We start from the raw sequence: 57,671 nt of genomic DNA, 5'->3' as shown, positions 1-57,671 counted from the left end.
TCATCATCACTACGTGCTTGACCATACCTCTGGTAAAACAAGACCAGCATATAAGTGACTGCCCAATCTTCAATTTTTTTCTCTTTGACGACTTTCCTGGCGATAGCTTCACATTCAGACAATGTAAATACTGGCATATTTAGGCTGGCTTGCTCACCAATATGTAGGCAAAAGCCTAGATTAATATAAAAAGTATTAATAATCAGGTTTTGTACTTTTATACAGTATGGTGAATCAAGTGGCACTAAATGATCTAAAACCTTTTGTAATTCGCTGTTATCAAACTGCTTTATATTCATTAAGGTGCACCACTCAACCAGCTCATACTTTGAGGAATACCTAGAGCTCGATCTTCTAGTGCAAACTTACATTGGCGATATTCATAACTACTCTGGCTAATACCTGCAAAATGGCAATAGCCTTTTATAGTCAGACATCTAATGCCCATTAGTTGGCATATGACGCTTTGAGGTGCAGTACTTTTAAGTGCATTAAACAAATCAGGGTGGTGAATACCTTTCAAGAACATCAAGTCTATAACCTCTATCCATGCGAGCTGCTGAACGTCTTTGATACTTTCAGGGATTATTAAACACGGATAATCCCTATTATTCTCGAACCTTAAGACCTGATCGACTCTTTGGAAATCATTAAAGAAATAGAAAGTACCGCTTCCTCCATCAACCAAGCGCAGTGGTGGACGGTAGAAGTTATCCAAAAACTTCGTATTGATATAAGTCGTTTTAGGTCTCAATCTCTGCCAAACACATAACGCGGCTCTAGCATACGGATGTACATACAAATCATCCTTACTAGGATTGGCAAGCTTTTGCCCAACCTTAAGTTTATTATTTTTCATCTTTTTTACAAAAATAGTGAGTATAATTCATGTTATCTAATGAACACTTAGGTGTCAAACGCTTTATTATTGCGGGTCTTAATATCATAAAATAATTAGTATTATTAAGGAGTTAGTATTATTTTAGGCATAAAAAAACCTCTTGAAACTATAAAGAATATAGCTTTAAGAGGTTGTTGATTTTTATACTTTTATTAGCTGAGAAGGTTAAACTTGGAGTTTCATGCCTCTTAGCTATTCAAATAAAATTCGACTATACTTCTCACGTAAATCCTTTTTTACCATTTTTCCAGTACCGCTAATTGGAATTTCATCAACAAAGATAACCTTGTCAGGTATCTGCCATTTAGCAATTTTTCCCTGATAAACCTGCAGAACGCATTCTTCTGTAGCTTGATTCTCGCTATGTTTTTTTACAATTAAAACTGGGCGTTCATCCCATTTCGGATGCACAGCAGCAATTACAGCTGCCATCGCAACTCCTGGATGTTCTAATGCAATATTTTCAAGTTCAGCAGATGAAATCCACTCACCTCCTGATTTGATTAAGTCTTTGGCACGATCACTTAAACTGAGATAACCATCACTATCGATTGAAGCGATATCGCCTGTATCAAACCAACCGTCTTCAGTTAGTAAGGCCATATCTTTGTTATAATAATGCTCAATAATCCAATGTCCTTTAATCTGTAGGTGTCCTGTCTGTCGTCCATCCTCAGCTAAACGATTAGTTCCATTTTCTTCGTCTGTAATACGGATAGAAACACCAAAAGGTGGGCGCCCTTGAGATAAACGGATCTTAAGCTGTTCATCTTCAGACAATTCACCATGCTTTGCCTTCAACTGATTAATCGTACCTAGCGGACTTGTTTCAGTCATTCCCCATGCATGAATAGTGTCACAAGCATAGCGATCCTTAAATTCTGAAATAATTGATGGTGGACAAGAAGAACCACCCACGACAGTTCTTGTTAAACTCTTAAGCTTGGTAGCTGAAGTTCGAGCATATGTTAAAAGCCCTTGCCAAATCGTTGGTACACCCAAAGCCATAGTAATGTCATAACGATCAATGAGTTCAACTAAGCTTTTGCCATCTAAATCTGGCCCTGGTAGTACTAAGCTACATCCAACCATTGCAGATGCATAGGGAATACCCCATGCATTTACATGGAACATCGGAACTACGGGAAGGACAATTTCGCGTGAAGATAAACTAATAGTATCAGGGAAGCAGGTTACAAAACTATGTAGAACCGTTGATCGATGTGAATATAAAATTCCTTTTGGGTTCCCTGTAGTTCCAGAGGTATAACATAATGAACTTGCTGTATTTTCATCAAACTCAGGCCACTCAAAACTTGCTTTTTGTGCTGCAACTAACTCATCATAGAATTTGGGGCTGTCCTAGATAAGTAAAATTATTTAGGATAGCACTATGAGAAAGAGTAAACTAAGTTGGTATAAACAAAACAGACTCATCGAGTTATTTGTTGCCGGTTCTACCGCCAGAACAGCAGCAAGCTTAGTTAGTGTTAATAAAACGACAGCCAGTTATTACTTTCATAGGCTAAGACTGCTTATTTACGAGAATAGCCAAGACCCTGGTCTATTTGAGGGCGAAATCGAAGTAGACGAGTCATACTTTGGTGGCACTCGTAAAGGCAAGCGAGGGCGAGGTGCTGGTAGCAAAGTGCCCGTGTTTGGTCTACTAAAGCGTAATGGCAAGGTCTACGCTTGTATTATACCCAATGCTAAAGCAGATACTTTGATCCCCATCATAAGAGAAAAAGTGAAGCCTGATAGCATTGTTTATACTGACTCATTTAAAAGCTATAACGCATTAGATGTCAGTGAGTTTACTCATTATCGTATTAACCACTCCAAAACCTTTGTTAATGACAAGAATCACATTAATGGTATAGAGAACTTCTGGAACCAAGCTAAACGGCATCTACGCAAGTTTAACGGAGTTCCAAAAGAGCATTTTCACCTCTATTTAAAGGAATGTGAGTGGCGTTTTAATCACAGTAACCCAAAGTCGCAATTACTACAATTAAAACAATGGGTTAAAAAGGGTTTGAGCTAGTTATCTAGGACAGCCCCTAGAATTTTACGCCTGGCAAAACCTTAGTGATCTCAGGATCTGCTTCGCTCATACAAACAAAGTGTTGGACGTTTGGAATCTCTTCTTGGATAGATGCAATTAAAGCCACAAATGTCTTATCAAACATTAAAACCTTATCATTCGCGTCATTAATAATATACGTCAATTGCTCAGGAAATAGGCGTGGGTTAATAGTATGACATATCATACCTGAGCCAGAAATTGCATACCAAGATTCTAGATGACGATGGTTGTTCCATGCTATTGTAGCTACTCTATCATTCGGTTGTAGGTTTAGACTTTTTAATGCATTTGCATACCTTTTTGCATTTTTAGAAATTTCTAGCCATGTGGTTTCAACGATGTGACCATCCACCTCTTTAGAAAAAATCTTTGTATCGCCATGGTAGTGTGCAGCATGTTCAATTAAACTGCTAATCAGCAGCGGTTTAAACATCATATTTCCTAACATATAAAATATCCTTATTTCAAATAACAATCAACCATTTGATATTATCTGCTGTAATAAAGTGCTTCGCTCAATACTACAAAGCAGTTTAAAAAACAGCTATGAACATACCCATGAAAAGCTGATAAATATCACTTTACGAAAACCATTACTATGAACTATCTAAATTTTATTAGTGAACTTAAGTTATTTTTCACCTTATTAAGGTGTTGCCAGATTAAACCCATACTCAAAGTCATCTAGCATAGAGAAAAACTGCTGAATCAATTTTAAATCACCTTGGTGCTGTACTTTCCCCTGTGCCACTAACGCCTCAAAAGAGGCTGTTTTTATTAACAATTTATTAAAATCTTCACGATTTAAAGTGAGAGTCAAATCAGCATCAGGTGCTTGAGTATTAGCCATCACATTTAAATGTGAATTCTTTAATTCTAAGGCGATCTTTTCATTGCGATCTGGCAGTACAAAGTTAATTTTAAACGCTTTATCTAGCGCACGCTCAGCATTTAAGCGCACACCCATGTAGTCAAATACCAACTCTGTATCCATCGCTATTACGAGGTCTGGACCAACTTGAGTCGTTTTGACCTCTTTAGGTACACCATGACGTAATTCATAAGCTGCTGACAGATAGGAATTTCGCCATCCTGCACTTTCGGCTTGATAGCCAAGTTGTTCCAAAGTGTCTGCTTGTAAGGATTTTGCTCTTATGTTGTCAGGCTCTGCAAATACTAAATGATTCATCAGTTCTGCAACCCAGCGATACTCGCCACGGTCAAAAGCCACTTTCGCTTTTCTCAACAATGCTTCACCACCACCTGCCAAAGCCACATAGTTCTTGCCTGCCTCGTCTGGACTAAGTTTATTTAGGGTAGCTGGATTACCGTCGTAATAACCTATATATTTATTGACTACTCCTCGCACATTATGACTGACTGAACCATGATAACCGCGGTTATACCACTCTTGGTCTAAAGCTTTAGGCATCTTAAATTCGTTATGAATTTCATTAATTGTTACCCCACTATTTGCTAAATGCAGGCTCTGATCATGTAGATAGCCATACATGTCACGTTGCTTTTCTAGGTACTTCACAATATTTTCTTTACCCCAACGCGGCCAATGATGGGAAGCCATTAAAACGTCCGCCTTCACCCCAAATTTTTGTAATGCAGCGTTGATGCTTTTACTCCACATGGAGGCATCCCGAGCAGCTGCGCCACGTATGGTGTACACGTTATGCATACCTGCGACGGTGTTTTCTGCCATCCATAAGGTTTTGAGCTGAGGGAACCAGGTATTCATCTCTGATGGGGATTCTGTATTTGGTGTATTTTGGAACACCATTTCTACGCCATCAATATTTAAAGTTTCTTGATCTTGTTCTACGATATAAGTTGGCGCAATCAAACCCACCAAACCAGTAGGCACTCCTTTTCCCAATGCACCATCTACCACACCATATTGATTTTTGGGTATCATAATGCCGTATTGGTATGAGCCGCGCCGCGACATAGCATTGCCTGCAAGTACATTTTCCTTAACGACATGCTCCATAAAGTCACGTGGTGCGATGACTTGTACTTCACCGCTATCTACTTGTTCTTGACTAATAACGCCTTTTACTCCGCCAAAATGATCGACATGAGCATGGCTATACACGACTGCTTTAACAGGGCGCTTGCCTAAATGCTTGGTCACTAAAGCATGGGCGGCCTTTGCAGACTCTGGTACCGTTAATGGATCAAAAATAATCCAGCCTGTATCTCCTTGGATATAGGTAATATTGGTCAGATCAAAACCACGAACTTGATAAATTCGATCCGTGACTTTAAATAGGCCATAGTTCATATTGAGCTTGGCTTGACGTTGTAGACTTGGATTGATTGAGGCCATAAACTTATCTTGATTCAAAAAATCAAATTTCGCTAGATCCCAGACAACCTCTCCTTTTGCATTTTTTATTTGCTTCAACTCAGGCTTCGCAATCAGTCCTTTAGCAGCAAATTCAAAATCCTGTTTATCATCAAAAGGTAATTGTGATAATACGGCATAGTTTTGCTGCGTGGTGAATTCACTCGCAGGTTTACTGCTCAAACTATCATCCGCTTGCGCTGCACTTAGCATTAATATGCTCGAAATTGCGGCTACTAAAATTCTCTTAATCATCATACGAAATCCTTTTCTTTTATCTGGTTTAAGTCACCTGCTAAATCTCCTATCCCCTTGATATGAGAGATTTGTCCTACAAGCGGTTCATTGAATTGAATACGTTTGATCTTAGCGGCCTTTTCTTCCGAAAATACAGGGATTTGGCTCATGGCAAACTCGCAGAGAGCGGTAATAGTCAAAGATGGATTGACCCCTAAATTCCCCGGAATGATTGACCCATCAAGCACTCGCAAGTTTTTGTAACCGAACACTTCCCCTGAGAAATCTACGACACCGTTGGATGCGTCGGTACCCATTGAAACCCCACTCATGATGTGCGCTGTAGTTGGTGTTCCTAGTAGGACTTCACTCAATGACGATCCTGGTTCCCCTCCTAGTTTTTCAGCATATAATCGGGTTGCTTTTTCAGCTGATGGAAAAGAGACTGTCAACGGAGTGTCATTGGCTTTTTGTACAGCAGTGATACCATTTTTAAAAAAGCGATACCACTGGCGTCGCCACTCTAAATGAATAAAAGCCTCAGATTTTTGCATCACCAAAAACAAAATAGAACTACGAGCTTTGCCTTTTGGACGCAGCATTCTGCTGGTCTTTAACGGATGGATTAAACTACTAATAAAGAATTTCACAATCCTTATAAATCTAGGTCCTGTGACCATCGGAACGTAAGGCGTATATAACCAAGCGCCATCTGATCCTTCTCTGAATCGATTAACCTCCATGTTGGTGTTTTCATCAACGGATATAAATGAGCTAATGGCGACTCCATCATCCACTTTTTCACGAGTATCATTAGCAGTGGTTAAGGTCTCAGAGTTAGTACGAATTTCCTGCCCTAATTCGGCTGAGATATTTGGCAGCGTTTTATATTTATCACGCATTTTGAGTAACAACGGCACTGTCCCCATGACGCCGCCAGATACCACAACCCCTCGGCTACGTAATTTATACTGGCGCACTTTTTTACCAAGCGTTTCTTTCACAATAAGCTCATAGCCATCACTACCATCATGGTTTAACGGAATGATTTTGACCACTTCAGAGCTAGGGCGTATCTCAACGCCATTACGCTCGGCAAAGTACAAATAATTCTTCATTAAGGTATTTTTAGAGTTATATCGACAGCCAATAATGCAGTTACCACAATACTGACAGGTTCGACGATCTGGCCCATCGCCATTGAAATAAGGGTCTTTTACAATCTTGCCTCTTTCACCGTCTGGTAATGGAAAAAACACCCCTGTGTTGACGGTTTTGTAGCTATCGCCATACCCCATCTCTTGTGCTACCTCTTGTAAGGTATCATCAGCGATGTTGGTATAAGTGTTTTTGGCTGTGCCAAGCATTCGCTGTGCCAACCCATAGTAAGGCAATAGCGTCTCTTTCCAATCGCTACGTAGCCTCGTCCAAGCTTTAGAATTAAAGACTTCATCATCAGGGATAAAATGTACATTGGCATAAATCTGTGACCCGCCGCCAACACCTACACCATGAAGAACACTGACTTTGTTAGTAAAGCTTATTTGCAACGTGCCCTTCATACCTAATTCAGGGATCCATAGATAGTTTTTGGTCTCTAGGTTCGTTTTTGGAAAGTCCTTATCTTCTCGGCGCAATCCTTTTTCAAGGACTAACACGCTATTACCTTTTTCACTTAGGCGTAATGCACTGACAGAACCACCGAACCCTGAACCAATAATGATTTGATCAAAATCAAAATGTGGCTCTGACTGTGGTTTAATATCCTTATTTAACATGCTATTAACTCCTTTAATAGTTTGCGTTTTGTCACTTAGTTAATACAGATAGTTTTTCGATAATTTAAAGATTGAAGTGTAGGATTGTATTTGAGTATGGCTCTCTACACTAAGATTTGGCATGGGTCAAAAACTTCAGAACTCGATCGGCAAAGTTACCGTAGGGCGGTGCCAAAAACTTTAAGCTTGAAAAGCTAGCTTGATAAAATACAGGTCGCATCTTTGAGAAGTTTAAAAATCCTTCGTAACCGTGATAATGGCCCATACCGCTAGCGCCAACTCCGCCAAACGGCAAGTCATGTTGACCGACATGAAATAAAGCATCATTTACTGATACGCCGCCAGACATCACGTTATTGATATAAAAGTTAACTAGAGCTTTATCTTGGCTAAACGGGTAAAAGGCTAACGGACGATCGCGCTGAGCGATGTAAGTGACGACCTCTTCAGGCTGAAGATAAGTCTTAACCATCAGAATCGGACCAAAGGTCTCTCTAGTATCAATTTCCATCTCATCAGTACTATCAAAAATCAAAGTCAGTGGAAATTTACGCGCTGAGCTATCTGCTTGTTGATTATTTAAGTTGATGACTGTAGCGCCCTTATTTTCTGCTACCTCCACACAGTGGCACAAACGCTGAAAGGCGCGATCATCAATAATTGAGGTATAGTCTTTATGATGAATATCAGGGACATGCTTTCCTACCCACTCACTAGCCGCTTGGATAAAGTGATCTTTTTGTGACTTATGTACAAATAAATAATCGATAGTGGTACAGATTTGCCCAGCATTGAATTGTTTGACGAACATGAGGCGCTCAACTGCTTTTGTCAAAGGATAATTGGGATCAATGACCGCAGGTGATTTACCGCCTAGCTCTAAAGTGACTGCTGTTAAATTCTCTGCCGCCGCTGCCATAACCTTTTTGCCTGTAGCGCCAGAACCGGTAAATATAAGATGATCAAAAGGTAGCTTAGAGAAAGCAACACCTACCCCGCCCGTTTCGTCAAAAATCTGTAGTTTTTCAGGTTCGAAATACTGCGGAATCAGTTGAATCAATAAAGCAGCTAAGTGACGCGAGTTCTCCGATAGTTTGACCATTGCTTTATTGCCAGCAGCAAAAACGGCTGAAAGCTGAGAAAATAGTAAATTAATAGGAAAATTCCATGGCACTATTAAGCCAACAACGCCTAAAGGTTGCGGGATCAGGCGATTTTTTGCACCAAAGTACATGCTCAAGTCCACTTTGCGCTTTTGTACCTTGGTCCATTTTTTTAAATGTTTAATACTGCTATTGATATCATCTGTTGCCATAATAATTTCAGCTAGCAAAGTCTCATGTCTTGAACGATTACCATAGTCCTGATTGACGGCTTCAATTAATGCTTCACGGTGATCATTAATGATTGCCTTTAAACTTAATAAATGCGCTTTTCTGACTGCAATGCTTTCGATACCTTCTATAGTTGCATAGTTCTTTTGCTGTTGTAGGCAATCGTGTAATTGACTTTCTAGGTCAATAGAATCGAAGTTGGCTTTCATAAAAACTCCCTTTTACAGCCGGTATGAGGTTGATTCAATGAGGTTTTAATGGATAAGTTGAATCTTTATTCATTTACTGTAGCAAAGCCTACTTATTACTTCTTGACATTTTAGGACAAAAAATTGATTATATAGGACATTAATTTAACTACTTGAGACAAAATAGAGGGTGATATGGGTAGCTACATCAGAGCGGCAGGTCTAAACGGTTTTGAAGAATTGGTTCGCAGCTATGGAAAAGATCCTACAAATATCTTTGATAGGATAGGCTTAATACCTTCTGTGATACGCGAACCAAATTCTCTGATTGATCATGATAAATATATTAATTTATTAGAGCTGGCAGCGATTGTCTGTAACGAGGAATGTTTTGGTTTAAAGCTTGCCGCCAAGCAGAGTATCCAGACGATAGGGTTGGTTGGCGTCTACATGTCTAAACAAACTGACATAGCCAAAGCATTACTTGTGGCACAAAAATATATTTATAGTCATGCTGAAAGTTTTGTTTTCCAGATCAATGAGGTCTCTGATAAATTATGCGAGCTTGATGTGGTGCGTCAAAATACACAGAACATAGATAGAGCACAGAAATCACAGCTATCTATATGCTTAATTTGTAATATTTTAAAAGATTTAACTAGTCCAAAATGGCGTCCAGAAAAAGTAAGATTAAAACAAAATCCATCGCCTCAATCAAAAAAGTTATTAACCCAAATATTAGGATGCCCGGTCGAGTTCAATACCAACAAGAATGCGATATATTTTTCTACTGTTTATTTAAGCTACAAACCGCACTACTTTGAAGACAATTTGGTGAATCAACTGATTGTGCAACAGCTAGAGAATGAAAACAGTACCTGTACTCATGATGATGTATTTTTGATAAAAAGCTCTATGAAGATGCTACTAGCTACTGCTGATTGTAGTATGGCAAATGTTGCGTTATGCGTAGGACAGCATCCCAAAAAAGTCCAACGTCAACTGAAAAACGAAGGGACTACTTACAGAGACTTATTAGAGGAAGTGCGAAAAAAGGAAGCAGTGCGAATTATTAATACTGGCGACATCAGCTTAACGGACGTGGCTTTTCAGCTGGGTTATGCTGAGCTGTCTGTTTTTAGCCGACAATTCAAAAGCTGGTTTGGTATTACGCCAACAGAATGGAAGGACAGCTCCAAGGTATTAGTAACATAGTTAATTATGGTTTAACTACCCATATGCGCTCCTAACTTAGTTGACCACTAGAGTTATACCTGTTTTAGTACATTAGCGATTTGGTTTTCGCTAAAACATGTCTTTTTCATAGGTGAATCATACTGCTAGCTTAGCAGTTAATCTCTATTTCTAGGTTCTATTATTTATATAGTACATAGGGCTGGACTATGAAACTTAATTTTCTTATGTGACGCTATTAATGTCGAATTTTGATATAAGACGTTTTAGGTCTCAATCCCTGCCAAACACATAAAGAGACTCTAGCATACGAATGTACATACAAATCATCCTTAATAGGATTGACAAGTTTTTGCCTAACCTTAATTTTATTATTTTTCATCATTTCTATAAAAATAGTGAATATAATTCATGTTATCCAGTAATCATGTAGGTGTTAAACGCTTTAGCGTTGTGGTGCTTAAAATTGGAGAATAGCTACTAGTTTTAAATATTTCAGATTATTTTAAGCACAAAAAAAACCTCTTAAAGCCACAATTGATATGGCTTTAAGAGGTCATTATTTTTTAGAATTTTACTAGATGATGAGCTCAAAGATGGGGTCTTGGGGTTTGAGTTTTTACTTTATTATTTTTATTCTTAACCTCTTAAGCTCTGAAACCGACTAATAGCCTTAACTACTAAAAACGGGGATATGCCTTAGGAATTCAAATTCGATTGGCAACCGTTCATCGGTTAGAAAAATAATCAGTATTTCAGACGCTATAATGGATTCATCAGAAAGACAGCCAGTCATTCTGACTTAAACTAAAACTCACAAAAGGATATGTTCATGAAGCTCACAAAAATACTGATGGTTCTTCCGTTGTCGTTACTCTCTATTAGTGCCATTGCCGGCATGAATGATGTTAATGGCAGTACTAAGTGTACCACCGTCGACTCTATTAGTAAGAAGAAGGCCATCGTAAAAGCTTGTACTTACGATGGCGCAGTAGGAGGAAGTATGAGTTATGCGATTAGCCAGTTAAATTTCAAACTGCCTAATGGTAATACTTATCGTACCGTCAATGATGCTACGTTTGATTTTGATAAAAACGGAAACGTCCAGAATTTAAAAGAAAGCATTTCAATCAATGGTAAGGCAGCTGAAATTATAAATTTGCATTATAAAACATTTAAAAAAATCTCGGATAAAGAAATAGAAAGTCGTTATGAAAAGAAAAATCCTAACTTTTCTGATGTTTTACAATGTTTCAAATACATTAAGAAAGATGCTGCTTTCTGTGTTCCTTATGAGTTTATTAGTAGTATGTCCTAACAGTTATTGGCTATAATGCGTTCCTTACTATGTACCTGAATAATCTAAATTTATTTATTGGAGAGACTATGAAATCTATATCTATAACTTCTTTGGCTCTATTAGCGACCGCAGCTTTACTATCTACAACTACCCTAGCTGCCCCTAGCTCTTCTAAAAGTATCAGCAGCTACAAAAGCAATGATATGGTTCATGTGTTTGGCTGGATGGAAGACGCTTGTACTGGTGAAAAACCGCCTTATAAAAAGATTGCTGCTAAAGACACAGCATTTATAGACAGTATTAGAGGTCAAAGAGCCTATGACAATTTCGTAAAGCCAAAGGCGCAGTGGTTATCAGAATATCAAAATATGATAAAAGATGTAAAAATGAAAAAAGGTGAACCATACACTGAATATCGAGTTATTTTCAATAAAGGCGTTACCTACCGCGGTCAGCCTCTAGAGGAGTATACATTCAGTTTTATACCTGAATCATCAGGTGGTGAAAACGTTTTAAAGTTTGCATCGACTGCGACTGTACCTACCATTATGCCGAATTTTAAAACTCGAACCATGGAATACTGGGGTGAAATGGAAAAAAGAGGGGCCGGATACGACTCTAAAAATAAAACGGTTACCTGCTATTTTTGGTAAATAGCTTTTTTTCGAACAGTGATGACCCCTGCTATCAAATCCATATACCTAAACTTGGAGGATTTCGATTAGCAGGACTTTTGAAAGCCCACTAACTATAGCCTAAATTCTTTTGAATTCTAGCCCCACTGCGAGCACAGCTCTTGTCTTGCGTAGGAACGAAGCAGTGCTTCGCTCTATCCCTCCTCATTTATAATGTCTCGATCCTCCTGAGCAACCTTGATATCGCTTTTAAAATATTTATCCTCTTCTATAATAACTATGCTTTTAGGGTCATACGGCTTATTGCCGCTAAGCTTGCCTTCATCAGCTTTGTTCTACCAGTTAAATAAGGTCTGCACTACTATGCCTCGCTGATTTGCACTCACTGAAATATCATCATTATTATCTACTATTTTTTACACAGCTTCAGCTTTTAAAGCTGCACTGTAGACTCTTACTTTCTTAATCATAATAAACTTCTATTGATGCACCTAACTTACCAAATTTTGTTCTAATTTTTTTAGAATAGCTCATAACCTCAGAAGTGTCTCCTTGTCTTTTTATAAACATACTCTATCAGAATGTCAAGTCTTCGAAAACCTCGGGCTATTCAGTATTATAAAAAAACGTAATAATTACAATCTATCCCTGCGACACCATTTGTCGTGTATTTAGATTGCAGTCATTGCAATATGAATTGATATAAGAGATATTAGTATGAAATCAATTATTTATAATCAATAAAGTTTAAACTTATTTTTTAAAAAGGATTTTACCAATATATTATTGAGCGTTTAAATTATGCTCGCCAGCGTTAAAAAATCATAGTCGATACTTCAAGCTGTATAGCTAACTACTTAGGAAAATTGCGATGACAACCAAAAAAGACCTAGCAATTAAACCATGGATGGAAGAAATTTGGGTGTGGGCAGATAAATTTGGACTCTCAGAAGAACAGCTGCCTCGTGACGCTAATGCTTTATCTTCTTTGACTGAATTATCGTTAATTGAAAAAAGTATCACTAAAGTACCACAATCCATAGGTAATTTAAAAAACCTAAAAAGCCTCGATCTTAGTTACAATTGTGATATGGATGCACTGCCAGAGAGTATGGATAAACTTATTAATTTAGAAGAACTACATTTAAGTGCTATATCACTTAAGAAACTACCTAAAAACCTTACTAATCTTATTAATCTCAAAATATTAAATTTAGGCGGCAATAAACTTGAGACACTTCCAGAAAGTATTGGTGATCTTGTAAACCTAGAAGATTTAATTCTTTACGAAAACGTATTGAACACGCTACCTCGTGGTATTAAAAAATTAAAAAACTTAAAACAACTTGATTTAGAAGGTAATAAATTTGAGACTCTTCCAGAAAGTATCAGTGATCTTGCAAACTTAGAATATCTGAGACTTGACTGTAATGCGTTAAATACGCTACCTGATAGCATTGGTCAAATAAAAAGCTTGAAGAAGCTAAATTTAAACAGTAACAAACTTAAGGCACTTCCAGAAAATATTGGGAATCTTATAAATCTAGAATATCTGAGTCTTGACTATAATGCGTTAACTACATTACCTGATAGCATTGGCAAATTAAGAAACTTAAAACAACTTGATTTAGAAAGTAATAAACTTAAGATTTTTCCAGAAAGTATTGCTAATCTAGCAAACCTACTATACTTGAATATTAGCCAAAATGCGTTAAACACACTACCCGATAGCATTAACAAATTAAGAAAATTGAAACGAATTTATTTAGAAGACAATAAGCTTAAGACATTACCAGAAAATATTACTGATCTTGTAACCCTCGAATGTTTGAGGCTTGACTATAATACGTTAAACACGCTACCTGATAGTATCGGTCAAATGAAAAAATTGATGGCACTTGGCTTAGGAAATAATAAACTTAAGTCAATTCCAGAAAGTATTGGTGATCTTGCAAACCTAAAAGATTTAGGTCTTAACGATAACGCGTTAAGCACGCTACCTGATAACATTAGAAAATTAAGAAACTTGGAAGAACTTGATTTACAAAGTAATAAACTTAAGAGTCTTCCAGAAAGTATTGGTGATCTAGCAAACCTACAATATTTGGATCTTAACCATAATGTATTAAATGTACTACCTGAAAGTATTAGTCAAATGAAAAAATTGATGTTACTTAGATTAAGAACTAATAAAATTAAGACGCTTCCAGAAAGTATTGGCCAGCTAATAAATTTAGAATATATTAATGTTGAGGATAACCAATTAAGTATACTGCCTGATAGCATTGGTCAAGTAAAAAGCTTGAAAAAAACTAGGGCGTGTCATCAATTAAGTCAAATGACACAAGAAACCAGATGAATTGCACTGAGGAAATAACTGGCTAACTTATCACAGCGAGTAGCAATTGCACGGTACTGCTTAATCTTGGCAAAGAAGTTCTCGATCAGATGCCGCTCTTTATAAAGTTCTTTATCGAAGTCTCTTGGCTGCAGCCTATGACACTTAGATGGTATGACTACATGGCCTTGTACGGCTTCAATCGGTTCAATAACGCGGGCATCCGCATCGTAAGCCTTATCGGCAAGCCATGTCTGAGTGATACTGACATCTAATAGCTTATCTGAGCCACACAGGTCATGAGCCGCGCCACCGGTTAGATAAAAGCCAGTAGGATTACCTAGCGCATCTGTTCGAGTATGTATTTTGGTCGTCAGTCCACCTTTGCTGCGTCCAATGGCTTGATCCCTTTTTTCCAGCACTGTGTTGATAGGCTTTAACTATGGTGGCATCTAAAATGGCATATTCGTTGACAGACCCCTCAGACAGCTGAGTACACATGCTTCCATACCTCTTTTTTTAATCAGCGGCTAAAATGACCCCTGCCGTCAAATCCGTAGAACCAAACTTGGGAGATTTTAATTACGCAGCTTGACGATAATAATCAAACCACACCTGTCTTGGCGATTTATAGCTCAAGCCCTTTTGAATCCTAGTCTGGTTGTAATATAGCTCGATGTATCTAATGATATCGGTAATGGCGGCAAATCTAGTTTTATAATCCTTATGATATACCAGCTCATTCTTCAATATGCCCCAGAAGCTTTCTATGGGTGCGTTATCAAAGCAATTACCTTTGCCACTCATTGAGCCTATAAACTGGTGCTGTTTAATGATCTTATGATACGCATGGCTACAGTATTGACTACCTCTGTCTGAGTGCACAATTAATCCTTTATTAGGCCGTTTGTTTTTGATTGCCATACTTAGTGCTTTGCAAACTAAGTCAGCAGTCATGCGTTTGTTGATAGCGTAACCGACCAACTCTCTGGTATATAAATCTTTCACTCCTGCTAAGTACAGCCAGCCTTCATTTGTCCAGATATAAGTAATATCGCTTACCCAAGACTCATTAGGGCAACTGGCATCAAACTGCTGATCCAGCACATTCGGATAGACCAGCTTGTTGTGATTAGAGTCGGTGGTCACTTTAAAGCGCTTATGACGACGACATTTAATGCCGTGTTCCTCTTTGATGCTTCTTACCATATACAGGCTAATGTTGTGGCCTTGTTTGCTTAGATGAGCATGCAATCGATCTACGCCATAACGTTCTTTCATTTCACTGTGAGCGGCTTTAACTAGTAGCTCGCACTGATTGCGGTGTACCTGCTGTTCGCTGATGTCACGACTTAGCCAATCGTAGTAGCTTGAGGGCTTAACGCTTAATACACGGCACATAGTAGTGGTGCTAAATATCTGACGATTGTCTTTGATAAAAGCGTACTTTACGGGCTGTTTTTCGCGAAGTACGCGGTCGCCTCACTCGAGCATAGCTCTCCTCTTGCGTCGGGGCGAAGCAATGCTTCGCTTTAGCCCTCCTCATTTAGAATCTCGCGCTCCTCTTCAGCCACTTTGAGCTGACGCTTGAGCTGCTTTATTTCTTGAAGAGCACTCATAAGGTCAGGATCATATTGCTCTGTGCCAACAAGCTTGCCTTGATTGGCTTTGTTATGCCAGTTTGATAGCGTTTGCATGGCAATGCCAAGTTGCTTGGCTGTGGCTGAAACATTACCGTTATTGTCTGCTATCTTTTTAACAGCTTCGGCTTTAAATTCGTCACTGTAGCTTCTTATTTTCTTGGTCATGATAAACTCCGATTAATACGCTTAGTTTACCAAGTTTAGGTGTACGGTTTTTTCAGCATAGCTCACAACCATGTTGTGCCATAGTCGCTTGTAGCTGCTCCCAAAGGTTATCGGTTAATGCTTGTCTGGCCATCTTTAATGAATACCTATCGATCGCTAAAATATAACCTTTATTTTAGCGACTATTACCCCTTTTTCCAATTAGGGACACGCCCTAGCAATAATACGCTTACTAGATCTATGAAGGGGCAGCATTGCTTGCAGGGGCAACGCCTTATTTTGTGCCCTGCACGGAAGACAATGATTTTACTGGAGACTATCGTCAAATTCCTGAGGCGGTCTGGCAGCGGACGCAGTTGGTGTTTGTGTGTAGCCCAAACAACCCCACAGGCGCAGTGATGGGTGAAGCAGACTGGACCTTTTTGATTGAGCAGTCTGACAAGTATGGGTTTGTGCTTGCCAGTGACGAATGCTATAGCGAGCTGTATTTTGATACGCCACCGCTTGGGCTGCTGGAAGTATGCGCCAAAATTGGACGAGATGACTATAAAAATTGTCTTGTTTTTCATTCGTTGTCCAAACGCTCTAACCTGCCAGGGCTGCGCTCTGGGTTTGTTGCTGGCGATGCGGCTATTTTGCAGCCGTATTTACAATACCGCACGTACCAAGGCTGTGCCCTGCCACTGCATCATCAGCTGGCATCCATTGCCGCTTGGCAAGATGAAGCCCATGTAGAAGCAAACCGAGTGCTGTACCGTGAAAAGTTTGATTTATGGATGCATGAACTGGGTGACAGATTGTCGCTACGAAAGCCCGATGCGGGGTTTTATTTTTGGTTGCAAGTGCCAGACATCTATCAACAAGATGATGAGGCGTTTGTTAAAGCGCTGTATGAGCAAGTCAATATTCATGCGTTGGCAGGGCGTTATCTGTCTCGTGAGGTAGACGGCATCAACCCAGGTGCAGGTTTTGTACGCATTGCACTGGTTGCCAGCGTGGAAGAAAGCAAACAGGCAATACAACGGATTAAGACCTTACTGGATGTCCTGTAAGACCGAGTCATACTTTGTAAGTCCGAGTCATACTTTATGACAGAAACCCTTTTAAAGTATTAAAACGATAAGCATAAACTCTCCAAACACAGCCTGTAACGACTACAACCGTTAGTCGCTACAGGCTGTGTTTTTTTCTATCCCTTCTCTGACTTTTATTCTCACAAGTCGCCTCTTATCAAAATTTTTATCAAAAATTATTCAATGATGAATAATTTTTGCACAAGATTAAAACTTCAGGTTTCTATACTTCTTGTTAGGACGCATAAGCCAGCATAAAAACAACCAAAGACGGTTTGATAAAAATGCCAGCTTACAAAATAACAAGGAGTGTTTATGGGACCAGAAATCATTACGCTGATTTTTTTAGTCGCCGCCATCGTTTTATTTACCACTGAAGTCATTCCGCTTTCAGTCACTGCCATGCTGCTCAGCACCGGCTTTGCCATTACGGGTGTTTTAGAACCCACCGAAGCGTTTGCAGGGTTTGTAGACTCCAATGTGCTGCTGTTTATGGCCATGTTTATTATTGGGGCTGCCATCTTTGAAACCGGCATGGCAAAGCAAATTGGCTCGGTCGTCACTAAGTTTGCTAAAACCGAGCGGCAGCTCATCGTAGCCGTGATGCTCATCACCGGTCTCATGTCCGGCTTGCTATCCAATACAGGAACAGCCGCAGTTTTAATTCCTGTGGTCATTGGTATTGCCCAGCGCTCCGGCTTTGCTCGAGGTCGCTTGCTGTTGCCTTTGGTCATTGCGGCTGCCATGGGTGGCAACTTAAGTTTGATTGGTGCACCGGGCAACCTCATTGCTCAATCAGGATTGCAAGGCGTAGGCGGTTCATTCAGCTTTTTTGAATACGCCAAGATTGGTTTACCCATTTTGATTGTGGGCATCATCTATTTTGCTTTCTTTGGCTATAAGTTTTTACCCGATGCCAAACCCTCTAAATCTAATACCATCTTTGATGAAGAAGTCGACTACTCGACCGTACCCGCTTGGAAGCGCCATGTATCCCTAGCTGTGTTGGTACTCACCGTTGCTGCCATGGTGTTTGAAAAACAAATAGGCGTCAAATTGTACGTGAGTGCTTGGCTGGGTGCGTTACTGCTGGTGGTGTTTAAAGTCATTGATGAAGACACCGCTGTACGCTCCATTGACATGAAGACCATCTTGTTATTTGTGGGCTCTTTGTCATTGGCTGCCGCACTGCAAAAATCAGGCGCTGGTGAAACCCTTGCCGACACCATTGTCAGCATCATGGGTAGCAACCCCTCTCCCATGGTGGTCATGGCAGTCATGTTAATTCTTTCTGCTGTATTGACCAACTTCATGTCTAACACCGCAACCACGGCGCTACTTGTACCCATCAGCATACTGATTGCTCAACAAATTGGCGCTGACCCCAAAGCTGTACTCATGGCAACGGTGATTGGTGGGTCGTTTGCTTACGCAACCCCCATTGGTATGCCAGCCAATGCCATGGTTTATAACATTGGTAACTATCGCTTTAACGACTATGTCAAAGCCGGACTACCTCTCATCATCATTTCTATCATCATCACATTTATTTTACTACCCATTGTATTTCCCTTTTATCCATAGCCAATAGGCAAAACCCAAGGAGCATGATATGACAACGATAACCAAAGCAGAATCCGCTGAAAAATTGCGCGATACCATGAGTAAATTTATCTCACTGGTCAGCTATCATCTGCCTGACGATGTGAGCAAAAAACTAAACGACCTGCGAGCCGAAGAAGAATACCCACTCGCCAAGTTGATTTATGACACCATGATAGAAAACCAAAAGCTTGCCGCAGACTTGAAGCGTCCAAGCTGCCAAGACACCGGTGTGATTCAGTTTTTTGTGAGCTGCGGGGAGAACTTTCCACTCATAGGACAGCTTGAGAAAATCTTAAAAAACTCTGTGGTAAAGTCAACCAAAGAGACACCGCTGCGCCATAACTCGATTGAAACGTTTGATGAGTACAACACAGGGCAAAACGTGGGTGACGGCACACCTTCTGTTTTTTGGGAGATTCGGGAAGACAGCGACGACTGCGAAATCTATACCTATATGGCTGGTGGCGGCTGTACCTTGCCCGGTCATGCCATGGTACTGATGCCGGGTGAAGGCTATGAAGGCGTGGTGCGTTTTGTGCTAGACAGACTCACCACCTATGGTCTGAATGCGTGCCCACCACTATTGGTAGGTATTGGTGTTGCAACCTCGGTAGAAACTGCCGCCATGCTGTCAAAAAAGGCCTTGATGCGCCCCGTAGACAGCAAAAACCCGAACGAACGAGCGGCTCAGCTAGAAGAGCTACTTGAAGAAGGCATCAACAGTCTGGGCATTGGCCCGCAAGGGTTGTCCGGCAATAAGACCGTAATGGGCGTGAATATTGAAAATGCGGCACGCCACCCGTCTACCATTGGCGTGGCAATTAATACCGGCTGCTGGTCACACCGTCGTGGCAAGATCATCTTTGATAAAGACTTAAACTTTACCATGCCCTCACATGAAGGAGCAGCGCTATGAGTAAGCACATTTTACAAACGCCGATTAAAGATGAAGACATCGTAGATTTAAAGGTTGGTGATATTGTTTATCTCACTGGCACATTGGTCACTTGCCGTGATGTGGCACACCGCCGAGTGATTGAAGAAAAAAGGCCTTTGCCTGTGGATGTGCGTAACCTTGCCATTTTGCATGCCGGTCCTATCATCCGCCAGTTGGGCGAAGATGAATACGAAATGGTATCCGTAGGCCCGACCACCAGCATGCGCATGGAGAAGTTTGAAAAAGAGTTTATTGAGCAAACCGGGGTAAAGCTGATTCTGGGTAAAGGTGGCATGGGAGCAAATACCGAAGCTGGCTGCCGAGAAAATAACGCCATCCACTTGGTGTATCCAGCTGGTAATGCGGTGCTGGCAGCGACCAAAGTCAAACGCATTGTGGATGCGCAATGGAAAGACTTGGGTATGCCTGAGACGCTATGGGTATGCGAAGTTGAAGAATTTGGCCCGCTGATTGTGTCTATAGACACCAATGGCAATAACATCTTTGAGATGAACAAAAAAACCTACAACGCCAACAAAGAAAAAGTCTACGAAGACATTATTCAGCACGTTCGCTATATTAAATAGGCTTTATAGATGTTGCCTTATTAAACCCTCAAAAAATACACCATAAAAAACGGAAGGTCATGCCTTCCGTTTTTTGTTGTGAGCACAGCCATGAGCGTCGCTGTAATAGCCATGAGTGTCAATGTACAGCTGTAAGCGTCGCAGTGATAGACATGAAACATCATTGTTGTCGATACTTCCTACGTACGATGTACCATGACAGCATGGAAGCGCTCGCTGTTTTATTTTAAGTTGATACTTGAGGGTTGCACTGCATCCCACACCTGCTGAACGCTAGGATTGGTTTCAACCACACGCTTATACAGCACGATATCTACAGTGAGCTGCAGCTGCTGTCCACCAATTTTATACAGCTGTTTGCTAATGAGTTCATTTTTTACGATTGAAAATGGCAGCCACGCAATACCCACGTCTGCCACTACCATGGCTTTTAGGGTCTCGTAGTTATCGGACTCAAACACGGAGTTCAGGTTGCCCAGTATGTCTTTTTTATTTAAAAAATTTGACACCAGTCCTTTTAGAGACAAAGATTTGTCATACGTTAGCCAGTTGGTCTTATGAATATTGGCTTTTTTACTTAGCTGTTGCAAGATGGCATCTGTATTTGCCGCTGCCGTTACTGGCACGATGATTTCCTGCCCCAATACTTTGTATTCGTATTGTTTTTTATTTAACAATAAGTCTGTCATTGGGGTTTGATAGGCGATGAGCAGGTCTGACTCTTTTGCGATAAAGCGCAAGATGGCAAACTCAGTGCCACTGGTGAGCACAGACATCTGAGTAAACCCTGTGTCTTGTGTGACTTGCCGATACCACTGTGGAAAAAAGTTGCTGCCCAGCGTTCTACCGGTGGCAATCTGAATGCTTTGTTGGCTGGTGTTGATGGTGCCTTGTAGCTGCGCCCGTACGGTAGACAATGTGGCCGTGACTTCATACGCCGCTTCTAAAAACAGCTGTCCGGCCTGTGTGGGTTTGATGGGCTGAGTACGCTCTATTAGATCTACCCCAACCCACTCTTCTAAAAGCTTGATGCGACGACCAAAGGCGGTATGCGTGATGGCCCGTTTTTCTGCGGCCTTTGACAAGCTGCCTGAGTCTATCAAAACAATGTAATCCATCAACCATTCTACGTTCATAGTCATCCTTAGTTGCTTTTAGCTGCCAGATAGCGCCAGAGTGTCGGCTCATCCACAAAAAATACCACATAATACCTTGGCTAAAAAGAATCTAGAAAAAACTTAGCTGACAGTGATTGCATGGCGCTAGTTCACGACGCGACATGACATGACATAAAGAACAACAAGCAAAGCTTTTCAGCCTTTATGAAAAAAACAATAGAACATAAGTTTTGTTTTTATTATTGAAAATTTTTAACATTGTTATTTCTTCATAGTGATAACTTTATGAATTATACTAGACCTCTTGCAAAAGTCATAGGTTTAGCTCGAAATTAATGATACCAGCAAACAGCTTCATTCTAAGATCATAGCGCTGACGACGGTTACGATATTTATGAGCCACGATTTTGAACAACTTGATTAAGCCTATTTTGTGCTCAACCACAATACGGAACTTTGCCAGATAGTGATTGGCCTGTTTGCATATCTCCAATAACTGACCACCACGAGGTTTCTTAAATGGTGTGAAAGTTTGGTTATGTAGCTTTGCTAACCCTTGATAACCACTGTCTGCTAGATAGTTAGTATTCTCAGGTAACCAATCAGGACAAGTATCTTTATACAGCTTAAAATCGTGGATTGACCCTTTACAGGTTTGCACATCAAGTATCAAGCCGGTTTGCCAATGAACGATAACCTGCGCTTTTAAGGTGTGTTGTTTTTTCTTACCGCTATAGTAGTCGCTTTGGTTTTTTTTGGACGCTCAATAGGGGTTTCGGTGGCATCGACAATGACGACTGACCAATTGGTATCCTCATCGACACGACTAGGCAGCTTTTTAGGCAATTCAAACTTACCAGAGTCAATCAGGATGTCTTCTACTTTACGGATGATACGACTAGCAGAAGACTCATGAATACCAAAGTCCATACTGATATGATAAAGCGTGCGGTATTCACGCCAATAAGTCAGGGCTAATAGTATTTGTGCTTTAAGACTGAGCACACTTGGTCTGCCTGATTTGGTCTTAGATGCTTCATGCTTTTGCATGGCATCAAGCATGTCATAAAAGGTGGCTTTATGAATGCCTGTATAGCGTTTAAAACCAGCGTCACTTTGTTTGAGTAGCTTATCTATGTTTGGCATGGTTCCTAAAAAGTTATGAGTGTCTTCTTATTTTAATTCCCTTTGCTACTTTTGCAAGAGGTCTATTATAGCCCAAAAATATGAGTAGCTAACTGAACGCTTATTCTACGCTAAGCTTCTTCTATGTCTTGTTTTGTATGATGGACTCATATCGACACTTCTGACAACTTTGATAATGAGTCGTCAGACATGAACCTTAAATACGGAGTAAACACGATGAAAAAACTATCAACCCTAAGCAAATCCCTACTTATTGCTCTTAGCGTTCTAGGTATTGGTACTCTCGCTGTTGCCTCAGGTCAAATACCTGCTATTTCAGGCGCAAAGACGAGTGACGCAGTCGCGATAGCACAGAGTAAAATCAGTCTAGAGCAAGCCGTCGCTATTGCGCAAAAAACAGTCAAAGGAGACTTAATTAGCGCTGAGTTTGACCAAAACGATTATATGGCAAGTGGCGAGTATGAAATCAAGCTTATCAATGATGGAGTGGAGCATGAAGTAAAAATTGACGCCAGTAGCGGCAAAGTTCTAAAATCTAAGCAGGAAAAAATAGATCAAGACGACTTAGCAGAATATAACGCTATGAGGCAAGCCCAAATAACCCTAACCCAAGCCATGCAAAAAGCAACGCAAAGTGTTGGTGGCAAAATTACTGAAGCAGAGTTTGATTTTGATAACGGTATACCCGCTTATGAGATTGAAATAGCTAAAGGGATGGACATAAATAAACTGATAATCGATAGCATGAATGGTCAGGTTGTCAGCAGTCAGTTAAATGATGATTAATATTTTAAAACTTGGTTGAATATAGCTTAACAACGGCTCTACTCTGTACACTAGTATCGATTAGAGCTTTTTAGTTTGAGGACGCTATAAAAAGTGTCACTATAGATAAATATTTTTTAATCCTACTAGTCACATAATAAGGATATCCCATGCGCGTATTGGTAGTCGAAGATGACTTGATGATTGGCGAGAGTCTGAGCGAAGCCTTGCAAGATGAGGCTTATACGGTTGATTGGGTCAAAGACGGTCGTCAAGCCATACTGACATTAAGGGTGCAACCTTATGACATCATCTTATTAGACTTAGGTCTTCCAGAAGTTGATGGCATGGGCGTGTTGACTGCTATTCGCGATGCCAAGATTGAAACACCAGTGTTGATACTCACCGCGCGTGATCAATTAAAAGATAGAATTGCAGGCTTAGACTCAGGGGCTGATGATTATGTCGTCAAGCCTTTTGAGTTAGGAGAAGTCTTTGCACGCATGAGAGTACTTATTCGCCGTGCCCAAGGCAAGGCTGATAATCAAGTGACGGTTGGCAATTTAAGTTTAGATACCGCGCACAAACGGGTCATGATGGATGGTAGCCCTATCGATTTAACCGCAAAGGAGTACATGCTTCTCACTACCTTTATGCTATCGCCTGAAAAAGTCATGTCCAAAAATGAGCTTGAGGATTCGTTATATGGCTGGGGCGGCGAAGTTGAAAGTAACGCCATTGAGTTTTTGATTCATAGTTTACGCAAAAAGGTCGGACAAGATAGAATCAAAAATGTTCGTGGCCTTGGATGGTATATCAGCAATGCCTAAATTTCGTAAGCCCTTTAACTCATTACAGTTCCAACTTATCTTTTGGTCTGTTGTGTCATTATTACTACTGGCAATAGTGGCTGGTGGTTATGGATTTTGGTACAGCTATAACGAGATAAATGACTTTCAGGATGATAACTTAAAAAATACTGCTGCCTTATTAGAGCAGTCGCTTAATATTAGTGGTTTAAATAATAATGCTGCTTATTCATACAGTGACGAGCATGCCCGCAGCAACATTCACTTTGATACCGATGACGATGATGGTGCGATCACCGTTGATATAGTCATACTCTCCGCCTCACTCAATAACGGGGTAGAAGATTATCAGAACGTTCAAAGCGATGATGAGCATGATTACTCAGAACCTATACCGTTGGCATTAGTAAATAGCGTTCCACAAGGGATAAGCGATCAAAACATTGACGGTCATTCTTGGCGAACCTATAGAAATGATGTCAAGATTGAGTCTTTAGATACTGATGAAGAAGTGGCTCTAATTTTGCGCCAACAGACAGATTTACAGGATGATTTAGCCAAAGCTAGTGCCTTACAGTCTTTTTTACCCCTTATTATCGGTATAGCATTATTACTGCTTTTACTGCCTTTTATCATGTGGCGCATGATGAAACCTGTGCGTCAATTGCATCATGAGATAAGCGCACGTAATGAGAATGACCTAAGTCCTTTATCGATTGGTAGAATGCCCTCTGAATTGCTGCCACTAGCCGAATCGTTAAATAGATTATTGGCTATAGTCAAAATTAGTATTGAACGTCAGCAACGCTTTATCGCTGATGCTGCCCATGAACTGCGCTCGCCGCTGACTGCCATCTCACTACAATTACAACGATTACAGCGTATTAGTAATGATAACGTTATGTCGGAAGGCCTCGATAAACTGGCTATTCGCTTGAGGCGTAATCAAAGTTTGGTTGAGCAATTATTAACGCTCGCTCGTGCTGGTAATATCAATACCGAGCTTGGTACCGAGACAACAGCAACCAATGTTAAATCTATTATCGAACAAGTCATAGGGTTACTCATTCCTATTGCTGATAATAAGAACATCGAACTAACTGTCGACTTACAGTCAAGTAGCAAAGTAAAGATAGATGAGACATCGTTGTTGTTGCTCATCAAAAATCTGATTCAAAATGCCATTATTTACACGCTAGCTGGTGGTCAAGTCATGGTTAAACTCTATCAACTTGAGCAAAACTCAGGCAGTTTGGATAAATCGGCTTTAAATGCTCAATATAATTTTGGCTCACATGTGATTCAATCTGGAAAATTAAGTAATCTATCCAAGACACTAGATAACAAATTAGTATTACAGATCATAGATTCAGGCGCAGGCATTGACCCTAGTGATTATAAGAAAGCTTTTGAACCCTTTATACGGCTTAATCAAGTGATTAGTGCAGCTGATCAATTTAGCGACAGTAAACTTAACAATAGTATAAGCGCTTCAAGATCAGATAGCGCAAGTAAGCAATCACAGGAAATAGAAGGTACAGGACTTGGGCTCTCTATTGTTAAATCAATCTGTGAGCAGGCAGGTATCGATGTCTTTATGAAGGACTCTAATTCTGAGATTTTAAACTTACATGATAATCGAGGACTTTGTATAACTTTGATCTTTTAAACTCATACATAGAAATTTGGTGGTGTGTCAAAAAGTATGCTGATTAAAACTTGAACAATTTTTGAAGCCTTGAAAGCCCTATAGAATCAGAGAACTTAGCATAGATTTCTTATTGACTTCTATCGCCAGCATACTTTTTAGAACACCACCAGAAATTTTAATAGATCTAAATAGTTGCATCTTCACACTTTCTTAACATCTCTATTGATAATTTAGTGACATCTACAACGTAACATTAAATTTGTTTACTAATAGAGTGAATCTAACCATGAATACAACCTTAAACAATCAATACTCACCCACTGCTTCTAGTAACGATCCAGTGCTAAACGCTTTGTCCAAAGTTCCGGAAGTTACCCTTCCTTTTGGATAATTAAAATCGCAGCTACTACGCTTGGTGAGACTGCGGGTGATGCTTTAACAATGTCATTAAATCTAGGATACATTGTCAGTACTGGCATTTTCGCTATTATATTTGCTATAGCAGTCGCTACCCAGATTAAAGCCAACTCATTTAATAAATGGTTGTATTGGGGCACGATTATAGCAACAACGACTTTAGGTACAACAATAGCAGACTATGTGACAAGATCACTAGGAATTGGCTATGCTGGCGGCTCAGCGCTTCTAGTAGCTTTACTTGGAATATGTCTAATGACATGGCAGAAGACGATGGGTAGTATCGCCGTCGACAGTATCAGCAAACCCAAAGCGGAAGTATTTTATTGGACGACAATTATGTTTTCGCAAACCTTAGGTACCGCACTTGGTGACTGGGTAGCAGATACAAAAGGTATAGGCTATACAACGAGTGCCATCATCTTTGGATTTTTATTAGTACTTATTGCGATAGCTCATTTTTATACTAAGATATCTAAAACACTATTATTTTGGAGCGCTTTTGTTTTAACTCGGCCTTTAGGAGCGGTGTTAGGCGACTTTTTAGATAAGCCTATTGATCATGGCGGTCTCGCGCTAAGTCGCTTTGGAGCATCAGCAGCCTTGTTAGTGTTTATCATTGTCTGCTTATTAGTCTTCAAACAGCGGGCTAGTGCTAGAGCGCATTGATGATAATGCATCTAGTAAAGTTTACTTTATGGATTAAATGATAATTTCTTAGATGCTCATAGCTTTGTTAACGAGGGGCTGCGATTATTAGTGTGATGAATATATATGGATAATGATTAGATATAGGTAGTAGTGAAAAAGGTTGCTCACGTATTATAAAATATAGCGTTAGCGCCCTTTTTCTATTTAGCATTTTACTTAGGTGATTTGCTTAATATTGGGGTGTTGGAGTTAATTCAAATAAGATGCTAACTTATTTTACTTTCCAACTGCTCCAGACCTTTAAGAATTAGATGAACAATCTCATCAATAAAAGGTGTTGTCATCAAGCGAGTATATTCCTTTTCACTTAAACCAGACTTTGAAGACAATTTTTCAACCGATAAACTTAACAACGATGTTTCTACCTGTTCGTAATCAGCTTCAAAGGAATTACCTTTTGCAATCTGTTGAAGTTCAATATATCTCGCATTATGACTTATCTGCCATTCTTCAGTAAATTCTTCGCTTATTTCATTATTTAGAATACTGTCACACAGTTTTTGACAAAGTCCACCCAGACCTCCAGCCAAATATATCGGTTTATTTAAGTCGATAGCTATCAGAAACTCTTCTAGTACTCCAGGCATCTTACCTAAGTATCCCTCTAACTTACCTCCTGCAAAAATTCTGACATCTGAACTCTCTATCGATTCTTTCCTCATAGTCGTTAAGCAACGCGACCATATATATTGGTTTTCTGGACAGTCAGGTTTAAGAAAAATTTCTTTATTCTTTAATATAGAATCTATGTCATCGGGTACTTCATGTTTGACAATATCTAATAAACCATAATACTTAATACTAAATTCTTTACTGGCTGGAGTTAAGTACAAAGGCCACGCTAAGTGATTTTCAACGTGAAATTGATCAGATTTTAAGCGCTCTTTTAATACTGATGCTTCTTCAAGAACAAACTCTGTAAAACCATTTTCTCTCAAGTCTCCCCCATAGATTAGAGTATGATTGCGAGATAAAATGTGTCTCGCCAAATCTTGAGAGAGTCTTTGTAACTCATCTGTGTGCTGATGATGTTCCTCATAACCCTCTTCAAGATAATCTGAAATAGAGATTCCAACATTATATTTATCGGTTTGCACTTCGTCACTTGACCACAAAGGAGTAGACACTGTTATATTAAGATAGTCTGTCCATATAGTTTCTTCTTCATATAGAGGTGGTTCAGGATAACAAAGATGCAATCTACTGGAGTCTATTGAGGAACTTTCATTCTTAGACAGAATCTCTACTACTTGTTGTACTTCAGGAGGACGACAAAGAATAAAAGCTTTTGAGTCGATCCATCCCTGAGATTGATAAAATTTCAATGACGCTTCAGCATATTTGAAACGGACAGTTTCTAATAAGGATGCAATTAGAATGCGTAATATATCTTTGTGCGCTAAAGGTTCAGCTGTAACATGTACACAAGGTACATTACCGATAGAAGGGAAAATTCTATCTTCGTAATCCTCAAGACTATTAACCACTACTATAGGTCTATACTCTGATTTAGCAGTTAAAACCTCACGCTGACACCAATATCTAGAAGAGTAGGCATCACTAACAATAGCTATCATTGTAGAATTTTTAAGATGACTTTCTATCTCCTCATCGAATTTAAAACCTGGCGATATTTCATTGGCATCGAAAAACCTATTCATATTACTATTGTCAATAAAATTCTTAATTTCTTGAGCGTGATTCAATCCTGTATCGCCTTTTTTTGCATGGCTTAGGAATAACTTTATTGATGTCTCTTTTCCAACCTCATCAGAATCAATATCATTCAGACCATAACGATACAGCTCATGTGAAAGCTCTAAAATACCACTTTCTATACGGTAATCGTGAGGCCAATTATGTGCTCTAATGAAATTATAATTTTCAAGAGCACCAGAGTAACTATGCTTCATGCCAGCTTCGTCAATAGCAACTGGTACAATAAAGTAGTTAGTGCTACCGTTTAGTCTGTTAAAATAGTCTACCCATAATGGTTCGGTTAAAGTTTGCCCACTAGTGAATACGAAGATAACATTTTTATTAGCAAGCTTAGGCGGAGTGTTTTTCGGTGGGTTACTTGGACTCCTAGAGCTATAGAGAAAGGTAGGTATATTGATTTCCCGTGAAAATGGTCTATCTGTATCGCGAGTAATATACCTACGGAACTCACTAATAACATTAAAAATAACTTCTTTATCGGAAGGGTGCCAAATAAAATGAACGGCAAGAGGTGGTAAGTTCTGAGTAGAAGTAATCATATTATAAAGCTCCAAGACGGCTTTGATTAAATTTTAAGCTTGCCAGTAATTTTGATGTTCTCCACGATTTGATGAAAAATAGGTGCGATTATTGTTAGGCGCAACATGTATATTATTCCTTTTTTGAAAAGCCTCATGAATCCATGCCATCAACTCATAATGGCTTGTAGGATAAGAATAAATTTTTGCAAAACCAGCTTGTATGTTGTCATAGAGTCTGGGTGGAACATTGCACGGCGTGTATACAGTTCCATTTTCAGATAATGAATAAGAGCAAAATCCTAGCGCATGCGGTTGATAGCTTGGCAATAATATACCAATAAGCCCTGAACGTGTATTCTGACTGGTTTTTTTGATGCTATAGCCTATTTCCCAATCAACGTATTTTCTTTTCCAAGTATTTTGACCAATCAATACAATAGTAACTGAGCTTTGCGATATAAATCTATCTCTAATCACCTGACGAGTGGTTTCAGTCTTATTATTAGGATCAATATCACCATCTTGAACTGAGCGAGAAACAAAGGTTTCAACATCACTTGAGAAGGTATTTTCGAACTCTTCCCGATCATCACCATCAGCATTATGGAAGCTGACGAATACTTTGTGCTTTGGTATATTGTGTAACATATAGCTCTTAATCTCCTTCGTGATATGATTACTTTACAAACTGTAATATAAAGCACATCTATGAGTAAGAATTTTTCAACTAGCATAGCATGAATTTATTGATAAATAGACCACCATATACTTTCTAAAAAAGGTAAAGCTAACATGACTAGCGTTAACAGCATCTCTCTAAGTAGCTACGTTAAACTTGTTAAGGAGACTAATAAGTTTACTTCTGATAAAGCTCTCTTCGGGGCACAGATGGGTTTATTCAGTGAAGTAGGTAGTTTAGTATCTTTACTAAAAAAGAAGTTGCTCAACAATGATTCGAATGATCATTCGAACGAGTTAGTCATCGAAGAGATGGGAGATATTTTTTGGTATTTTACACTTATAACTATTGTTGAAAATATTGATCTCTATGAATTGATAAATGTTACCGATTCCTATGATAGGCATGAAGGTGCAATTGTTATATCAGGAATAAAGAACCAACCGTTCGTAAGGGTTAAATTTGATAAAAGCATTAAAGATACTGAGTTGCTATTTAGTGAATTGATAAGTCATACAACCTCTCTTAGTAAAGAAACTACTTCAGAAAAGGTTAAAGACTTTTTAGCTATATACTCGGAAGTAATGAGCTTTTTAAATCTTGATTTGTTAAATATTGTTGAACACAATACTTTTAAAATTAGGAATAGATTTGTACCAATTGAAGAACTTAATTTACCTTTGCTATCGTTTGATAGTAATTTTAGCAAAGACGAGCAGTTACCAGTAGAGTTCGAGGTCCATATTGTTGAAAAACCGAATGGTAAAGCTTACCTCAAATGGAATGATGTATTTATCGGAAGTGCTTTAAATGATAATCATCAGGAGGATGATAATTACAAATATCATGATGTATTTCATCTAGCATTTGCCGCCATACTACACTGGTCACCTACATTTAGAGCCTTGATTAAACATAAGAGAAAAAGTGACCTTTCTATTGATGAAACACAAGATAGCGGTAGACCAATTGTGATCGAGGAAGGTCTGAGTGCTTGGTTATTTTCCATATCAAAGCAAAGGGATATTGATTTTACTAAAGAAAGTAGCATTTCATATGATTTATTAAAAACTATTCAGATTTTTGTCAGAGGGTATGAGGTTGAAAATTGCCCATTACAGTTATGGGTAAAAGCTATTATCCAAGGATATACAGTATTTAGTCAAGTTGTTGAGAATAAAGGTGGAATTATAATAGGGAATCGTAGAGAAAGAACACTCGGATTTAGAAAGCTCGATAGATAATATACAGTTGCCATTCTACAGTATCTAAATTGAATTAATAGTCGTAATAAAGTTGCAATGAGCATGATTAAACCAAACGAAGAAGTTTTCAAATATTACTTTTACTTTATCCAAGAAAGAATGAATATATTTTGGAATAAGTATGAAGAAAACTACCCTCTAACCCAAGACCCTACTCTACAGTCTTATAAATTTACTAATGTTTATAGGGCAATGGATAGAGTCAGTCAATACTTAATTAAAAACGTTATCTATTCAGATGATAATTTTTCTGACAAAGATGTTTTACTTAGAATCATTGTATTTAAAATATTTAACAAGCCTGAGACATGGGAGTACCTTGAGAGCGAAGTTGGTAAAATTTCTTTGGAGAACTTTAATTTGACGGATATTAATAACGCTTTACTAAAACGTAAGGATAGTGGTCCTATATTTAATAATGCTTACATGATGACAGGTACACACTCCTTGTATAACCATCTTGATTTCAAACATGAGAAATGGCTTCAGATGGTTAAAAACGAGTTAATCGATCAGTCTGTCTTTGATAAAATTATTGAAGCGAAGTCATTATCAGATACTTTTGACTATCTTAGAGGATGCTCTTTTATCGGTGACTTTTTAGCATACCAATACGCTATTGATATGAATTACTCAAATGTAATTAACTTTAGTGAGGATTCATTTGTAAAGGCAGGCATTGGGGCTATTAGAGGTGTTAAAAAATGTTTTGGTAATGCTTCTTCCTCAAAGTATAGCAATGAAGACATTATTAAATTCACTCAAGATAATTTCGAATATTACCAATCTAAGTTTGGATACGATGACTTTATTCCTCTTTTTGGAAGATCGCCTACTCTCATAGATTTACAAAATTGCTTCTGTGAGACGGATAAGATTTTGAGAGTAAAGATGCCAGATTTGCAAATGCAGAATAAACGTATAAAGCAGCGGTATCAAGAGACACCTAAACCATTAGAGCTATTTTTTCCTCCTAAGTGGGATATAAATCATAAAATAGATAAGCCAAACATACCAGCTACAAATAAAGAACTAACATTGTTCTAAACATTTTATTTATCTAGGTAAGGTATGCTTTAAACACCAAACTAAGTATACCAACTAATAGTACACTTGCTAATACTAATACCTTTTCGTACTTATTATCTAAATCTTTAATTTGCTTCTGCAAATCGCCAAGAGATGCATTATCACTTCCACTCATATGATCATTAAGTAGCTTCCTAGTGACACCTGTTTGGTCCTGATGCTTGCCGTTATAACTTTCAGAAGCGCTGGTCAATTTCGCAAACCATATTTGAAACAATGGCTCTTCTATCGTTAGATTTATCGGACTAGGACCAGCATTAAGTACTGAAAACACAATCTTCCCTCTAAAGTGAGGATCTACATGAAACCCTGATACATTCACTAGCCCCTTGAACTTAATGCTAGCCTTTATGGATATAAAGCCCATAATATTATTAGGCATCTCGACTGTTTCATAAGTTTCTAAAAAATAGAACTCACCAGGATTAACGACTATTTGGTTATCTTCAGCTTGTCGAACCCGAAATTTGCTATCAGAGGCACAATATGAAACTCCTAAGCACAGCTCATATTTATTACTGTCTATAAACTTTGGTCTATACTGAGGAATAATTGATTTTATTTGCTCTTTCAATTCTTTTTCGCCTAGAAAACTCATGTTTGCTCCTATATTTTACATTTTTTTATTATTATTTTAGTCGTAATAGTTTGTGATTAAAAGAATCGATACCATATAACAATAATGAACTTTTATTCGTTTAATCTTGAGCCGAAAAGACAATAATATTTTAGGCAGTCATAGGTATCACATTTTGAGGAAATAATATGGGAAGTCAAAGTAATGTATTTATAAGCCATTATGGTGAAGATGATAGTAGTTTACAAAGTTTAAAACAACGCTTAAAAAAATCTGGGCATGACATTCGTAATAGCTCCATTGATAGCTCAAAACATCGTAATCAAAAGCGACCTAGTGACGCTGTAGTAGAAAGATTATTAAGAGCAAGAATTCATTGGGCGGGCACTTTTATCTGTCTTATTGGTGAAAAGACACATACTCGACCTTGGGTGGACTATGAAATTGAGCAGGCTCATCGAAAAGGCAAACAAATTATTGGTATATATAAGCATGGTTGTACAAATAACGTAGAGTTACCTGATAATTTTAAAAAGTACGGTGGTCCAACATTAGGTTCCAATTCTTTAGATAAGCTAGGTGATGCTATATCAGGTAAAATTACACCTCTAGAGAAACCCGATGGAACTGAAAGCGACTCTTTACACACTATTGACAGAGTGAGCTGCTAAATATGTATATTTTTTCTTATAAGGTCGAGCATGATTTAGGTCTAGCACCCAACCCTTTCCATAATTTTTGTACGTTAGCTGTTTGTAAGTCTTCTATCAGACACAATAAGAACCTATCTATCGGTGATTGGGTCATAGGTACTGGAAGTAAATCTCTAGGCAATACTAACCATCTTGTTTATGCGATGAAAGTGGAGGAAAAGATTGAATTTAATGAATACTGGAAAGATGAAAGGTTTAAAAGCAAAAAACCTGTGATTAAAGGTAGTTTAGTTAAAATTTATGGCGATAATATATATCATCAAGACGCTAATAGTAAAAAATGGATTCAGGAAGACTCTGCTCATTCGCTAGATAATGGAATTACTAATGAAGGCCACATGAAAAGGGATATAGACGGAGAGTATGTTCTCGTTTCTCGAGAGTTTTATTACTTCGGCGAAAATGCACCTAAAATACCAGAAGAACTCAAGGATGTTTGTAATAAAGGCCGTGATATGAAATATAAGGCAATACCTCCAGAAGTACGGGAATCCTTTGTTTTATGGCTAAAAGATAATTATAAATCAGGTATACATGGCGATCCTGCCAACTGGAAAGATCATCTTTAGTGTATAGTCCAAAGATAAGAACGTGTGCGTCTGAAGCTATTTTTAGTGCGAATTTAAATACGATTCGGAGACGCACCTATGGAAATAAGACAATGAGGTTAAAAGAGCTTATATTAATCTTCTTCCATTCTAGTTAGATCTTCCACTCCAGCCATATCGGCCAACAGTCTTGTGTAATTAATTAATATTTTTTGCAGTTCATCTAAATCCACCCTGAACTCTTGACAAAGCTCTGAAGACAGTTCACAAGAACTAGTGAGCTTATGCCATTTTGCAGTGAATGGCCGTACAACTTGATTCAGTACTACAATAGAGATTTTAGTAAATTCTTTGCAGTGCCTGCCATCATTTTTTAGAATACTTCGTGTCGTCTGAAATAAAGAGTAAATATTTTTCAGAGCAGCTAATTCGTCTCCATGATCGTCTTCTAATGGTTGCGTAGCAATGCTTGTCAGTAATTCTACGTATAATTCCCAAGCACACTGTTTATCTTTTTCATTAGGTTGCCACTCCATATTTAGAAAGCCAGTTGTTAAGCTTAGTGAGCTAAGGCTCCAATTGTCTAGTAATTCACTCCATTTCATGTAACTAATCCTTTGTATCTGATGTTAATATTTATTATAACTGTCATTAATAAGCACAAAATATTGACTAAACAGTAGATAATAGAAGCATTTTCAAAAGTAAAAAGCTCTGACTATATCGAATGCTAGTTATTTAAATAGCACCATTAGGCTTAGCCTATTTAAATTATCGTAATAGCGTCTTAGGTTTGAAAAGGTTACCGATATTCATATGTTTAGATGGCTTTCAGACCACAATAGCATGAGCAAACATGTTAATAATAAAGCCAGTGTATATCTAGTCTCTATTTTTCTTAATATAGGTAAATTCAGCAACGTTCTTTATAAATCAGTACACTCAATAAATACCCAAGGTACTTAAGTAAGCCTGATGAAGCATAATAAGTGTCAGATATAGCCAAATTCTTGTCCGATCGCTTGGTTTTTTTCTGTACTACCCTGAGCTCATAGCCATGAAAATTTTGACGACTTCCAGTACGTATCTGACTATCTAGCTTCAAACATCGTTTTAGTTGAGTTACTTCGTTTTCACTTGAAGCTCTAATTTGCCAGTGTGGTGCATTAATAAGTTTACATCCTATCTCTAAGAACTGCTCTAACATTTTTTTCTGACTAGATTTAATCCCAAAATGGATAGATGATGTTTTTATATTCTGTTTCGCTGCAAATATTTCAACAAACATTTTTAGTTGATCGGGTTCATGAATAGACATCTGGTATGCCTTTTCTAAAGCTCTAACTAATAACTCTTGATTCTTACTACCATTCGGTGAGCTTAATAACAGTTTCTCATCGCTAGTAAAAACCTGACTTGCATTGTCATATAACTGTCTAGCTTCGACTATATTAATGCCATGTCTTATAGCAACCTCAGGTAGTAATATATCCCGCTTTTCTAAGTTAAGTCTCTGTAGCTCTTCTAAATAGGCAATCACATCAGAATACTTTTGATGAATGAAAATAGATTGTGATGCTAATCTATCAGATTCTATGATTGGCGAATTTGTAGAAACATTAAGACTATCAACAAATAGAGGGTTCTTACTAGTTACTAAGCTTTTAACTAGATACGATCTTAGCAGACCAAGTCTCACCTTTTTAGACTTTGCATCGTAAGCGTCTCTGTTTTGTCTATGTATAGTCTGATACTTTAAACCTGTAATTTGCTGAAAAACTGTATAAGGAAGTTGTAACTTAGCATCAGCTAACTGTATTCCTGTCTGCAGGTGGGCAGTATGAATGTAGTGCTCAAACGTCGTATCAGGTGTCAAATGCCCTGCAAAACTTGCCAGCCCAAACCATGTTCCTTGTGCTTTATGATAGCCAAGGATACCCTCAATAATAGTCTCGCGCTGCTTAGCATCATAATCTGTCATTATTGATGCTAATGAAGACTTACCTAGCACTAAAGCCAGTTGGCTTATGGCTGTATGTCTAAAGCTATGAAAAGTAAAGTCATGCTCTCCAAGCAATCTATCCCAAATTAACTTCATCATATTACTAAAGAACGTACTCGGTAATGGCTGTTTACCTGAACCTTGTGAGAACAAGTACTTCCGTTTCAATCGTTTTTGATGCTTAAAAAGCTCGATAAACAAATCCATCTCATCTTTTTTTAGAAGGCAGTTAATAGGTATTACACGACTTGCACTGCTACTTTTAAGCCTACGATAACGATTTGGTCTTATCCAAATCTTAGGCTCATTAATCTCTTGGTTATAATTATCAGTATAAATATCTACAATATCTGAAACTTTAATACCAATGAGCTCTTTTATCCGTAGCCCTGTTCTATAGGCAAGACTCAGAACCACTAAACAAATTATTTTCTGCTCAAGCTGTAACTTTGATTCGTCAATGTATACTTTCATAGCACGATAAATGCGAGGAGAGATGATATTAGCTTTGACGACTTGCCTATTATGATGCCACGAAAAATATACATAGGGTGCATCATGACACTCACGCTGGTAATCATGAAAAGCTCTCAAACGACCATACGTAAACCCTTGACCATCTTTAAGCTTATTCATGTACGAACGATCATTACTACCTATTAGCTTGTCATCGGAATTAGAGTCTTTATTTATGACTGATTTTTTTCGACCATCACTAGTTTTGCTCTGAATAATTTGCTCATAAATAATCTCAAAATCTTCGCCGTCCCATTTATCTATATTCTCACCGATTGTCAGCATCAACCAATCACGGCCTATACAGCCCACATACTTGCTTATGCTCTCTTGGTTTATACTTTTATCATCTAATAACTGACGTACCCATCCTAGTATGCGCTGTGCGTTTGGTTGAGGAAATTCATTCTGTAACTGCTCCATACCATCTATGGCATTTACTCTAGTATTTTTGAGTTCTTCCTGAATTGCTCTAATTAGATTTTTACTAAACGCAGGATAACTTATACTTTCTCTATTTGCATTTATAGGCTTAGAATAATCAAGTTCAAAGAACTCATCCCATTGAAGTTGTTTAACATTAGAGTTAATTTTTTCTCTGTTGTAATTAAGCAGCTTATTCTTAGGTAGGCCTGTAGTTTTAATCCTACCTTGTCTAATTGTAGCTAATGCATTGTCGATATTAGTGCCTTCTAATTGCCTCCAATGATAGTTGGCGTATTTGATCAGGTGTGAGAGGTATGGCTTTGTTTTATCTTTATTTTTCAGTGTGAGCCTTTTACTAATATCATTAATTAATGTATCAAACGATTTAGTAAGTCCCTTTTTAACAATTTCATCTTTTAGTGCGTATAAAAAGCATAGCGTCATGTCATCTGGAACATACTCAACATAGCGTTTTAATTCGCTGTCAGGAGTATCACTTGAATTTCTACTAGATGACTCCCAACACCCGTAACTATTATCGTTAATAACTAATATAATAATCGGTACACTCTCAACACCTACCGTATTACCTTCACTAGGTAAATCTATTCTATAGACTACGCGTTCGGTCAAAAGCCATTCGTAAAATGCTTTTAATACTTCAATATCATTAAGGCCACCGTAGACAATGCTACAAAATATCGCTGATTCGACCAAATCATTGGTAGTGAACCTTATCTTTCTTTGCCATATTTCTATAATTTCTCGGCTGGCTTGACTAACTTTTGACCCCTGTACGAACCAATCATAACCAATGCTCAAGCTGTCTCTTTCTGCTAAGACAGGAACAACTGGCTCATCAAGATAAACTTTATGATTTTTATTATATATACGAATAACTTCTAAGAATCCTTGACGTGCTAGCTGAAAACTAAGAGGGGTGTCGAAGTTGATTTCTAAAATGGTATTTATATCTTGGTAATAATCAAACAAATCTGTATCTTTATAGAGCGGATTCGAGTTCATATAAGACTCAACAAGGCTTATAGCTTTGTTCTTAATGCCTTCGTGAGCGCTATTACGATTCTCGGCTCTTAACTTATGTGCAACTAGATCAGCCATATACTGTTACCTCAACTTGTTTCAGATTGAGTTCACAAGCAATTTCATCCAAACAGCCACTTATCCCCTTCAGCTCATTAATTGATAGTGAGGACATTGGATGCATCGCCTCCTGATCAGGATGTTCATGACCGTAAAGAGCGCATATCAAGTGCTCTGGCGCTCTATCTACTAGCATTGATCGCAGCTGATGTCTTAACCAATTATCTTGATGACTAAAAAAGCTCTTTAACTGGTAGCGAACCCTACTAGGTGTAATGCCTGAAAACTCCTTAGGGTTTTTACTAAAGGTTTGAATAAGAGGCTGGCGAGAGTTTAAAATTTCATCTATGGGAAACTGCTCAGAGGGATATATAACGTTATGCAGTGAAGCAAATTCTTTTATATATTCAATATAATTTTGTATCGCTATAATCAAAAATTTGCTTAAAGGTATGAGTCTTCCCTGCTCTTGTCCTTGACGCTCTTCTTTATCAGAAACCCAAAATAACCCTGCTATAAAATCAAACTGGTTTAACATACCTGGCGCATGTACAACAGGTCTTATACCTGTCTGAATCATGATAATATGCCATAACCAAATACCATAGGCATTAAACTGCTCTATATAACGATCCTTTCGAATACTTAAGTTTCGCTCAAGGCGTCCATTAAAACTATCGGCTCCATTCGCTAGTTCTGAAAAGAACTTTTGACATGTCAGCTTATTTAAAGTCATCTCACTACCGATGTAACTCTGGTGCTCTATATTTTCTGATTTAGGTTTGTAGTCTTGACGAAGCTGTGAGCGGATATAAAAATGGCAATGTTTGCTCATTAACAAAATAGCACTTCTATATGTATTCTCAATACTATTAGCATCAATGCTTGTGTAGTAAAGAGGCGAGCTATGTTTAACGTCAACACCAGTGATTAAATCAGCGTGCAATGGCTCATTTAATTCATTTTTTATGATGAGATATAGAGCTGAATTTATGTGTTGATAACTGAGTGCAGGCAGGTCTAATTGTTCTTGTAGGTCTTTTAGTATTTCAGATATATCTGTATTTTCGATATTGACTGTGTTTTCTATAATGGAATATAACTGAGTAGGTAAAAGAAGTATAAATCCGTTATCAACGCTCTTACGATGTTGTAATAGATGGCTTCTACGATTCATAGTGACATTTATTATAATACTCAAAGCGTAGTATCTCCCACCTACCCCTTTCATATTACTTAGCCATGTTCGCTGGCTTTTCTCTCTACCAAGTTCATTAATGACTTCTTGAACCTTACGTCCACTAAGCAATGACATTAAGATAACTACATAGCCAAAACGACTATCATCATCCGTAACCATTGAAAGTTGCCAGACTCTATCAAACAATATTTGAATACTCAGTAAACTTAGCTGCCGCAAACTTGTTGGAAAGCCAAATTGATTGCGCCTAGTGTGACGAAAGTTATTTTTAAGTTTCCATTGCTGTAGCTCAGCAGACTTAGCAGTATACTTAGAGGGTTTAAAGTCATTATCTAAAAGCTTCTCTGGGTCATCATCAGCTAAATTTTCATTGGAAGACACATTATCGTTTTGGTGACTTATCCCAAATATAGTGGCTCTAAGTGGTTCATCATCACTATCAAGAAAAACCTTGTTTAAACCAACACTATTATTGTCAGTATCATCAGACTTGGAGTAAGTCTTGCTAATAAACGTCTTATCTTTCGCCACAACTTCATAAGCGAGTCTAATGCGACCAATCTTTCCTGCTAACTTTTTATTGACAACCTTACTTGAGGCTTCTGACTGCTTAGTTAAAACCTCATACTGGCGAATAGCATGTAGTACACTTTCTAATGAACTCTGCTGGGCATGTATACCAATAAGCTCCTTTACTATTTCAGATTGTGGATTGTTCGCATTTAACCCCATTCTGACTCTAACACCTAACTGACTCACCTTAGCAAGATGACCATCTCCACGCATTGTGATTCTTACAATGATCTGTAGATATATGCTCATAAACTGCCAGGCAATGCTTTTTCTATCTACCTCACCATACTTCTGATAAAAAAGTATCAGCATATAAGAGACAGCCCATTCTTCAATTTTCTGCTCTTTAATAATTCTAGTTGCTATGTCAGAGCATTCACCTTCTGTAAAATTAACCTCAAATACATCTATAGCGAAGTTTATATTCAAAGCAAAATTTGGTCTAAAGCCCAAAACGTAAATAATCAAATCTTGTATTCTTACAACATCAGGAGACCCTTCAGGTACTAGCTTATCAAGAACTATATCCAACTCATTCTTATTTAAATTCATCATAATTAGTTCACCAGCCAATCCATGTTTTTTGGAATACCTATCACATTGTTCTGAATAGCTTTTCTACATTGTTGATACTCAAAGTTTGCCTTTTTAATACCGGCAAATTTACAATACGACTCAACGGATAAAACATCTATGCGCATCAATTTACAAATAACTGAGCTGGGCGCTTTCTGCTTAAGCGCCTTAAATAAGTCAGGGTGATTAATATTTTTTAGGTTGACGAGTTGCACTACCTCAGCCCATGCCAGCATTTGAATATCTTTAATACTTTCTGGTGTAACAAGACATGGATAACTGTCCACGTCTCTTACTCTTAATAAGTCATTAACTCTCTCAAAATCATTAATGAAATAATATGTATCACTACTGTTTTTGATCACCCTAATAGGTGGACAATAAAACTTATCTAGATGGCTAACACTCATAGAAGATGAGCTAAGCCTAAGTTTTTGCCAAACTATTAAAGCTTGCTCAGCTTGCGGATGTACAAGCAATTTGTCTCTATTCAAATTAATGAGCTTTTGATTCGGTTTTAAGTTTGTAGTTCCCATTGTTGACTTCATTCCATAAGTTTGATTTATTATTCCTGTCTGTTCAGCCATAAATTTTGAGTGCTTGTTGATAAAGTAATATATTCCTCACCATTTTCAGAATTAATCGTAAATAGGTTAAAACGAATTTTCATAACACTAGCTTGAAGCAAAATCAGCGAAACGACTGTATTCTCCCTCAAACTTAACTTTGATAGTACCAATCGAGCCGTTACGCTGTTTGCCAATAATCAACTCAGCAATGCCTTTTTGAACTGATCCTTCGTTATAAACCTCGTCACGATAGATAAAGATTATATGATCAGCATCTTGCTCAATAGAGCCTGAATCCCGTAAGTCGCTCATAATCGGACGTTTGTCAGTTCGGTTCTCTAAACTACGATTAAGCTGCGATAGCGCAAGCATTGGACAATCAAATTCTTTAGCGAATCCTTTTAAAGCTGATGATATATCTCTAATCTGCCCTTCTCGATTGTCTTTTAGATTAGTGGCCTGGATTAACTGAATGTAATCTACTATGATTGCCGATATTCTGCCGTGTTTTTGGCGTATTCTGTTTAATGTGGCTCGCATCTGTCCTGTAGTGATGCCACTACGGTCATCAAAAATCATCGGCAACGCCTCGATACGCTTTTTGTTACTCATGATACTTTCCCAATCTTGTGCATCTAGATTTTGTCCACTAAACACTTTGCTCATATGTATGTTAGCCATACTGCTTACTAAACGCTTAACAATACTAGCTTTTGGCATCTCAAGGCTAAAGAATACAACGACACCGTCTTCATTTTGAGAAATGTTTATAGCGATGTTCTGCCCTAAAGTGGTTTTACCCATTGAGGGACGAGCTGCAATAACAACCATCTCACCATTCATAATCATTGTTTTATTATCGAGCTCGACTAACCCTGTCTTAATGTTTGGTGCAACGCCTGCAGTGGCATCGTGCTTTAAATCCTCTAAAAATTTTTCTATGAGTTGGTCAATGCTTGAGTAACCCTCACTGACTATTCCCTGCATTACTGCATTAACATCTTCAGCCGTTAAGCTCCAAGAATCGATAGGCGCTAAATCAAAATTAGAAATTCTAAGTTTTGCTCTTTCATAACATTCACTGATTTTTCTACGTTGCGATAAATCAATTAAGCGTTCTATGTAGCTTTCAATATTAAAAATCGATGGTGCAATTGTTTGCAGCTCATTCGATATATATTCGATAATAGCCTTATCTCTCTTATCGGCTAATAATTTATCGATAATCATTACTCTGTCGTATGGCTGCCCAGATGTAGCTAGTGACTCGATAGACTCATATATTAGTCGATGCGCACCTGCATAAAAGTCATCAGCTTTTACTTTTCCTACAACCTTGTCGTAGGCATTATCTGTTGAGATAAGCGTAGAAATTACAGATTGCTCAAGACCTGTGTTATATAAATGATTCATTATTTCCTCTCAATTTTTGTTTCAGCGGCAGCAATCATGGCAGCTATACTTTTAGGGTCATGCTGTTTTTTGGCTGTTGAGATTGTTTCAACAGGTATATGACTAGGGTGTAATGGAGTATGCTCATCAAGGTTGGTTTTAAATTTGTTGATTCGCTTTTTATCCATTTTCTGAAATAGGTTGACTAGCTTAGCAATGCGTACCGACTCACTAAGATTTTTTTCAAACCAGTATGAATGAAAACCATAAAGTTCTAATCTTAATTCTTGCTCATTGATGAATCCAGATAGGGGTAATACACCTGCCGCCTGTAAATGCGTTTTGTATATTTCATATTGACTATCAAAATCATCGAAAGAGGCGACAACGCTTTCTTCTGTATTTTCTTTATTAGTCTCTTCTTTATTCTCTTTAACATCACGACAGTCTGTCGCTATGATAGATGGTGCCAAGTTGACGTTATCCGCATCGTCAATCTGTCGAGATCCATCATGACAATCTGTCGTATTGGATTTAGACAATTTGTCGTTATGCTTATTTTCGGTACTTTCAAGCGGTTTTTTACCTAAGTCTGCACTAATCCTATTTAATTCTTCATAATTAATCGTATAAAAATTAACTCGGTTTTGTTTGTTGTCCGCTAGTTTTTCTACTAATAGTAAACCCATGTCAGTTAAATTTTTAAATATACGCTCAATTGTTCTTTTACTCCAAAACTTAAAATCTTGCTCACGCCATCGTTCAAACGTTTTGTAAATCCACATTTTCCCATCATATTTTGTCTTAGCGTGAGCAAGCCAGTAATGTACTTGTTGCAAAACAATCGCTTCATTAAGCCCTATCTTATTGGCAAGTGAGGGCAATACTTGTAATGGCGGTTCGTTTATCAGTAGATTACTCATATTTCCACCTAGCCTGATCTAATGATTTTAACTATAAGCTATTGAAAGTTATCGGATATTTTCTAAAACACTACATTTTCAACCTCTTAAACTTATATTTTTATAAATCGATTGCACATCTAATAACTGCTTGTAGATGATTGTTCACAGTTATCAAGATACTCATCTAGATGTCTTTTACGATATAGAACATGTCTGCCCGCTTTACTATATGTAATAGCTTGGGATTGGTGACAGCGCATATGCTGCAATGTGTGCAATGATTTGCCAATATAAGCGGCGGCGAATTCAGGTGGAAAAGGAGTTTCTGGGGCCGCTTCAATAACTTTTTGTCTTAACACCTCTTTTTCATCATCCGTATATTCTGACCAACTTTTTTTACTCATAGCATTCACTCATTTAGTTGTTGTCTAATGAAGGTAGATATAGCTCATAAGAAGACCTTAGCTTACAATAGTTCTTTATTTGTATAAATTTTGTTTATTTTATTTCTTATTATAGGTATAAATTATTAAATTAGTTAATTTTTAACATATAAGTTACATTAAAAGAATTTTTATCATATAAAGTTTCCTTTAATTATTTTATACTGAATTATAAAAAGAAACTTTTAACAACAGCAATGGATTATTTATGAGTATGGATCTTGATAAAGTGGCTGAGAGAATTAAAGATTTAATGGACTCTAAAGGCTTAAAGCAAGTTGACGTTGTAAAAGCTATAGGAATTTCCAAATCGAGCGTATCTAAATGGCTAAATGCTAAAGCCTGTCCAAGTGGGAAGTATCTTCGCCGCCTCTCTGAAGTATTAGAAACTTCTGAGTATTGGATACTAAACGGTGAATATCCTTACAGTTCTTATGAAGATATTGACGACGCTATGGACTATATGAACGCTTACGAAGAAAGTATGAGGGATCATTACATTGCAGAGCTCGGTTTAGAACCTGATCTTCCATATAGCATTCGATTTTTACAGGAGGAGTTTGAAACTAAAATGTTTAGTGAGTACGAAAAAATTGAACAACAATATCAGCTTTCTGCTGAACAAGAGCGTGAAATAGAAGAGTATGAAGAGTGGCTAGAATGGGGGGAAAGAGCGGATGATTTTATTGAAAATAGGTTAATATTGGAACAGATAAAGAAATACTCCAATTTAAGTATGTTTATAGAAGATTTTAAATATGTAGAAGAGACATTAAGATTGCAATCTGAGATTGCTAGAAGAACGAATACTAACTTAAATAAGACCTTATTTTATAATCAAGAAGATAGTTCGATGGATCCACTAATTAGTGTTGGTGCACAGTGCTCAGTAGATTTAACTAAACGCACTATAAAAAATGGCAAGTTTTACTTAATAAGAAGTAATAGTTTTTACGGGGTAAGAGCACTATTTAGGCAGTCTGATGGTGGTCTGCTACTACAATGTAAGAACAAGGAATATCCAGATGAGAAAATTTCTAAATCCAAAATAGATAGCTTAGAGGTTCTCGGTTACGTTTATGCTTGGACTAATATGGATCCTTGGTAAAGAAACGTCTTAACGCATCTCAAAGCTACTTGTGAAGAGTGCTAAATATTAGAAAAAGGTCATCTGCGCCTTTAGGAAGCATAAGCAAATAATAACCTCGACTATCCAAACGCGCTAAATTATTAGTTTAATGACAATCGCTCGAATAAGGAATGGGTCAGTGACATTAAATGCATCTGGACTACTAACGACTGTTTGTATCTAACATAGAATAAATAATTATGTGCTAGAGAGCTTATCGGCTAAGCCGCAAATAAATGTATGGCAGCTGATTCGATATGCTGCGCATTCAATGTAATAATTAAGGATAAATGGTTGGGTCAAAGTTTGATTGTTACAATCTATATAATTTAATATTTTGCATAATCTGCTGATAACTTTTTTGGTACTCTTAACTGAATCGCAGTCCGTTACATAAAAGCGCTTCATGGTATTGAAATTAACGACTAAATCTAAAGTCAGTTAAACAAACCAATTTTTAATTGCTAATTTTGATACTTATTTGATACTAGAAAAATATTGTTACATCTTTTTAGTTATAGCTAAATATAGTTAATTTAACCCTAAGTCATTGTTTATAAAAATATTTTATCTCTACTTATTGCTTACTGTTGTTAAGTATATCTAGATATTTTAGATAGATAAAGGATTCAAAATCCGTTGCCTTTAAAAGCGTGTCGGTTCGAGTCCGACCACTGGTACCATATACGAAACCCTCGCAATCTATCGATTACGAGGGTTTTTTATTGCTTGCTGTTTAAAATTGGCTGTCCTATCAAAAAAAGACCACGCTAAATTGGCTTAGCGTGGTCTTTTTTAACAGTGAATAGTGTATTCAATGCTACTCGGCTTCATCTAGCAGCTTATTGACCGCATCTGCCATGTCATCATCTATGATGTTACCTTCTAAATAATCGACTAGCTGATGAATAGTAGTCAGATCCATTTCTCGAATACCCAAACTTGCCAGTTGCTTATTAATAGACGCCAAGCTCTCAGTATCTTCAGGATTATCCAATAACTGCTCATCAAAGCTATCACTGACAAACCAATACATTTTTTCTAACACGCTCTCTCTTCTCGTCAAGGTAGAATAATTATCGCCATGGATAAACAAATTAAAATGATAAGGTATTTCCACCTCATTGATAAAAAAAGTACGCTTACACTCTAGGGTATAGGCTTGTACTTGTTTCTCTTCAGCGCCTTCTGCATCACTTATATCTTCTGCAATCTCTTCTTTTACCAAGCCTTCTAATATTTCGTAACGCCCAACTTTGACTTTGTGATTATAAATAATACAAGCGTCCGCAATCGCATCAAAAATCACCGCACTGACATCTAAGGTATGGTCGTCGATATCATAAAACGCTTTTAAAAAAGGTAAGAACTCTGTGAGCTTGTCTTCTGGCACTTCGGTCAGAAACTGCTGCTCGTAAATGGCAATCATATCTTCAGGTGAATAGGTATTGGCGGTATTGGTCTCATTTCTGCCCGTAGGTTGCAAGGGTATCAGGTTATATGGATTATTATGGGTCATGCAGGACTGCCTTTTTATTGAGGTAAGCGAAAATCTATGTTCTCTATTATCTCTTATTCAGCCACTTTTAGATATATGGTTTAGGCGTTCAAATTATCCATAAAAACCACTCTAAGTTACTTAGAGTGGTTTTTATGCAACCAATACTATCTCAGTTTATTTTAAAAATGAATGTTCGCTAATTGGCCATTTGTACTTTTGGTTGCTTACGAATGCTAGAGCCATCTTTACAACTGATGGTGATACCTGTAAATCCAAACAGTATCGTAAGCAGCAGCGATAAATAACAGAAAAAGGCATAAGGCAAATATTCAAGTACCGGAACGCCTAATGCTTGACTGATAAATACCCCGCACACGCTCCACGGTACTAATGGATTGATAACCGTGCCCGCATCTTCGATAGTACGCGATAGGTTTTTGGGGTGTAAATTCAAACGCTCAAAGGTCGGACGAAACGCAGTTCCTGATAATAAGATACTCAAATACTGCTCACCGATCAGCACGTTGATACTTAAAGCTGCCATTGCCGCGGCAAAAATAGCACGTCCTGAGCTTGTCAGCATATTTCGAATACCTAACAATAACGCTGGCAAGATACCCAAAGCACGTAATAAACCGCCCAAACTTAACGCCAATATCACGATAGTCTGAGTAAAGAACATACTTTGCATACCGCCACGTGAGATCATACCCGCCACTTCACCCAGCTCTAAATTTTCGGCGGGCGTATAACCAGCAAATAGATAACCGCCGAGCTGCCCAATACTTGGCGTGCTGTGCAGATAAGTAAGCACTAAAGCGGTCGCGATTGTACAAATGATGGTATAGATGGCATTGACTCGGCATAGCGCTAATACCACTAGCACGACAAATGGTAATACGGCATAACCATGGACTAAGCCGCTATCGACCAATTGTGATTGCAGTAAGGTCACTTGACCCAAATCACCCGTACCCGTCTGGCCAGAGAAATACCAAAATAGCCCAGCTGTAATGAGCCACGCCGGTACCGTGGTATACATCATATTACGGATATGCTCAAACAAATCAATGCCGACGACAGAAGAGGCAAGCGTACAAGTATCTGACAACGGCGACATTTTATCGGCAAAAAAAGCACCTGAAACCACCGCACCAGCAGCAATAGCGACGTTGGCATCAAAGGCATTACTCATACCAATAAAGGCCACACCAAGTGTCGCGGCTGTGGTCAAACTACTGCCTAGAGCGACACCAATAATTGAGGTCAAAACAAAAGCCGAAATATAATAATACTGCGGTGAGATGAGATCAAAACCATAATACATAATGGTAGGAATAGCACCTGACATCATCAGCGCGGCGACCAGCAAACCAATAAAAAATAGTAAATAAATAGCACCAATACCACTGACAACACCCGATGACATCTGCCCCTGCATCTTCTCAAAGCTTAGACCTTTATACATACCAAGGCCTAATAAAACAACGATTGCAAGCATCAATGACAGATGCGGTACCCAGCCAAAGCCGATCATGGTCACACCCATAATCGCGATGACAACGCTGGCAATAATAAAAGCTACCTTGGGAGATAGCTCGGTAAGTACTTGTGGAGGCATAACACATCCTTATGGTGCCATCATATATACTCTGGCGTTAGGGTTGGTTTTGGGTGGGACAAGTTTAATGAGTTGCAAAGATTATTGCCAGTCTCATGACTTACCCAGTAGGCTATCGGTCTTGGCTGCCATGATAAAATCATTGCGATGCAGACCTTTAATGCTATGTGACCACCAAGTGACGGTGACCTTGCCCCACTCTACCAAAATACCTGGATGATGCCCTTCTGCTTCCGCAATGTCGGCAAGCTCATTGGCAAATGCCATCGCTGTGACAAAATTTTTGAATTTATACTGACGCTGTAATTGCTTAATGCCGTCGACTTCGATGAGCGACCAGTCAGGAATTTGTTGTAATAGCTCGCGTGCTTCTGTGTCGTCGACGGTTGGAGCGCCGATACGGCAGGCTTCACAGCTGGCTTGTGATAATGTCGTCATGATAATATCCTTTTAAGTTAACTATTATTTTTTTAATACCGTTAGGTTTAATACAGTTACGTCCGTGTTAATACTGTTTTTACAGCATCACTTTTACCCCATCGTTATTTTAACGATGCTAAATTTTTTAATGTATTAAGAGTTTTTTGGTGCATAAGTTGGTTCAAACAAGCCAAGTGCCATTGCTTGTTTGACCTTGCCCATGATGTCGCTATCGACGATATCGAACAGCGCATCTAAATCATCAATGATATAATAAATCGGCTGAATATGGTCAATGCGATAAGGCGTACGCAGAACATCAAGCAAATCAAATGCGCGGTGTTCTGGCTGATTTTGAGGTTGCTGCTGATGCTGATGGTTGGATTGTTGCAATGTATCGCTACCATTAAGCGCATAAATCGTTTCAGAAGGGGAGCTCAAGATACCGCCGCCATAGATACGGCGATTGTCAGGGTGACTACCTACCAAGCCAAACTCGATGGTAAACCAATAAAGCCGTGCCAAAAACCACCTTTCTTCTTTACTGGCATCAAGACCCAGCTTGCCATAGGTCTCATTAAAAGCGGCAAAAGCAGGATGGGTCAGCAGCGGACAATGGCCAACGATTTCATGAAAGACATCTGGCTCTTCGATATAATCCATGTCTTCAAAGCGGCGGATAAAGGTCGCTACGGGAAAGCGTTTATTTGCTAAAAGTTTAAAAAACTTACCAAAGCTGATAAGCGCAGGAACGGCAGCGGTTTGCCAGCCGGTGGTGGCTTGCAGGATTTGGTCAATGTCATTTAATTGCGGGATATGCGTCGATGGCAGATTTAGCTTTTCTAAGCCTTCTAGATAGGCTGAGCAAGCTCGATTGGGTATTTGCTTGGCTTGACGTGTAAGCAGCGCCTGCCACATGGCATTTTCATCGTCACTATAGTGGATATGACCCTGACTGTCTGGCTGATGCGAGAGGTAAGGTTGCTTCTCAGCGGTTGAATCGCTATGGCTAGCATCATCAGCGCCGAGAGCATTAGAAGACACACTCTTGGCACTGAGGAATTTTTGAATAGTATTGTTAGCTTGTAGGCGTTCCATGCCTGTGTTCCTTTTATTAGCGTTAGTACAGTCGCTTGTCGTCAGTGAATCCTAAATTTAGGTATTCTGGATTTACCACTTGAAGCAGTACCTTGCTGATTAAGGACAAGACAAATTCCTTTTGCCCTGCCCATTTATTATACTTATAAACGATTAAGCTAAAACTATGGCGTTTCAGTTTCTGGCTGACCAATCGCGCCGCGTCGGACTTGGTCACGCTCGATGGATTCAAACAGGGCTTTAAAGTTACCTTCACCAAAGCCTTCTTCATAATCGCCTTTACGCTGGATAAATTCGAAAAATACGGGGCTACCAAGGATGGTTTCAGAGAAAATCTGTAGCAATAAGCGTGGCGTACCGCCTTCTGTGGTACCGTCTAACAAGATGCCGCGCATTTGTAGTTCAGCGACATTCTCGCCGTGGTTTGGTAAGCGCTCATCCAGCATTTGGTAATAGGTATCATTTGGCGCTGTCATCAGCGGGATACCCATGTCTCTTAATTTGTCGATGCTAGATAATAAGTCATCACTCAATAGCGCGATATGCTGGATACCTTCGCCATTAAATTGCATCAAGTACTCTTCAATTTGCCCACCGCCCTGCTTTGATTCTTCGTTTAATGGAATACGAATTTTGCCGTCAGGCGCGGTCATCGCTTTACTGGTCAGACCCGTATACTCACCGGTGATATCAAAATAACGGATTTCGCGGAAGTTAAAGATACGCTCGTAAAAGTCGGCCCAATATGCCATACGACCACGGTAGACATTATGAGTTAAATGATCGATAACCTTGAAGCCAAAGCCTTTTGGATGCTTGTCGACGCCCGGTAGGTATTCAAAATCGATATCATAAATAGAGTTACCATCGCCAAAGCGGTCAATGAGATAAATAAGCGAGCCGCCGATACCTTTAATCGCTGGCAAGCGCAGCTCCATCACCCCTGTTGGCACCTCTACTGGCTCAGCGCCATTCTCGATAGCTAGCTCATATGCTTGCTGGGCATTTTTTACCCGAAAGCCCATGCTACAAGCGCCCGCGCCATGCTCACCTAAGAAATAGCTGCCATGGCTTTTTGGCTCACGGTTTAAAATAAGGTTGATATCGCCTTGGCGAAACAAGGCGACATCTTTTGAGCGGTGATTGGCAATATGAGTAAAGCCAAGGTTGCGAAATAGCGTTTCGACAAGCTCAGGCTCAGGTGAGACAAACTCAACGAAATCAAATCCTTGCAAGCCCATTGGGTTATCAAATAAATCTGCCTTTAACTCTGACATTGTCATCATCCTTAATTTCAATTGGTGGTATACATCACTAAAAATTAGCAAAAAATAAGTTTTATCAATCATTCCTATTGACGAGTGATTTATATTAGATTAGCTTGATTTATAAGACTAATCGTTTTTTTTGATTTATTTATCAGGTTTGCTTATGAATATCAGTATTCGCCAATTGAGCGCTTTTATTAGCGTCGCCGACAATGGCAGTTTTACCCGCGCCAGCGAGCAGATGCATTTGACCCAATCTGCCGTCAGTGGTTTGATTAAAGAATTAGAATCCAGCCTTGGCATCGTGTTGTTTGATCGCACCACCCGCCAGCTGTCATTATCCGTCGTTGGTCATCATTTATTGCCGCAAGCGCGGCGTATTTTAAATGAGATGCAGCTATTTGAAAATGAAGCCAGTAGCTTGACAAGTTTGGCGCAAGGTCAAGTCAGACTTGCGGTATCGCAATTTGCTGCCTCTTCAATGCCAGCCGTTATTGCTCAATTTGCTAAAGCATATCCAGATATCAGCGTGTCTTTACTTGATTGCTCAGCAGAAAATGTTTTAGAACATATTCAAAACATCGAGGTAGATTTGGGCGTCGGTACTGAGCGTGGTTTTACGGAGCCTGACGATGACATCAGCGCCGATTTGTTATATCAGCTGCCGTTTTGTGTGGTAATGCCAGATAACCATGCGCTGGCGCAAAAATCAGAAGTCATTTGGCAGGATTTAGTAGACACGCCGCTTATTACCTTGCAAGGGCCATTTATCGAGCAAGTCACCGCTGAGCTTGATGAGGAAATTGCCAGCCATATTCAGCAGGCGCGCTACAAAGTCAACTTTATGTCCACCGCCCTTGAGATGACCCGCCAAGGTTTTGGCATTACCCTGTGCTTGCCTTATATGCCAGAGGTGATAGATTGGGTAAGCGCCAATGGTTTGCAAATGCGTCCGTTGGCACAGCCGGTTAAAATGCGCCGATTCTTTATTTATCAACGCTCGTCACGCGCTTTATCACCCGCCAGTATTGCTTTTAAGCAATTTTTGCAAACTTACTTTGCCAGCCACTTTGACGATTTGCAGCGTGTTTAAGGGCAATTCAAGAGCTTATTATTTCAGTTTGGTAAAGGCTAAAATCTGTCCAAAAACTTGCTAATAAACAAAAAAATGCGTTAATTAATCAGTATCGCTGAATCTAACGTTGAGTTAATCGCCAAACTGGTTTATGCTTTTTAACGCCTTAACTCATCTCCCTTGTAAGGAAAAAAAATGTTTGAACGTATCGATTATTATGCCGGTGACCCGATTTTAGGATTGATGGACAAATTTGCCGCTGACACCAATCCAGATAAAGTCAATTTGGGTGTGGGCGTTTATTATGATGAGGATGGCAAATTGCCTGTCCTTGAATGTGTCAAAACGGCGGAGCAGCGCATTGCTGACCCTATCTCTCCTCGTCCGTACTTGCCAATGGCAGGCTTACCCGGCCACCGTAAAGGTTGTCAGGAATTGCTGTTTGGTAAAGACGCGCAAATCTTACAAGACGGTTTGGTAGCAACCATCGCCACTATCGGTGGTTCTGGCGCATTAAAAGTCGGCGCAGAGTTTATCCATGAATGGTTCCCACAATCCAAATGCTACGTCAGCGACCCAACGTGGGGCAATCACATTGCTATCTTTGAAGGCTCTGACGTCGAAGTCGGTAAATATCCGTACTACGACAAAGCAACCAGCAGTGTTAAGTTTGATGAAATGATTGCATTTTTTGAAACTTTGAATAAAAACGATGTTGTCTTGCTGCACCCTTGCTGCCATAACCCAACCGGTATGGATTTGACTCGTGAACAGTGGGATACCGCGCTAACTGTTATTAAAGAGCGTGAATTGATTCCATTTATGGACATCGCCTACCAAGGCTTTGGTAAAGACATGGACAGCGACGCTTACGCGATTCGTAAAGCAGTCGAGATGGGTCTACCCGTATTTGTCAGTAACTCATTCTCTAAAAACTTATCGCTATACGGTGAGCGTGTCGGCGGTCTATCGGTCGTGTGCCCAAGCACTGACGAAGCGGAGCGCGTTTTTGGTCAGCTAAATGCAACCGTGCGTCGCATCTACTCAAGCCCACCATCACATGGCGGCCGCGTGGTCGATATCGTCATGAACGACGAAGCGCTACATGAGCAATGGGTTGGCGAAGTTTATGCCATGCGTGACCGTATCAAAGCCATGCGCTTAAAGCTAAAATCAGTATTGGAAGAAAAAGTCCCCTGCCGTGACTTCGATTATTTAACTGAGCAAAACGGTATGTTTAGCTTTACCGGTCTGACGCCTGAACAAGTTGAAAAACTCCAAAGCAAATATGGTATCTATATGGTTTCGAACTCACGTATGTGTGTTGCAGGCTTAAATACTAGCAATATCGATTATGTTGCTAATGCCATGGCTGACGTTTTAAAAGACTAACTCTCTAGCGTAATTTAAAAAAACATGTGATTAAAAAGGTTGAGTTATGACTCAGCCTTTTTTTATGTCTGCCACTTTCTAAAAAACTGTATAAAAAACACTGCACAAAAAACCTTGCAATCTATTTGGCTATAAATTACATTATACGTAAGTAGTTAATTATAACGTAATTCAATACACGCTTTAGCAAGGAGCACCTCATGTCAACGATTGACAAAAACCTCACCTCATTTATCGATATTGCCGCCGATTCTGACTTCTCTATTCATAACCTGCCTTATGGTATTTTTAGTGATGCTAAAGACGTTACTGGTAATAACAATCGTCGCGCAGGTGTTGCTATTGGTGAGCAGGTATTAGACTTATCAATACTCGAAGCAGAAGGATTATTAAGTTTGACTGGCGGCCCCTATTTTGATCAGCCAACCCTAAACGCCTTTATTGATTCTGGTCGCGATAATTGGACCAAGGCGCGCAGCACCATTCAAACCTTATTGTCTGCTGATATTGACACACTGCGAGACAACAAAGACTTGCAGGCAAAAGCGCTGTTTAAGCAAGCAGACGTCACCATGCATCTGCCTGTTCACGTACCAGGTTTTACCGATTTTTACTCATCTAAAGAGCACGCCACCAATGTCGGTACCATGTTCCGTGACCCAAAAAACGCTCTACTAGCTAACTGGACTGAAATGCCAGTCGGTTACAACGGCCGCGCCAGTACCGTCATCGTTAGTGGCACCGATGTGATACGCCCATCAGGTCAGCTAAAGCCCAATCCTGATGAACGTCCTATTTTCTCGCCTTGTAAGCGTCTAGATTTTGAGCTTGAAACCGCCTTTGTCGTTGGTCGCGGCAATGATATCGGTCAACCGATCACAGTCGATGCAGCCACGGATCATATCTTTGGCATGGTTTTGCTCAACGATTGGTCAGCTCGCGACATTCAAAAATGGGAATACGTACCTTTAGGCCCTTTTAATGCCAAGACCTTTGCCTCTGAAGTATCGCCTTGGATTGTGACCATGGATGCGTTAGCACCTTTTAAGACTACATGCCCAACGCAAGAACCAAAACCACTGGCTTATCTCAATGAAAAAGACAGTAACAATAGCTTTGATATCAATTTATCAGTCGAGCTATTGCCTGAAAATAGCGATGAAGCAACCGTTGTTTGTGAAACCAACTTTAAATATATGTATTGGTCAATGGCGCAGCAGCTCACCCACCACACCATCACTGGTTGTAAAGTAGAAGTCGGCGACATGATGGGCTCAGGGACGATTTCGGGACCGACGCCAGACTCTTATGGCTCAATGTTAGAGATTGCTTGGAATGCCACCAAACCCGTCACTTTAAAAGGCGGCGAAACGCGCAGCTTTATCGAAGATGGCGATACTGTGATTATGAAAGGCTATAGCGAAAAAGACGGCATTCGTGTTGGCTTCGGTGAAGTACGCGGTAAAGTACTGCCTGCGCTTAGCTTTGATTTTGACAAATAGGCCTATTTCATAAAGTAATTACAAATCAGACAAGCGTAAAAAAATTACTTAGGCTGTTAGACAATTATCACCACTTAGTTTAGCGAAGTGCTGGCAGCCAATTAAGTTGGACGCTTTATCAAAAGGAGTTTGATATGAGTTTTAAAATTGAAAAAATCCATCACGTGGCCTATCGCTGCAAGGATGCTAAAGAAACCGTTGAATGGTATAAAAAATATCTCAATATGGATTTTATCTTAGCATTCGCTGAGGACCATGTCCCCTCGACCAAAGCCTTTGACCCTTATATGCATGTATTTTTAGATGCCGGTAATGGCAATGTCTTGGCGTTTTTTGAAGTGCCCAATCAACCTGAAATGGGTTTTGACCCCAATACGCCAAACTGGGTGCAACACTTAGCCATGAAGGTAAAAGACCGCGATGCGTTAATGGCGGCAAAAAAGCATTTAGAAGAAAATGGTATCGACGTAGTCGGCGTGACCAATCACGGTATTTTTCATTCTATCTATTTCTTTGATCCTAATGGGCATCGTATGGAACTTACCTACGATGATAGTACCTCAGAAGAAAAAGTCTCGATGATTACAGAAGAGATGAAACACGAGATGCTAGATGAATGGTCGCGCACCAAACGTGCGCCCGTTCATACGCAGTTTTTACATGCAGAAGAACTCGCTGAAGCAAGAGAAGTCGCACCCGTTGGTGAGTAACAGCGTCAATTTATGCAATAGTTAAAACTTACTTTATTCAGTAGTTAAGTTAAATAGCAAGTTTTGACTAGGCTATTTGATAGCGTCGTGCAATGGCTAGTATCTGCTCAACCACGTTATGTTGCTCATTCATTGGTAACTGCTCGGTGGTACCAATGATAGTAATAGCATATTCTAATGGCAAGCTTTCAGCAGATGGTTTGTCATTAGCCGTTAGCTGATTATTGCTAAGCGGCTGATTAGTGGTCGAGGTTTTGATTTCTAGTTGCGGCACAAGCACTGGAATGGTAATGGCATTAATCCCCATTAACATATCGCCAGTGACCGTAGCATAGCCTTGGGTACGAATGTTGGCGCGCAACTGGTTAAAATTCTGCCATTGCTCTACGATAGTGTCTTTATCATTTGTCTGCCATTCAGCGATAACCAATGGCTTAATAATCGTTTCTGGCTGATAACTGGCAAACAGCTGCCCTGTCGCTGATGTCGTCAATGGCATACGCGAGCCAATACGAGTGATGATACTAATCGGGCTGTCTGGCTCAACCGATTGAATGATAATCGGACCTTCGCTAAACCATTTGGCAATTTGAACCGCACAGTTTACCGTGTCTTTAATCTCTGTTGCCACATGCGTCAGGCGCTCTAATAGGTTGTGTTGATTGAAGTCCGCATGCCCAAGCGAATTTCCTCGAGCGCCAAGCCCATAACGCCCATCACTGAGCTTACGTGCATAATTTTTACGAATAAGACTGACCAAGTAGCGATGACACTTTGCCGGATGCATCTGTACAGCTTGAGCGATGTCTTTTAGCATCATAGGTTCGTTGTGATTGATTAGAACGTCTAATACTGACAATCCAATTTCAAGTGACTGCACGCCACCTTGGTTTTTATTGCTAGTAGGATTGTCTGTCAGGTTTTCAGATACGGGCATGTTTTGCTCAATTAATTATTTACTTTATCAATAATTATACCCATTTATATAACCAACAAGACAACATAATAAAAGGAATAAATAATGATGACACTTTATGGCTATTTTCGCAGCAGTACGTCTTACCGTACGCGTATCGCGATGAACCTAAAAGGCTTAGATTATGACTATATTGCGGTTAATTTGGCGCAAGATGAACAATTAAAAAACGAATTTTTAGCACTTAATCCTCAAGGATTGGTGCCTGTTTTACAAGCCGATGATTTGCTGTTATTTCAAAGTCCGGCTATTTTAGAGTGGTTGGAAGAGGTTTATCCTAAAAATCCATTATTGCCTAAAGACGCTGCGGGGCGCATGCAAGTACGGGCGTTAAGCGCAATGATTGGTTGTGATATTCATCCGCTTAATAACCGCCGTGTTTTACAATATTTACGCAATGAGCTGTCGGTAGATGAGGCTGAGGTCATAAAATGGTGTAATCGCTGGATAAGTGAGGGTTTTGCTGCGTTAGAAAAACGCTTGGTCGCTGACAAAACTCGCGGGAAATTTTGCTACGGCGACAGCCCGACCTTTGCAGATTGCTATTTGATCCCACAAGTTTCTTCGGCGCGGCGCTTTGAAGTGGACTTAAATCCTTATCCAAATATTGTCCAAATTGACGCCCATTGCCGTACGCTAAAAGCCTTTTCTGACGCCGACCCTATGCAGCAACCTGATGCACCAAACGCTTAACCTCAAAGAAATAACCTCTAAAAAAGAACTGCCCTTAATTTAGAGGTTATTAAATAGGGATAGCTTTTTATTTATATCGCTGCTCAAATCTTCATCTCTTTTTGCGTGACCGCCACTATCTTAATAGGTACCGCACATAGCCATGACATGCCGCCACTACAATAAAAGCAGCCATTTTTAAATGACACAATATAAGCAGTAAAATCATTACCACATTGATCCTTTATCGCCTGCTCATCACTTTCATCATCGACCGCACACCATACGCCCTTATAACCTCGTTTAAGTAGCGCGCGGGTTAAATCGCTCCCTTTTAGCTCATTATTCATACCAAGCTCCTTAGCTATCCTGCTTTAGCATTACTCAATCCATAAGAATGACGCGAGCTCTAACAACCTCCTATTTTATTAAAAATAATACTCCATAGGTCGTTAAATTGATTAACAACTCATTATTCTACTAGGGTGTGTTGACAATTACCGTAAATGGAT

The 57,671-nt window shown here is 39.1% G+C and carries 46 protein-coding genes and 6 pseudogenes (1 of these 52 running past the window's edge); 23 read left to right on the top strand and 29 right to left on the bottom strand.

Features of this window, described 5'->3' with window-relative positions; all coding sequences use genetic code 11:
* The 3 genes and pseudogenes from IQ457_RS12195 to IQ457_RS12185 all read right to left on the bottom strand — a co-directional run.
* Positions 1 to 299 carry the beginning of a hypothetical protein gene (locus IQ457_RS12195; protein ID WP_200663580.1) on the bottom strand. Its footprint begins 2,026 nt before the window's first position, so 299 of the gene's 2,325 nt are visible here — the first part of the coding sequence; the start codon lies at positions 297 to 299; its stop codon lies off the left edge, out of view.
* On the bottom strand, positions 299 to 859 hold the full coding sequence (locus IQ457_RS12190; protein WP_200663578.1) for a hypothetical protein: 561 nt from the start codon (positions 857 to 859) through the stop codon (positions 299 to 301). Before IQ457_RS12190 ends, IQ457_RS12195 begins: the two co-directional genes overlap by 1 nt.
* A 234-nt stretch (positions 860 to 1,093) precedes the next feature.
* A pseudogene (locus IQ457_RS12185) lies at positions 1,094 to 2,254 on the bottom strand (AMP-binding protein); the annotation flags it as partial.
* 40 nt (positions 2,255 to 2,294) lie between these two features.
* Here IQ457_RS12185 and IQ457_RS12180 point away from each other — a divergent pair.
* Positions 2,295 to 2,945 (top strand): IS1595-like element ISPssp3 family transposase, encoded by a 651-nt coding sequence (locus tag IQ457_RS12180; RefSeq protein ID WP_200663576.1) that lies wholly within the window; start codon positions 2,295 to 2,297, stop codon positions 2,943 to 2,945.
* 19 nt (positions 2,946 to 2,964) lie between these two features.
* On the opposite strand, the pseudogene IQ457_RS12175 reads toward IQ457_RS12180, so the two are convergent.
* From IQ457_RS12175 to IQ457_RS12160, 4 genes and pseudogenes are all read right to left on the bottom strand, one after another.
* Positions 2,965 to 3,435: pseudogene (locus IQ457_RS12175) on the bottom strand (AMP-binding protein); the annotation flags it as partial.
* Positions 3,436 to 3,633: 198 nt separating this feature from the next.
* On the bottom strand, positions 3,634 to 5,604 hold the full coding sequence (locus IQ457_RS12170) for an alkyl/aryl-sulfatase (protein ID WP_242465440.1): 1,971 nt from the start codon (positions 5,602 to 5,604) through the stop codon (positions 3,634 to 3,636).
* Positions 5,601 to 7,361, bottom strand: a complete 1,761-nt coding sequence (locus tag IQ457_RS12165; RefSeq protein ID WP_200663572.1) for a GMC oxidoreductase — start codon at positions 7,359 to 7,361, stop codon at positions 5,601 to 5,603. Before IQ457_RS12165 ends, IQ457_RS12170 begins: the two co-directional genes overlap by 4 nt.
* A 109-nt stretch (positions 7,362 to 7,470) precedes the next feature.
* Positions 7,471 to 8,904, bottom strand: a complete 1,434-nt coding sequence (locus IQ457_RS12160) for a coniferyl aldehyde dehydrogenase (protein WP_200663570.1) — start codon at positions 8,902 to 8,904, stop codon at positions 7,471 to 7,473.
* Between the two features lie 174 nt (positions 8,905 to 9,078).
* Between IQ457_RS12160 and IQ457_RS12155 the strand changes: the two genes are divergently transcribed.
* The 4 genes from IQ457_RS12155 to IQ457_RS12140 all read left to right on the top strand — a co-directional run bounded on the left by IQ457_RS12155 (position 9,079) and on the right by IQ457_RS12140 (position 14,371).
* Positions 9,079 to 10,098, top strand: coding sequence for an AraC family transcriptional regulator (locus IQ457_RS12155; RefSeq protein WP_200663568.1), 1,020 nt, complete (start codon positions 9,079 to 9,081; stop codon positions 10,096 to 10,098).
* Between the two features lie 811 nt (positions 10,099 to 10,909).
* Positions 10,910 to 11,395 carry a hypothetical protein gene (locus tag IQ457_RS12150; RefSeq protein ID WP_200663566.1) on the top strand — a complete coding sequence of 162 codons (486 nt, stop codon included), beginning with the start codon at positions 10,910 to 10,912 and terminating at the stop codon, positions 11,393 to 11,395.
* A gap of 68 nt (positions 11,396 to 11,463) precedes the next feature.
* Positions 11,464 to 12,030 (top strand): hypothetical protein, encoded by a 567-nt coding sequence (locus IQ457_RS12145; protein WP_200663564.1) that lies wholly within the window; start codon positions 11,464 to 11,466, stop codon positions 12,028 to 12,030.
* A gap of 853 nt (positions 12,031 to 12,883) precedes the next feature.
* A complete protein-coding gene (locus IQ457_RS12140) occupies positions 12,884 to 14,371 on the top strand; it encodes a leucine-rich repeat domain-containing protein (RefSeq protein ID WP_200663562.1) in 1,488 nt (495 codons plus the stop codon).
* Here IQ457_RS12140 and IQ457_RS12135 read toward each other — a convergent pair.
* Together IQ457_RS12135 and IQ457_RS12130 are read right to left on the bottom strand one after the other, a co-directional pair.
* Positions 14,347 to 14,772 (bottom strand): IS5 family transposase, encoded by a 426-nt coding sequence (locus IQ457_RS12135; RefSeq protein WP_200663560.1) that lies wholly within the window; start codon positions 14,770 to 14,772, stop codon positions 14,347 to 14,349. The genes IQ457_RS12140 and IQ457_RS12135 overlap by 25 nt on opposite strands.
* A gap of 160 nt (positions 14,773 to 14,932) precedes the next feature.
* A pseudogene (locus tag IQ457_RS12130) lies at positions 14,933 to 16,158 on the bottom strand (IS3 family transposase).
* Between the two features lie 236 nt (positions 16,159 to 16,394).
* On the opposite strand from IQ457_RS12130, the pseudogene IQ457_RS12125 reads away from it, so the two are divergent.
* From IQ457_RS12125 to ttdB, 4 genes and pseudogenes are all read left to right on the top strand, one after another.
* Positions 16,395 to 17,210 (top strand): annotated as a pseudogene (locus IQ457_RS12125) (aminotransferase class I/II-fold pyridoxal phosphate-dependent enzyme); the annotation flags it as partial.
* Positions 17,211 to 17,546: 336 nt separating this feature from the next.
* Complete coding sequence (locus tag IQ457_RS12120) at positions 17,547 to 18,815, top strand: SLC13 family permease (protein WP_200663558.1); 1,269 nt, start codon at positions 17,547 to 17,549, stop codon at positions 18,813 to 18,815.
* A gap of 28 nt (positions 18,816 to 18,843) precedes the next feature.
* The gene (gene ttdA / locus IQ457_RS12115; RefSeq protein ID WP_207161747.1) at positions 18,844 to 19,752 is read left to right on the top strand and encodes a L(+)-tartrate dehydratase subunit alpha; all 909 of its coding nucleotides are present in this window, start codon (positions 18,844 to 18,846) and stop codon (positions 19,750 to 19,752) included.
* Entirely contained in the window at positions 19,749 to 20,360 is a 612-nt protein-coding gene (ttdB, locus tag IQ457_RS12110; protein WP_200663556.1) for a L(+)-tartrate dehydratase subunit beta, read from the top strand. Before ttdA ends, ttdB begins: the two co-directional genes overlap by 4 nt.
* Before the next feature lie 221 nt (positions 20,361 to 20,581).
* Here the strand turns inward: ttdB and IQ457_RS12105 are convergent, their stop codons facing one another.
* The 3 genes and pseudogenes from IQ457_RS12105 to IQ457_RS12095 all read right to left on the bottom strand — a co-directional run bounded on the left by IQ457_RS12105 (position 20,582) and on the right by IQ457_RS12095 (position 22,624).
* Complete coding sequence (locus tag IQ457_RS12105) at positions 20,582 to 21,496, bottom strand: LysR family transcriptional regulator (protein WP_200663554.1); 915 nt, start codon at positions 21,494 to 21,496, stop codon at positions 20,582 to 20,584.
* A gap of 295 nt (positions 21,497 to 21,791) precedes the next feature.
* A pseudogene (locus IQ457_RS12100) lies at positions 21,792 to 22,175 on the bottom strand (transposase family protein); the annotation flags it as partial.
* 8 nt (positions 22,176 to 22,183) lie between these two features.
* Complete coding sequence (locus IQ457_RS12095; RefSeq protein ID WP_200663552.1) at positions 22,184 to 22,624, bottom strand: transposase family protein; 441 nt, start codon at positions 22,622 to 22,624, stop codon at positions 22,184 to 22,186.
* A 216-nt stretch (positions 22,625 to 22,840) separates the two neighbouring features.
* Between IQ457_RS12095 and IQ457_RS12090 the strand changes: the two genes are divergently transcribed.
* From IQ457_RS12090 to IQ457_RS12075, 4 genes and pseudogenes are all read left to right on the top strand, one after another.
* Entirely contained in the window at positions 22,841 to 23,410 is a 570-nt protein-coding gene (locus IQ457_RS12090; RefSeq protein ID WP_180952558.1) for a PepSY domain-containing protein, read from the top strand.
* 149 nt (positions 23,411 to 23,559) lie between these two features.
* The gene (locus IQ457_RS12085) at positions 23,560 to 24,219 is read left to right on the top strand and encodes a response regulator (protein ID WP_025651479.1); all 660 of its coding nucleotides are present in this window, start codon (positions 23,560 to 23,562) and stop codon (positions 24,217 to 24,219) included.
* Positions 24,212 to 25,867 carry a sensor histidine kinase gene (locus IQ457_RS12080; protein ID WP_200663551.1) on the top strand — a complete coding sequence of 552 codons (1,656 nt, stop codon included), beginning with the start codon at positions 24,212 to 24,214 and terminating at the stop codon, positions 25,865 to 25,867. The genes IQ457_RS12085 and IQ457_RS12080 overlap by 8 nt, the downstream gene beginning before the upstream one ends.
* Before the next feature lie 268 nt (positions 25,868 to 26,135).
* Positions 26,136 to 26,935, top strand: a pseudogene (locus tag IQ457_RS12075) (COG4705 family protein).
* Positions 26,936 to 27,183: 248 nt separating this feature from the next.
* Here the strand turns inward: IQ457_RS12075 and IQ457_RS12070 are convergent.
* Together IQ457_RS12070 and IQ457_RS12065 are read right to left on the bottom strand one after the other, a co-directional pair.
* Entirely contained in the window at positions 27,184 to 29,235 is a 2,052-nt protein-coding gene (locus IQ457_RS12070; RefSeq protein WP_200663549.1) for a TIR domain-containing protein, read from the bottom strand.
* Positions 29,236 to 29,268: 33 nt separating this feature from the next.
* Positions 29,269 to 29,865 carry a TIR domain-containing protein gene (locus tag IQ457_RS12065; protein WP_200663547.1) on the bottom strand — a complete coding sequence of 199 codons (597 nt, stop codon included), beginning with the start codon at positions 29,863 to 29,865 and terminating at the stop codon, positions 29,269 to 29,271.
* Positions 29,866 to 30,009: 144 nt separating this feature from the next.
* Between IQ457_RS12065 and IQ457_RS12060 the strand changes: the two genes are divergently transcribed.
* Together IQ457_RS12060 and IQ457_RS12055 are read left to right on the top strand one after the other, a co-directional pair.
* Positions 30,010 to 31,140: a pyrophosphatase gene (locus tag IQ457_RS12060; protein ID WP_193006691.1), complete on the top strand. Its 1,131-nt coding sequence runs from the start codon at positions 30,010 to 30,012 to the stop codon at positions 31,138 to 31,140.
* Positions 31,141 to 31,203: 63 nt separating this feature from the next.
* Positions 31,204 to 32,208, top strand: a complete 1,005-nt coding sequence (locus IQ457_RS12055) for a nucleotide kinase domain-containing protein (RefSeq protein WP_200663544.1) — start codon at positions 31,204 to 31,206, stop codon at positions 32,206 to 32,208.
* Positions 32,209 to 32,221: 13 nt separating this feature from the next.
* On the opposite strand, the gene IQ457_RS12050 is transcribed toward IQ457_RS12055, so the two are convergent.
* The gene (locus IQ457_RS12050) at positions 32,222 to 32,848 is read right to left on the bottom strand and encodes a dCTP deaminase (RefSeq protein WP_200663542.1); all 627 of its coding nucleotides are present in this window, start codon (positions 32,846 to 32,848) and stop codon (positions 32,222 to 32,224) included.
* Positions 32,849 to 33,015: 167 nt separating this feature from the next.
* On the opposite strand from IQ457_RS12050, the gene IQ457_RS12045 reads away from it, so the two are divergent.
* Positions 33,016 to 33,498, top strand: a complete 483-nt coding sequence (locus IQ457_RS12045) for a TIR domain-containing protein (RefSeq protein ID WP_200663540.1) — start codon at positions 33,016 to 33,018, stop codon at positions 33,496 to 33,498.
* A 2-nt stretch (positions 33,499 to 33,500) separates the two neighbouring features.
* The gene (locus IQ457_RS12040) at positions 33,501 to 34,109 is read left to right on the top strand and encodes an Nmad2 family putative nucleotide modification protein (protein WP_200663538.1); all 609 of its coding nucleotides are present in this window, start codon (positions 33,501 to 33,503) and stop codon (positions 34,107 to 34,109) included.
* A gap of 113 nt (positions 34,110 to 34,222) precedes the next feature.
* Here the strand turns inward: IQ457_RS12040 and IQ457_RS12035 are convergent, their stop codons facing one another.
* The 7 genes from IQ457_RS12035 to IQ457_RS12005 form a co-directional block, all read right to left on the bottom strand.
* A complete protein-coding gene (locus IQ457_RS12035; protein ID WP_193006686.1) occupies positions 34,223 to 34,693 on the bottom strand; it encodes a hypothetical protein in 471 nt (156 codons plus the stop codon).
* 308 nt (positions 34,694 to 35,001) lie between these two features.
* On the bottom strand, positions 35,002 to 38,154 hold the full coding sequence (locus IQ457_RS12030; RefSeq protein WP_200663536.1) for a site-specific integrase: 3,153 nt from the start codon (positions 38,152 to 38,154) through the stop codon (positions 35,002 to 35,004).
* A complete protein-coding gene (locus IQ457_RS12025) occupies positions 38,147 to 40,465 on the bottom strand; it encodes a hypothetical protein (RefSeq protein WP_200663534.1) in 2,319 nt (772 codons plus the stop codon). Before IQ457_RS12025 ends, IQ457_RS12030 begins: the two co-directional genes overlap by 8 nt.
* A gap of 2 nt (positions 40,466 to 40,467) precedes the next feature.
* Positions 40,468 to 41,073 carry a hypothetical protein gene (locus IQ457_RS12020; protein WP_200663532.1) on the bottom strand — a complete coding sequence of 202 codons (606 nt, stop codon included), beginning with the start codon at positions 41,071 to 41,073 and terminating at the stop codon, positions 40,468 to 40,470.
* Between the two features lie 87 nt (positions 41,074 to 41,160).
* Positions 41,161 to 42,468 (bottom strand): replicative DNA helicase, encoded by a 1,308-nt coding sequence (dnaB, locus tag IQ457_RS12015; protein ID WP_200663530.1) that lies wholly within the window; start codon positions 42,466 to 42,468, stop codon positions 41,161 to 41,163.
* On the bottom strand, positions 42,468 to 43,370 hold the full coding sequence (locus IQ457_RS12010) for a hypothetical protein (RefSeq protein WP_200663528.1): 903 nt from the start codon (positions 43,368 to 43,370) through the stop codon (positions 42,468 to 42,470). The genes dnaB and IQ457_RS12010 overlap by 1 nt, the downstream gene beginning before the upstream one ends.
* A gap of 119 nt (positions 43,371 to 43,489) precedes the next feature.
* Entirely contained in the window at positions 43,490 to 43,756 is a 267-nt protein-coding gene (locus IQ457_RS12005; RefSeq protein WP_200663526.1) for a helix-turn-helix domain-containing protein, read from the bottom strand.
* 247 nt (positions 43,757 to 44,003) lie between these two features.
* On the opposite strand from IQ457_RS12005, the gene IQ457_RS12000 reads away from it, so the two are divergent.
* Positions 44,004 to 44,903 carry an XRE family transcriptional regulator gene (locus IQ457_RS12000; protein ID WP_200663524.1) on the top strand — a complete coding sequence of 300 codons (900 nt, stop codon included), beginning with the start codon at positions 44,004 to 44,006 and terminating at the stop codon, positions 44,901 to 44,903.
* Between the two features lie 841 nt (positions 44,904 to 45,744).
* Here IQ457_RS12000 and IQ457_RS11995 read toward each other — a convergent pair.
* The 5 genes from IQ457_RS11995 to hppD all read right to left on the bottom strand — a co-directional run bounded on the left by IQ457_RS11995 (position 45,745) and on the right by hppD (position 50,841).
* The gene (locus tag IQ457_RS11995; protein WP_144296435.1) at positions 45,745 to 46,443 is read right to left on the bottom strand and encodes a hypothetical protein; all 699 of its coding nucleotides are present in this window, start codon (positions 46,441 to 46,443) and stop codon (positions 45,745 to 45,747) included.
* A 178-nt stretch (positions 46,444 to 46,621) separates the two neighbouring features.
* Complete coding sequence (nhaC, locus tag IQ457_RS11990; RefSeq protein ID WP_068405572.1) at positions 46,622 to 48,046, bottom strand: Na+/H+ antiporter NhaC; 1,425 nt, start codon at positions 48,044 to 48,046, stop codon at positions 46,622 to 46,624.
* A gap of 93 nt (positions 48,047 to 48,139) precedes the next feature.
* A complete protein-coding gene (locus IQ457_RS11985; protein ID WP_068405575.1) occupies positions 48,140 to 48,484 on the bottom strand; it encodes a 4a-hydroxytetrahydrobiopterin dehydratase in 345 nt (114 codons plus the stop codon).
* A 135-nt stretch (positions 48,485 to 48,619) separates the two neighbouring features.
* Positions 48,620 to 49,564: a phenylalanine 4-monooxygenase gene (gene phhA, locus IQ457_RS11980; protein ID WP_200663522.1), complete on the bottom strand. Its 945-nt coding sequence runs from the start codon at positions 49,562 to 49,564 to the stop codon at positions 48,620 to 48,622.
* A gap of 164 nt (positions 49,565 to 49,728) precedes the next feature.
* Positions 49,729 to 50,841 (bottom strand): 4-hydroxyphenylpyruvate dioxygenase, encoded by a 1,113-nt coding sequence (gene hppD / locus IQ457_RS11975; protein ID WP_200663520.1) that lies wholly within the window; start codon positions 50,839 to 50,841, stop codon positions 49,729 to 49,731.
* 154 nt (positions 50,842 to 50,995) lie between these two features.
* On the opposite strand from hppD, the gene IQ457_RS11970 reads away from it, so the two are divergent.
* The 4 genes from IQ457_RS11970 to IQ457_RS11955 all read left to right on the top strand — a co-directional run bounded on the left by IQ457_RS11970 (position 50,996) and on the right by IQ457_RS11955 (position 55,511).
* Positions 50,996 to 51,925, top strand: coding sequence for a LysR family transcriptional regulator (locus IQ457_RS11970; RefSeq protein WP_068405582.1), 930 nt, complete (start codon positions 50,996 to 50,998; stop codon positions 51,923 to 51,925).
* A gap of 177 nt (positions 51,926 to 52,102) precedes the next feature.
* Positions 52,103 to 53,299: an amino acid aminotransferase gene (locus tag IQ457_RS11965; protein WP_200663518.1), complete on the top strand. Its 1,197-nt coding sequence runs from the start codon at positions 52,103 to 52,105 to the stop codon at positions 53,297 to 53,299.
* 209 nt (positions 53,300 to 53,508) lie between these two features.
* Entirely contained in the window at positions 53,509 to 54,801 is a 1,293-nt protein-coding gene (gene fahA, locus IQ457_RS11960; RefSeq protein WP_200663622.1) for a fumarylacetoacetase, read from the top strand.
* A 134-nt stretch (positions 54,802 to 54,935) separates the two neighbouring features.
* Positions 54,936 to 55,511, top strand: a complete 576-nt coding sequence (locus IQ457_RS11955; RefSeq protein ID WP_068405592.1) for a VOC family protein — start codon at positions 54,936 to 54,938, stop codon at positions 55,509 to 55,511.
* Positions 55,512 to 55,578: 67 nt separating this feature from the next.
* On the opposite strand, the gene IQ457_RS11950 is transcribed toward IQ457_RS11955, so the two are convergent.
* Positions 55,579 to 56,448, bottom strand: coding sequence for an IclR family transcriptional regulator (locus IQ457_RS11950; protein WP_144296442.1), 870 nt, complete (start codon positions 56,446 to 56,448; stop codon positions 55,579 to 55,581).
* An 87-nt stretch (positions 56,449 to 56,535) separates the two neighbouring features.
* Here IQ457_RS11950 and maiA point away from each other — a divergent pair, with 87 nt between their 5' ends.
* The gene (gene maiA, locus IQ457_RS11945) at positions 56,536 to 57,180 is read left to right on the top strand and encodes a maleylacetoacetate isomerase (protein ID WP_446737547.1); all 645 of its coding nucleotides are present in this window, start codon (positions 56,536 to 56,538) and stop codon (positions 57,178 to 57,180) included.
* 83 nt (positions 57,181 to 57,263) lie between these two features.
* Here the strand turns inward: maiA and IQ457_RS11940 are convergent, their stop codons facing one another.
* Positions 57,264 to 57,509, bottom strand: a complete 246-nt coding sequence (locus IQ457_RS11940; protein WP_200663514.1) for a hypothetical protein — start codon at positions 57,507 to 57,509, stop codon at positions 57,264 to 57,266.
* Positions 57,510 to 57,671: the final 162 nt, after the last annotated feature.

Source organism: Psychrobacter sp. M9-54-1 (genome assembly GCF_016613355.1).
Classification (GTDB): domain Bacteria; phylum Pseudomonadota; class Gammaproteobacteria; order Pseudomonadales; family Moraxellaceae; genus Psychrobacter; species Psychrobacter faecalis.
Note: the sequence above shows the minus strand (reverse complement) of the source record. Positions and strands in the feature narration are given on the sequence as shown.

Bases quoted from the DNA above. Each gene is read 5' to 3' on its own strand.
- IQ457_RS12190 (WP_200663578.1), bottom strand. From the start codon at position 859: ATGAAAAATAATAAACTTAAGGTTGGGCAAAAGCTTGCCAATCCTAGT.
- IQ457_RS12180 (WP_200663576.1), top strand. From the start codon at position 2,295: ATGAGAAAGAGTAAACTAAGTTGGTATAAACAAAACAGACTCATCGAG.
- IQ457_RS12170 (WP_242465440.1), bottom strand. From the start codon at position 5,604: ATGATGATTAAGAGAATTTTAGTAGCCGCAATTTCGAGCATATTAATG.
- IQ457_RS12165 (WP_200663572.1), bottom strand. From the start codon at position 7,361: ATGTTAAATAAGGATATTAAACCACAGTCAGAGCCACATTTTGATTTT.
- IQ457_RS12160 (WP_200663570.1), bottom strand. From the start codon at position 8,904: ATGAAAGCCAACTTCGATTCTATTGACCTAGAAAGTCAATTACACGAT.
- IQ457_RS12155 (WP_200663568.1), top strand. From the start codon at position 9,079: ATGGGTAGCTACATCAGAGCGGCAGGTCTAAACGGTTTTGAAGAATTG.
- IQ457_RS12150 (WP_200663566.1), top strand. From the start codon at position 10,910: ATGAAGCTCACAAAAATACTGATGGTTCTTCCGTTGTCGTTACTCTCT.
- IQ457_RS12145 (WP_200663564.1), top strand. From the start codon at position 11,464: ATGAAATCTATATCTATAACTTCTTTGGCTCTATTAGCGACCGCAGCT.
- IQ457_RS12140 (WP_200663562.1), top strand. From the start codon at position 12,884: ATGACAACCAAAAAAGACCTAGCAATTAAACCATGGATGGAAGAAATT.
- IQ457_RS12120 (WP_200663558.1), top strand. From the start codon at position 17,547: ATGGGACCAGAAATCATTACGCTGATTTTTTTAGTCGCCGCCATCGTT.
- ttdA (WP_207161747.1), top strand. From the start codon at position 18,844: ATGACAACGATAACCAAAGCAGAATCCGCTGAAAAATTGCGCGATACC.
- ttdB (WP_200663556.1), top strand. From the start codon at position 19,749: ATGAGTAAGCACATTTTACAAACGCCGATTAAAGATGAAGACATCGTA.
- IQ457_RS12105 (WP_200663554.1), bottom strand. From the start codon at position 21,496: ATGAACGTAGAATGGTTGATGGATTACATTGTTTTGATAGACTCAGGC.
- IQ457_RS12095 (WP_200663552.1), bottom strand. From the start codon at position 22,624: ATGCCAAACATAGATAAGCTACTCAAACAAAGTGACGCTGGTTTTAAA.
- IQ457_RS12090 (WP_180952558.1), top strand. From the start codon at position 22,841: ATGAAAAAACTATCAACCCTAAGCAAATCCCTACTTATTGCTCTTAGC.
- IQ457_RS12085 (WP_025651479.1), top strand. From the start codon at position 23,560: ATGCGCGTATTGGTAGTCGAAGATGACTTGATGATTGGCGAGAGTCTG.
- IQ457_RS12080 (WP_200663551.1), top strand. From the start codon at position 24,212: ATGCCTAAATTTCGTAAGCCCTTTAACTCATTACAGTTCCAACTTATC.
- IQ457_RS12070 (WP_200663549.1), bottom strand. From the start codon at position 29,235: ATGATTACTTCTACTCAGAACTTACCACCTCTTGCCGTTCATTTTATT.
- IQ457_RS12065 (WP_200663547.1), bottom strand. From the start codon at position 29,865: ATGTTACACAATATACCAAAGCACAAAGTATTCGTCAGCTTCCATAAT.
- IQ457_RS12060 (WP_193006691.1), top strand. From the start codon at position 30,010: ATGACTAGCGTTAACAGCATCTCTCTAAGTAGCTACGTTAAACTTGTT.
- IQ457_RS12055 (WP_200663544.1), top strand. From the start codon at position 31,204: ATGATTAAACCAAACGAAGAAGTTTTCAAATATTACTTTTACTTTATC.
- IQ457_RS12050 (WP_200663542.1), bottom strand. From the start codon at position 32,848: ATGAGTTTTCTAGGCGAAAAAGAATTGAAAGAGCAAATAAAATCAATT.
- IQ457_RS12045 (WP_200663540.1), top strand. From the start codon at position 33,016: ATGGGAAGTCAAAGTAATGTATTTATAAGCCATTATGGTGAAGATGAT.
- IQ457_RS12040 (WP_200663538.1), top strand. From the start codon at position 33,501: ATGTATATTTTTTCTTATAAGGTCGAGCATGATTTAGGTCTAGCACCC.
- IQ457_RS12035 (WP_193006686.1), bottom strand. From the start codon at position 34,693: ATGAAATGGAGTGAATTACTAGACAATTGGAGCCTTAGCTCACTAAGC.
- IQ457_RS12030 (WP_200663536.1), bottom strand. From the start codon at position 38,154: ATGGCTGATCTAGTTGCACATAAGTTAAGAGCCGAGAATCGTAATAGC.
- IQ457_RS12025 (WP_200663534.1), bottom strand. From the start codon at position 40,465: ATGATGAATTTAAATAAGAATGAGTTGGATATAGTTCTTGATAAGCTA.
- IQ457_RS12020 (WP_200663532.1), bottom strand. From the start codon at position 41,073: ATGGCTGAACAGACAGGAATAATAAATCAAACTTATGGAATGAAGTCA.
- dnaB (WP_200663530.1), bottom strand. From the start codon at position 42,468: ATGAATCATTTATATAACACAGGTCTTGAGCAATCTGTAATTTCTACG.
- IQ457_RS12010 (WP_200663528.1), bottom strand. From the start codon at position 43,370: ATGAGTAATCTACTGATAAACGAACCGCCATTACAAGTATTGCCCTCA.
- IQ457_RS12005 (WP_200663526.1), bottom strand. From the start codon at position 43,756: ATGAGTAAAAAAAGTTGGTCAGAATATACGGATGATGAAAAAGAGGTG.
- IQ457_RS12000 (WP_200663524.1), top strand. From the start codon at position 44,004: ATGAGTATGGATCTTGATAAAGTGGCTGAGAGAATTAAAGATTTAATG.
- IQ457_RS11995 (WP_144296435.1), bottom strand. From the start codon at position 46,443: ATGACCCATAATAATCCATATAACCTGATACCCTTGCAACCTACGGGC.
- nhaC (WP_068405572.1), bottom strand. From the start codon at position 48,046: ATGCCTCCACAAGTACTTACCGAGCTATCTCCCAAGGTAGCTTTTATT.
- IQ457_RS11985 (WP_068405575.1), bottom strand. From the start codon at position 48,484: ATGACGACATTATCACAAGCCAGCTGTGAAGCCTGCCGTATCGGCGCT.
- phhA (WP_200663522.1), bottom strand. From the start codon at position 49,564: ATGGAACGCCTACAAGCTAACAATACTATTCAAAAATTCCTCAGTGCC.
- hppD (WP_200663520.1), bottom strand. From the start codon at position 50,841: ATGTCAGAGTTAAAGGCAGATTTATTTGATAACCCAATGGGCTTGCAA.
- IQ457_RS11970 (WP_068405582.1), top strand. From the start codon at position 50,996: ATGAATATCAGTATTCGCCAATTGAGCGCTTTTATTAGCGTCGCCGAC.
- IQ457_RS11965 (WP_200663518.1), top strand. From the start codon at position 52,103: ATGTTTGAACGTATCGATTATTATGCCGGTGACCCGATTTTAGGATTG.
- IQ457_RS11955 (WP_068405592.1), top strand. From the start codon at position 54,936: ATGAGTTTTAAAATTGAAAAAATCCATCACGTGGCCTATCGCTGCAAG.
- IQ457_RS11950 (WP_144296442.1), bottom strand. From the start codon at position 56,448: ATGCCCGTATCTGAAAACCTGACAGACAATCCTACTAGCAATAAAAAC.
- maiA (WP_446737547.1), top strand. From the start codon at position 56,536: ATGACACTTTATGGCTATTTTCGCAGCAGTACGTCTTACCGTACGCGT.
- IQ457_RS11940 (WP_200663514.1), bottom strand. From the start codon at position 57,509: ATGAATAATGAGCTAAAAGGGAGCGATTTAACCCGCGCGCTACTTAAA.